We start from the raw sequence: 56,153 nt of genomic DNA, 5'->3' as shown, positions 1-56,153 counted from the left end.
ACCGCCACAAGGCCCATCGCCCAGTCATCATCTAACTGCCTGACGAACCAAGGTGGCGGACTGGCCGCACCACACAGCTCCTCAATATCTTCAAGCTCATCTTCACGCATATTGGCATCGTATACACCCAGCACTGCCTCATAACCAGCGAAACGACCGCGGAAGCAGCGATCGACGATGGTGACGGCATTCTTGACGACGAACCCACCCACCACACGCACGGCCGCGCTCAATGTCGCGCCTGCTTGCTTTCACCCTCGCCGTTACTCGCCATGCGGCTTGCTTAGGACCCGGCAGATCTGTCCGCTATTACGCGTGCCGCCCGCCCCAGTGATGCCCGCCGCCAGCACCGCCTTCGCCCGCACCGCACATCTCGTTCGGCCGCGGCAACGCCGTACGCTTGACCGCCCTCACCGAACAAGCCTCTCGACCTTATCCACAGGGTTCACCGGCCACTGTTTGTTATCCACAGAAACGAAACTGGCGACCCGACTGTCGGTGGCGGCCGGTAAAATTGGGCTATGAGCAAAAAGCGACGGCGACCGGAATTCACCGACCCCAACAAGCAGGCATGGCGCACTATGCCACCCAGCGGGGTTCCCCTGTCCATGCTGGAAGAACTTGACCGTTATGGCCGAGCCGACGCTGACACGGCACTGGCCGCGGTCGAGACGCTGGATAAGGTGATTTCGTATACGCAGGCGATGCAGATGCGGTTCATGGACCGCTTCACCAACGCCCGCCCCGCCGTAGGCGCACCATTCTCCAAATACGCGGCCGGCGAAATCGCCGCATCACTAACCTGGAGCCTGTCAGCGGCCCAGAAACGACTGAATCTCGCGTACCAACTCGTCCACGAACTCCCCGGCACCATGGCGCGGATGTCCGCCGGTTATCTCGACCTGCGCAAAGCCTTCACCTTCGCCGACCAAGTCGGCCACCTCTCACCCGAAGACGCCCAGAAAGTCGAAGAAAAAGTCCTGCCCGACAGCGACTCCAAGACCCCTCGATCCATCCGAGACAGGGCCCGCCGGGAGGTCATCAAGATCGACCCGGCCGCTGCCGAGGCCCGCCGCAAGAAACTGGTCTCCGAACGACGGGTGGAAAAGCAGCCCTGCGAAGACGGGATGGCTCTTCTCTCGGCGCGTTCCTGCCCGCCGAATCAGCCGAAGCGATCTACCGCATCATCGACACCATCGCCCGCAGCCTCAAAACCAAAGACGAAACCCGCACCATGGACGCACTCCGAGCCGACGCCCTCAGCCTCGGCGTCCCCAGCAATGTATGCACCAAAATCGAACTCCGCGTCGACGCCACCACCTTGATGAGCCTGGACGACAACCCCGCGGTCCTGAGTGGTTACGGGCCGATGACCGCGCAACGCGCCCGCGAACTCGCCGGCAACGAAAACAGCGAATGGTACCGAATCCTCACCGACCCCGTCAGCGGAGTGGTCATCGACCACGGCCGTACACGCTACCGCCCCACCAAAGCGCTACGCGACTTGGTCAACGCCCGAGACCAACGATGCTGCGGACCCCCGCCTGCAACAGGCCCGCCGCGACCTGCGAATTCGACCACACCACCCCCTTCCGCGAACCGGAAGGCAAAACCGCGTACGACAGCACCGGACCAGCCTGCAAAATTCCACAACGACATCAAAGAACACGGCTGGACCGTCACCCAACCAACACCAGGACGATTCCTCTGGACCAGCCCCACCGGACGCACCTACGACGTCACACCCAACGACGAATACCCACCACCACCGTTCTAATACTTTAGTTTGTTTGGAGCCTGCTACTTCTTCGAGACCATCGAAATCCCATTCAGCGCAAGGGAGAACACCCGAACAAGTGTTTGCCGAACGTCCAGGTCTCGATCGAGCCGCTCCAGCGACGTGAACCTGGCCGGATCAAGGTCAATCGTGGCCAGTCCGCCAGCATTCTCGCCATCCGCCGTCGAGAACAACAGGAGGCATCGATAGGCCCGCACGACCCCTCCTCGCTCTTCGCGCATCAAGGACTGGAGGACGACAGCCTCATCCTTGACCTGACTGCGAAGTGCGTCCACCGAGCTCCATCGGGTTGCCCAGCCGCGGGCCTCTGCCTCCAATTGGATCTCAAGCAACGAATCGAAACTGATCTGACATACCCTAAACTCAGGATCAGCAGAATGAATTGTAGTCATCAGACTATACTCTCCGCCGTAGGCATCTATACGGATTTGCGTGTCAGGGTGGAGACGCCCGTCGTTAACCCTTGTTGGACTTCGTCCCAACGATGGTGACCCCCAAGGATCCTTCCACCTCCGCGGTGAACCTCCGCCGAGTCCCCATCCCGATCCTCCCGACCACTACCAGCGAACATGAAGATCACTGTCCACGGAAGCGGGCCCCTTCACACGACCGTGGCCACCGGACCAGTCACCTATTGAGCCGCAGACGACGCTAGTCGAATCACTTTGTCCCATTCAGATTGATAGAGTGCGGCTGGCAGCGAAAACCAATTCGCATACACGCCCTCCTCCGCACCGCCCTCGGCAATATATACAAGATCGCCGGATTGCCAAATCAAGATGCGCCACCCCTGGTCCATATCCCAGTAGGGAGACTCAGTCGAACCGTTAGGGGCATCAGCGGGAGCCCATTCCGCGATTTCCCCTTTCGGATTCTCCCACCATGGAAATGACACCACGATTCTAAGATCTTGAGCAAGGAAGCGAACCGCAGAATCTGTTCCGTCGTCAGCAAGTTCAATAACGAAGTCCGTCGATTTGGGAAACTTCTCTAGGTGGACGAACCGAAGCTGGTCGACTCCATCGATCAGCAACTTCTCCGCATCGGCCATGCCATACTCCAAATCTCAATATATCAAGGATCAACGTAGGACGTGTGCACCCGAAAACCATCCGGCATGGTAGCGTCCCGCCGCAGAACAGATACAAAGTCCTTCCAGGTACCTCACCACCAGCGGCCCGACTCAAAACGCGCGCGGCAGCCGGATCGACGATCGGATTCCGAATCGGCAACTGCGGACTACCTCCAGAAAGCCACGACTGTATGCCGGAAGCATTTAGCATCCAGGCTGGCCTGCGTTTCACGTGTTACCGCCGCGAGATCTGTATACGAGGAGGCACTGGAAGCGGCGCGGCGGCGAAGATTTTGCTGGCACCAGCTGAATCGGTACGCAGCAACAGTCGCGGGCAGTGCGGGTCCACAGCCGGGCAACCTCGAGCAGTGCCTCCAGAACGAGCTTGAGTAACTCGATGTGATCCGCGGCGGTACTGGATCAGGCGTTTCCCGGTCGGAACGGAGTCAGTGATCTTGTCACCGACCCGGACCTGCGAGATCAGCTTGCTGGACCCCATCAGCCAACAACACGGGGAGTCTTCCCAGTGAAACTGCGCATCCCGTCGCAGCTGGCAATCGAGCCAACGGATGGAAAATAGCGGGGCGAAACCGCTAGATATATTCATCTGACCAACACCGACAAGACCAGGGCGACTCGCCTTGAACATCCGCACGACTAGATCGCTGAAATTTCTTCCCGAATTGCCGGTGCGCAAAATTCATCAGGCAGCCCGACAACCAACGACTTCCCCAGCATACTCGAAATAGTCGGCGTCGCACCCAAGCCAAGGGAGCTGTCCCTACAGAAAACTTCAAGTAGTGAAGGGTTGCCACCCCCCTACTGAAAGGTGCCTCCCACCAAAGCACGCGACCTCATCCCTCCAAATAGCCTCGCGACCTCGACCACCATACGGACATTTCTTACGACAGCGATGCGATCAGAACCGACATAATGGTCGACCTTGAGCACGGTTCCACCGGAGGCGGGAACCTCCAGCGGCTGAGCGACCGCCACACGAGTGCCACTCTTCTCAACGATCATCTTGGCGCCATACCCCACGCACGCCACCAGTTGTTGTTGAATTCCTGCGGAAACTGATCAATAAACTTCCGACATATAGTTCTTGAACGATAAGCAACTCGCATCGCACCTTGCATTCTGGAGATCATCGCGTGATTCGGCGCCCATTGAACAAAATATGTGACCAGTGATCTGCTGCCCTGCCACAATTCGTCGACTGTCGTGAGGAAAACGGCACTTTGTATGTCACGACGAGAATAACGATGATGGCCGCATCACGTCGACCAAGTCCGGATTCAATTCCACTAGCCTGTCTTCAAAGCGACTCCACCCTTCTTGAATGACAAAATGTGCTTCATCATGAGAAATGGGAACCACCCAGCATGTGACAGTTGGACCGGCCTCCGTCTCACAGATAGCGAACTCATCTGGGAGATAGACCGGTGCCGCAACGTAAAGAGCATCCATATTTGAACCGGCAAACAACTTCCCGCGGGGGCCGATCACGTCTCCCCTCAGAAGGGCGGAATTTGATTCGATCGTCTCCAACCCGACCTGCTGCAACAGCCCCGGAATCGTGTTGCTCTGCAACGTGGAACCAACCAACATCATCAACTCTAGCCTGATCGTCTTTTCAGACGATCTTGACTTCAATTCCCATCCACTGAGACCGAGCGTGGTAAATGCAGTGCCACCTGCGATAACTCCGCTATACCGTGCAACCTGGAACGGCACTGAACGCCCATCTGCATCGGCGCGCCAGCCCGCGTCGATTGCGCCAAGAAAGCGCTCATAATGGCTAGTCAGATCGCCTGAACCGAGAGTTATCATTTCCTCCGCCACGATTACAAGGGACACATTCCAGCCCTACGTCCGTATTGTAGCTGTTGAGAACGTCGGCCCTCGTTGCGTCTGAGGGGAACTCCCTGTGCGTCCATGACGGATTATGGGAGCCATCCCAGTCTCGGGGCTTGGCTCTGGTACCGGTACCCGGACGTACCATCACCTCACTACGGCATGTGGGACAGACCTTACCCCCGCTCGGTCCGTCGGCTGCGCCATCCCATGCGTCTTGTACGGTCGCCTTCCGGAAGGACCCTCGGCTCGTCAATTGACCTTGTTGATTGGTGCCGCGGATTGGGCACAAGCCAGCATCGGTGTCGTGTACGAGTACTGCGGTGGTCCCAGCCGACACGTAGTAGGTGTGGAGGTCTGGGATGGTGAGGTCGTACGTGGCCGCCGTTCCGTGGTGAACGCGTACGGCCAGGATAAGCGGTGTGGCCATCTGGTTGTTGCAGGTGGTCGCCTTCGCGAAGTTGCGCGGCGTCGACGAACGCGGCCTGGGTAGGGGCCTAGCACCGAAACGGACACTGGCAACGAAACCCAGTCACCCACCGCACGGTCGGCGGCCGTGTTCTTACACGCGTTGGGCACATTCGGCGTACCACCGCCGATCGACCCGCCCATCGTCGGGCCGGGGAACGTCCGTAGCCCTCGCACGTCGAACGGCTGGTACACTGCCGCGACTTCCACTTTCTGCGCTGTGCAAGTGGATGCCCAGGTGTCGAACAAGTGCAGGTTCGCCGACGAAAACGTGACGCCTGAGCCCTCCAGACCGGAATTCGGAAACTGCAGGAAAAGACCGGGCCTTGTGCGCCTGGGCGTCCGGAACCACGCCGCCGTCATACGCCGGCAGCTCGCCACGGCCCGTACCAGGTGCGTGGCCGGCCGCGACTGCGCCCGTACCGGCTACCAGCTTCGGCGGAGTTGGTGCTTTCGGTGGCTTGCCACCGGCCTTTTCCAGCGGCTGCACCGGCAACCCCGACCACTTGACCTGCGGGCCACCCGTCAGCGCCAACCACAGTCCCGACCAGGAAGAGAGCCAACGTGGATCACTGGCCCGGCGAACGCGGTCGCCGGGTCCAGCGAAAAGGTTGTCAGGAAAACAAAGACGAGCACCAGCGCGCCGCATCGCATCAGCTGGCCTGTTCGCCGCCTGGACCGTCTCCGGCCGCCAGAAGACAGCAAGCGTCCACGTATGCCAGCAGGCATCTCGCCTCGATTCCCCGTGTGGACCTACCGAGCTGGCAGGACCAGAACAGGCATCGTCATCACCATTGCTGGATGGCCTTGTCCTTGCGGGCGGCCACTCGCGAGCCGGACTCGCGGCGGGCCATCCGACGCAGCACGATCGGCGCGGTCACGAAGCCGAAAACAGCCCACGCCCCCAAAAAAACGGCAACCATCTCCAGCTGTCGCCAGGAACCACCGGCTCAGCGGCGGACAACGCGTCCGGGAGCAGAGCCCAGCGCATGCCGAGGCCGAGCCAGTAAAGCGGGAAGACCTGCGCGACCCACTGCAGCCAGCCCGGAAATCCAGTGATGGGGTAGAAGACGCCGGAGATCATCACCAGTCCCATGACCAGCAAGCTGAGGAAGCTGAGGCCCTGGGTGTTCGGAAAAAAAAGGGACCCGAGCATCGCGCCGATCGGCAGGGTGGCGACCAGGCCGAGGGCGAGCACCCAGGCCAGGTTCAACCACGAGGACGCTCGATCCAGTTGCAGGCCCTGGAAAAGCAGGGCAGCCGGAATCAGTACGATAATCAGCACACCAATAGTCATGCCGGCCTGGCTGACGACCTTGCCGGTCACATATCCAAGCATTCCGTTTGGCGTTGCTTTCGCACGTAAAAGCGTGCCATCCTCGCGATCCATGGTGAGCGCCAAGGCCAGGCCCATCAGACCGGTCATCACCACGCTGAACCCCCGAGGATGCCGGGAATCGCCCGCGCACCAAGGGAAAAGTCCGTCCCCGGGACAGGGGTGCCACGCAACAAATACATCACAACCAGCCCGACGACTGGCAGGAAGAGCCAGCCAACCGCCTGGCCGGCATTGGTCACGGTCTGCCGGAATTCAATCCAGCCGCGCTGAAAACCAGCCCCGACGGCTGCCACGGACGGGTTCATACGGTCACCTCCGAGAGTTGCGAAGCCTCGGTACGCAGCCCTGATTCGAACTCACGCACCAAAGTCAGGTAGACATCGGCAAGGCTCGCCCGGCGCACTTCCAGGTCTGCGATGTCCTCAGTGAAATCCGCGAAAAGCTCGCGTAAGAACGCGGTCGGGTCCTGGACGGATCGCACGTACGACTCGCCGCCGCGGCTGAACCGGACCTCGGCCTGGCCGGAGACCTGGCTCGCCAGCTCGGCCGCGGTCCCGTTGGCGACGATCCGGCCGCCGGCCAGGACGAGGATTCGGTCGGACAGCTTCTCGGCCTCGTCGAGGTCGTGTGTGGTGAGCAGGATCGTGGTGTCCTCCAGGTCGGACAGCCGGCGTACCAACTCGTGGAAGTCCTGCCGGGCCTGTGGGTCGAAACCCACGGTCGGCTCGTCCAGGAAGAGCAGGTCCGGCTTGCCGACCAGGCCGACGGCCACGTCCAGCCGGCGGCGCTGGCCACCGGACAGGGTGCCGATCCGGGCATTCGCGCGGTCGGTCAGGCCGACCAGCGCGACGAGCTCGTCCGGGTCGTACGGCCGCTGCCGTTCAGCGGTGCCATAAGGACGGTAGAAGCGGCCAAGGTGGGCGAGCAGTTCGCGGACCTGCCAACGACCGTGGTCGCGCCAGGACTGCAGGACGACGCCCAACCGGGCCTGCCAGGCCTCGTCGCCGCGATCCGGGTCGACGCCCAGCACCCGCACCTCGCCGGCCGAGCGTTTCCGAAAGCCCTCCAGGATCTCGATGGTGGTCGTCTTACCGGCACCGTTCGGCCCCAGCAGGGCCAGCACCTCGCCTCGGTACGCGTGCAGATCGACGCCATGCAGCACATCCGTCGAGCCGTAGCGCATCCGCAAACCACGGGTCTCCAGAACCGGCTCTCCTCTCCCAGTTGGATAACGACCTTCTGACGGCGACACTTGGGGAACGGGTCTTTTGGGCCTGTCACTAACATCCATGCCTTAAAGTCTCTCATTGAAGCTGCGTATAGAGACTTTTCTCGGGCAACCCACACAGCTGCCGGGGTAACCTTCAAATCGGGGATGAATCTGGAGGTGCACCGGTGCGACTTCGACCCGTCGACTTGGCCGAACTGGTCGGGGTCTCGACCCAGCAGGTCCGCAACTACCAGGACGCCGGCGTGCTGCCGCCGGTGCCGCGGACGGCCGCTGGCTACCGCACCTTCGATGAGCGGCACAGCCAGGCGATGCTGACCTATCGCGCGCTGATCCGCGGGTACGGGCCGGCCGCCGCGCAGGCGATCATGCGGGCTGTCCAAGCCGGCGACCTCCCGGGAGCGCTCGCGGTCATCGACGCCAGCCATGCCGCGCTGCACGACCAGCGCCGATCGCTGCGGGAGGTCGACGAGGCGTTGGAAGCGGTCGCCGAGCAGTTCCCGGACACCTCTGCCTTGCCCCGCTCCGGCCTGCGCATCGGCGAAGTCGCGGCCTACCTGGGCGTACGAACGTCAGCGCTGCGCGTCTGGGAAAACTCCGGACTGCTGACCCCAGAGCGGGAGCGGGGCACCAGATATCGCCGCTACAGCGCCGACGACGTGCGGGACGCCCGGATGGTCGTGATGCTCCGGCAGGGCCGTTATCCGTTGCCGCAAGTACGGGCGATCCTCGCCGGCCTGCGCGAGGCCGGCAGCAGCGACGCCCTGCGCGCGGCCATCGCGCAGCGTCGGGAAGGATTGGCGCGGCAGGCCCGAGTGATGCTCGAAAGCTCCAGTTCCTTGCACCATTACCTCGACGACCGGAGAAACATGGTCCAGCTCAGAAACGTGGAAGATGCCGACATCGAGGTCTTCTACGAAGACCAGCGCGATCCGCAGGCGACCGCGATGGCCGTTTTCCCAGCCCGGCCCCGCGAAGCCTGCTTCCTACACTGGGCGAAGATCCGGGCGAACGACAGCAACATACTGCGAACGGTCGTGGTGGCCGACGCGGTGGCCGGCAACGTGGTCAGCTGGGAACAGGACGGCCAGCGGCTGATCGGCTACTGGATCGGTCGCAGTTTTTGGGGCAAGGGGGTGGCAACCGCCGCCCTCACCCAGTATGTGGAGGAGCTCAGCCAACGGCCGCTGTACGCGCATGTGGCCGCCAGTAACACCGGATCCGTACGAGTGCTGGAAAAATGCGGCTTCCAGCCGACCGGCGAGATTCTCCACGAGGGCGACATCGATGAAATCGTGCTGGCGCTGAAATAGTCAGCGCGAGCCGCTGTCGGCCGCGGCCTCCTCGAGGTCGAGCCGCTCCAGTTGGCGGCGGACCACGTCGTCGTCCAGCTCCCAGTTGTCCCGGGCCCCGTACCAAAGCACGCCGTTGGGCGGCCAGTAATTCCTGCCGAACCACCCGGATAGTGGCTCGCGCGGAGTCGCTCATCACGGCGCTGTCCACCGCGTCGTCCTCGTCGTCGGCCTTGCGCCGCTCAGCCGCCGCGGCCGCGAGCTTGTCCGCATACTGCGCGAGCACCCCCGGATCCGCGCCTTCTGGCGGGCTTTCCAACACCTTCCTCGCGGCCTGGTGAGTCGCTTCGCGACTGATCTCGTGCGCCCGGCGGATGCCCTCGGCCTCCCGCCGCTGTTCCTCCGGCGCGCTGATGTGCAGCCGGCGAATGAGCAGCGGCAGCGTGGGCGTCTGGATCAGCAAAGTGCCGAGCGCGATCACGAATGCCAGCGCCTGGATGAGGTCCCGCTGCGGGAAAGACAGCCCACCCGGCCCAGCGCCGGCACACCGGCGGCGGCCGCGAGCGTCACCACCCCGCGCATGCCCGACCGACCACGACAGTACAGCGGCGTACTTCCACGACAGCGGTTCCTCGGGCGTACGCTCCGGCCTTCCGGCGGCCCGCTGCCGCGCGGCCCGCGCGGCCAGCCGCCGAGCCACCGCCGGCCGGTTGGCCAGCCGAAGCCGCCACCGGTGGAACAGCCGGTCGTTCCCGTACGTCAGGAAAATCCACAGTGGACGGACCGCCAGCACCACGAACAACAGGGTGGCCGCTATCGCGACGAAAGCGCCCCACTCGACGCCGGTGGCCGCGAGGTCGGCGAAGACGAACCGGCACTGCAGGCCCATGTACGCGAAAACGAACGACTCCAACAACACGTCCATGCTTTTCCAAACCTGGCGGCCCTGCAACCGAGTCCCGAAACCGGCATCGGCTTCGTTGTGGCCCAAGAAAAAAACCGGCCATCACCACGGCGATCACGCCGGAGGCGTGCAGCTGCTCGGCCAGCAAGTACGCCGCGAAGGGGACAACCAGCGAGAGAACGCCGTTTCCAAACCACTGTCCCGCAACCGCTGCCGGATCCAGTGCACCACCCCGCCCAGCACCATCCCGATGAGCACGCCGCCGACGACCCTCGTAAAGGAAAAGCAGCTGCGGGCTTTCCACGACGGTGTGTTCGCCGGTTGCCGCGGCCACCGCGAGGCTGAAAAACGTCAGCGCCGCCGCGTCGTTGACCAGGCTCTCGCCGGTGAGGATGGCCATGACTTTCTTCGGCAGCCCCAACTGCCGGCCCACCGACAGGGCCGCGACCGCGTCGGTCGGCGCCACCACCGAGCCCAGCACGAGGGCTGGCGCGAGGGTCAGGCCGGGCACGATCCACCAGGCGACCACCCCGGTCAGAAACGTCGACACGATCACCAGCGCGACCCCGAGCGACAGGATCGGCCGCAGGTTGCGCATAAAACTGACGAAAGAGAAGTCCAGCGCGGCGGAATAGAGCAGCGGCGGCAGCACTACGCCCAAAATCAGCGCCGGCGGCAGCTCAAACGTGGCAGACCTGGTACGAACGAGATCGCCGCGGCCAGCATGACCACCACCAAGGACGGCTGCAAGCCCTTCCGGTTGGCCACCGCCGTCACCGCGATCGCGCCCACCACCACCAAGAGAAGCTGCATCCCACCCACCCCCGTCGCCGAACCGAGAGGCAAAGTAGCGCAGGTCCAGCGCGTACGCAGAATTTCTTGTCACCGGAGTGATGAAACGATCATCGCGGACTTCGTCTCGGAGCACTGGTTTCGCGAATAGCTCACAGTGCTCGAGTGATACACCTTTTGCGAGGTTGACACGCTTTGTGGCCCGAAATTACGATCCGCAAACACTCCATGTGACGTGCTCTGCGCGCGTACGGGAGTTCGCTCGTTCGGGAAGGGGGGAAGGTGGCGCAACCAGCCCCCGCGCGGTTCGTCGGCCCGATCGATCTGACCGATGGCCGCCAGCACCGCCGGATGCCCCCGCTCGCGGCCGTCGCGCCGCACCTGCCAGGCCGGTGCCGGCCGTGTTGCGCCAAAGCAGTCCTGTGGTCGCCACTGAAATCGCCCAGCAGATTGACCATCAGCTGCCCGAGTACGCGGAGCCGACCCGACCCTTCGCGGTCCAACGGCTCCGGCTGATCGAAAGGGCGATCGGCGGCTTCATCGACCAGTTGGAGCACCCGGTTTTCCCTACCCCAGAAGACATCCGCTGGCTGCAGCGGTTCGGCGGCACGGAAGCGCGGGAAGGCCATCGGCTGGAAACCGTACAGAACGCGTTCCTGATCGGCGCCTGGGTGGGCTGGCGGCGGATCGCGCAGGAATGCCGGCGACTCTGCGTTTCCAGTGCCCTACTGTGCGAACTCGGCGACGCCGCCTACCGCTATGCGGACGATTTGTTCGCCGCCACGGCGCAGGGCTACCACGCGGCCGGCGACATTGGCCATGCGGACCAGCAGTTCCGGAAAACCCTGATCGACCAGATCCTGGCCGAATCGCCGACCGACCCACGCGCGTTCTCGCCGGACTGGCCGCGGCGGCACACTGGCCGCTCGCCGAACAGGCCTCGGTCGTCGTTTTCGATGGCGGACAAGGCCGGCCGCGCTGGCCGCATCCCAGTCGTACGATCCTGGCCGACTTTGACAGTTTCCCGCCCCGGCTGATCACCGGCGCACCCGCCGCGGATCTCGCCGCCCTGCCGGAAGATCTCGGCGGTTGGCGGGTCGCGGTCGGCCCGCTGCTGCCGTTGGCCGCGGCCAGGCAGTCGTGGACCGCTGCCGTACAAGCACTCGGGCTCGCACGCCGCGGAGTTTTCCAGGCACAGCCAGTGATCTGGTGCGACCAGCAGCCGATGTTGCGACAGGCCGGTGCACAACGGACGCCAACTCCGCTCGGCGCGCTTTCCGAGCGACAGCGGGCCAGGCTCTGCGAGACGGTGGTGCCCTGGGTGGCGGAGAAGGCCATTCGCACCGATGACCCCAGTGGATCCGATCACACCGACGGCGGGTTGCCGCTCGTCTGCGAGCCCGCCCAACTCGATGTCCACCACCCACTTTATTCCCTGCGGATCCTGGAAAAGCGCCCCCAAGACCCGCACTGACCCTCGGGTGCCATTTATCCGCTGGCAATCCTGGGCCATTGACTTCCCGATTGGGTGAAAATAGTCTCGCAATGCACCATATGGTGCGAGGCGAGCAGAAATGGTCACCAATGACGGTGGGGCGTACGAGCAGAACGGCCGCAGCGGTCTCCGCCGGCCCGCGCCCGCGCCGCGCCACCGATCCGGCGCACGCCGACCGGACCCGCCGGCTATGGGCCGCACTGCCGCCTGACCTGGCCAAAGTGTTCCGTCCCCGGGCCGCCGAGGCGGCTCGGGAAATCCTGCAGGAGATCCAGCGCGGGGTGCCCGAATACGCCCGACCGCTGGAAGGACCGTTCGGCGAGATCATCACCGCCGGCGTCGAGTCGGCGATCATGCAGTTCATCGAGCGGCTCGGACATCCTGGCGGGCTCGGTGAGGACGAGGCGGCGATGTTCCGCGGCCTCGGCCGCCTGGAGTTCGCTGAGGGCCGCAGCCCGGACAGCCTGCAGGCCGCCTACCGGATCGGCGCCCGGATGGCCTGGCGACGGATGTCCGAGCTGTGCCAGCGGATCGGCGTGCCGGCGGCCGTTCTCGGCCTGCTCGCCGAGTCGCTCTTCGCTTACATAGACGAGCTTTCCACGCTGTCGCTGGAGGGCTACGCGCTCGCCCAGGCGCGTACGGCCGGCGCCATCGAGCGCCGCCGCAAACGCCTCGTCGACTTGCTGTTGGCCGATCCGCCGGCGTCCCCGGAGGCGATCGCCGACCTCGCGGTGGCCGCCGCGTGGCACCTCCCGGAGCAGGTGGCGGTGGTGGCGCTGAAATGCCACGACCAGTCCGGCGAACACCCCGTACCCACCTTCGACGACTCCGTGCTGGTCGATCTGGAAGGCGCCAGTCCGCGGCTGGTGGCCGCCGATCCGCGGCTGTGCGTACCGTTTCTGGGCACCGAACTGCCCCGCTGGCGGGCCGCCGTCGGCCCGGTCGTACCGGTCGCGGAAGCCCGTCAATCGTGGCTGCTGGCCCAGCGTGCCCAGCAGGCGGTGCAACGCGGCCTGCTGCCGGACAAGGCGGTGACCGACTGCGCGGACCATCTTTCCGCGCTGTGGCTGCTTTCCGACGAGCTGCTGATGCGTACGCTCGCCGACCGGGCACTCGCACCGCTGGCCGCGCTCACCGAGAAGCAACGCGCGCGGCTGTCCGAAACCCTGTTGGCCTGGCTGCAAACCCACGGCGGCGCCCCGGAAATCGCCGCCCGGCTGGGTGTTCACCCACAGACCGTCCGCTATCGCCTACACCAGCTGGAAAAACTCTTCGGCGAACGGCTCCGCGACCAGGACACCCGGTTCGACATCGAGCTGTCACTGCGGGCCCTGCGACTACTGGAATCCACGCCAACCTAGTGTCCTGCGGCCCAGTCTCGCACCTGGTAGAACGTCGTCGCGTCGTCGGCTTCCGCGCTGCCAACCGCCGGTTGGAAGTCGAACGACCAGCCGGCGGTCGGCGGTAACGACATCAGGATGGCCTCGGTGTTGCCGCCGGCCTGCAGGCCGAATTTCGTGCCCCGGTCGTACAAAAGGTTGAACTCGACATAGCGACCCCGCCGGTGCAGCTGCCATTCGCGCTGCCGGTCACCGTACGGCAGCATCATCCGTCGCCTGACGATGGGCAGATAGGCAGCGGCCAGCGTCCCGATGCCGGCGCGTACGAACGAAAGACCACGACGCCAACCGTCCGGTCCGTCCGGACGCAGCTCATCGAAGAAAATGCCGCCAATCCCACGCATCTCCGCCCGGTGGGCCAGCTGGAAGTAGTCGTCACACGTCTTTTTGGCCGCCGGATAGAGATCCAGGTCGAAATCGTCGCAGTACGTCCGGAGGGTACGGTGAAACTCCATTGCGTCCTGCGTGAACCCGTACGACGGGCTCAGATCCATCCCGCCGCCGAACCACCAGGTGTCCGCGCCGGTCTCGAAGTATCGGAAATTTCCATGGAAGGACGGCACAAACGGGTTGCGCGGGTGCACCACCACCGAAAGGCCGGTGGCGAAGAACCCGGTCTCGGGATCCAGGCCGCGCCGGGTAGCCAGCGATGCCGGCAGCCGATCTCCGTTCATCGCCGAGACATTGACGCCCGCGCGCTCGAAAACCTCCCCGCCGTCGAGCACCCGCGCATGCCCACCTCCGCCGCCCGGCCTTTCCCAGTCCCGGACCGAGAATTCGACGCTGTCGTCGAGCTCGGTGAGGTCGCGTACGAACGCCCGTTGGCCGGCCCGCATCAGCTCGACCACCTCCGCGCGCCGACCTGGATCGCCCTGCATCCCCGTATGCCTCCCCGTCTTTCGGCCGATGCAAAGGCTAGCGTCGACTCGCGGGGTGGCAGCACAGCCGAACGGCCAACTATCCCTGGACTTCTCACCATTTTCGCACTGACAGAGGTCACGCGTTTCTTTTAGCGGAACCAAAACTGCTCAGGACAGGTGCAGCGAGGCAGTGATACCGAGGTGATCGCTGCCGTTCGCGGCCAGGGTGCCGGCAGACAAAGCACTCATGCCGCGGAAAAGCATGTGATCCGGCCGGGTCACCGGGAAAACTGACGGCCAGGTGAAGCCAAAACCGGTACCAGCGGCCTGCTGCGTATCCTGGAATCCGCTGAAAACTCCGAACTCCCGGTCCGTGGTCGCCGTGTTGAGGTCACCGACGACCAGCACTCGTTGCGCGCTGTCATCATGCAGCAGGCCAGCCAATTCGGTCAGCCCACGATTGCGCTGGGCAGTGTCATCCGGCCGCGCCGACGGCAGGTGAACCACGTAGACGGCAACATTTCCTTGAGGCGTCACGATCTCGGTCCGCAGCGCTCGGGCCCAGTCCAATCCAAGCTGCAACGGTTGGGTTTGCCGCAACGGAAAGCGGCTCCACACCGCGACACTGCTGCTGCTCGTACGGTACGAATACCGCGGATTCAGGATGTTCGCCGCACAGCTGGACGCGTCGCCGGTGAGCTCTTCGATGGCCACCACATCCGCCTGCTGTGCCGCCAAAGCAGTCACCGCCGCACACGGATTCGGGTTGCCCGCGTCTATGTTCTGGCTGACCACCGCGAGTTCGGCGCTGCCAGCGGAGTTCTTCGGCAGCACCGCCGGCCCGAACAGCACCGCCCACGCCACCACCGGCACCAGCAACGCGACAAACCCGGCTCGTGCCCGTGCCAGCAACCCGATCACCGCAAGCAGCGGAATGACCAGGCCGACCCACGGCAGCATGCTCTCCAAAATCGTCGACAAGCCGGCCTTGTCGGGTATCAACTGATGTCCCACCAGCACCCCGGCCACCGCGACAGCGAGCACCGGCAGCACACCGTCACCGGCATACGACCTGGTCCGCCGCCTGCGCGCGGGCGTCATCGTCGTCACGGAGTGCGGCTGCTCCCCCCATCCGATCGAGCGATCGCCGCGACGCGGCGCTGACCCACTCCAGGCTACCCGGTCGCCCCGACCTCCCTTCCCAGCGACGAGTTCCGGCGTTAGGGGATGCTCGGTTCCGGTTGTGGCTGCAGGGGTTGGCGGGTACCGGCGGTGGCGAGCAGCGAGCCGGCCAGGATCAGGGCGAAGGCGCCGCCGACCGAGAGCGTCAGCGGTTCGCCGAGGACCAGAAGGCCAGCGAGGACCGCGACGGCCGGGTTGAAGTACGTGAAAACCATCGCGCGGGACGGGCCGACCTCGCGGATCAGCGCGAAGAAGACGACAAAAGCGAGCGCCGTACAGATCACCGCGAGGCCGGCCAGCGCGCCGAGCGCGTAGCCACTGGGCAGCTCTTTTGGCCAAGTCGCCACTGCGGCTGGCGCGTACACGAGCGCGGCCCCGGTGAGGCACGCGACCGTCATCGGCAGGCTCGGCACGTCCTTGAGCTTGCGCGCGGCGATAAGCGGCGCGGTCGAATACCCCACCACCACCAACAGCACCTCCAGCACCGGCACCACGCTGCCGGCACGCAGGTCAGGGGCGGCGAGTACGGCTACCCCGGCGAGGCCGAGCAGCAGGCCCACCCATCGTGACCTGCTCAGTCGCTCAGCGTCACCGGTCAGCCGCGAGACCACCGCGCCAACGATCGGTACGGCCGCGATCAGCAGTCCGGTGGTCGAGCTGGGCAGGGTCCGTTCGGCGTCCGCGAGCAGCCACCACGGTCCAAGGATTTCCAGCAGCGCGAACGCCACCAGTGGTTTCCAGTGCCGGCGCAGCAAATCCCAGCCACCGGCCCGAAGAGCCAGCGGCGCGAGCACCGCCGCGCCCACGGCCGTACGTACGAACACCAGCATCGGCGCCGAAACTTCCGCGACCGCGAGCTTGATCAGCAAATACGGCACGCCCCAGATGAGGCCCATCGCCACGAACATCACCCAGCCGCGCCGGCTCACCGCGCCCTGCCCTGTCCAGTAGTCACCGGCACAGCATCGTCAGCGCGGCCCACCGTTGTCTTGAACGCTGTTGCGATATGTGCCCGGCGTCACACCAATAACCCGCCGAAACCATCGCGTCATATGAGCCTGATCGGCGAAACCCACCATGCCCGCGACCTCCGACGGCCGCAGGCCAGCCGCGAGCAACACCCGGCACACGGGCCACCCGGCGCTGGGCCAGCCAAGCGTACGGCGGCATGCCCATCGACTCGCGAAATCCCCTTACCACCTGAAAACGCGACAACCCCAGATCCGCGGCAATTTCCGCAAGCGTGGGCGGCGCCCCGATCTCATCCTCCAACCGAGCCATCACCAACTGTGCCGTCGCCTTTCCCGCCACTGCCGCCACCGGCCGCCGATCCGGCCGAGCATGCCGTCGTACGAGCGCGGCCAACACCGCCGTCAACCGCGACTCCGCCTCCAGCGGATCATCACCACGACAAAGCGACCCATGCGCGGCCCGCAACTGCAACGCCAACTCCGAATCCTCAAACAACACAAACTTCGGAAAATACGGGCGATCTCTCGGAAACAGGCTGACCGCCGGATACATCACGTTGTACGCGAAGCCATCCTCCCCAGCCGGCCCGCCGGTATGCGGCTCCCCAGGCTCCACCACGACGACCGTCCCAGGCCCCAGGTAATGCAGACTGCCTTTATAACGAATCACCTCGACACCCTCGGTGCAAGCGCCGATGGAGTATTCGTCGTGAATATGCATAGCAAAATGCCCACGACCAATGCGCGCCTCAAAGAGGTCAAGCGGCTCATCGCCAACACCGTCGACCCGTGTCCACACAGCACGCTCCGTGGCCAGCGTGCCACCGGGCAGGTTCGTCATCTGCTCCCTCACTCCAGGTCTCGCTCAAGCACCGGCTCATCGACTGCGGCACAATGTCCCGCACTCGGCAAGAGCGTCGCCCCGAGATTTTCCCTCTCCTCAGAGGCAACCGCCGCTTTTGACCTTAAATCCCTTGCGCTTGCGCGCCCCCAGCCGAACTCCTACCCACCCGCACCATTCACGGCGATCCTCCGCACAATAGCCCGAGCCACCTCATCCCGATCCATCGACGACACCACTTCCACGATCCCGGAATCACTGGGGGTCTCCCAAGTGCCCCCGGCCTCATCGCCCTCTGGAGCAATCATCACGTCGGCGCGCCGAGTCTCGAAGAGAGATGGCGAGATCACCGTCAACGCGGCGATCGGGTCATGTGGATTATTCCACTCGTGGCCGTGAAATGCCCACCACTGCCCAATCTCCCGCTCGAGCGCCCCACCCAGCGGTCCACTCGCCGCGATCTCCGCCACCGCTGATGCGTCAAGTTGAAGCGTGGTCGTGATGTCGAGACCCACCACGGTTATCGGAATCCCAGAAGTAAAGACCTCAACAGCGGCGGTCACGTCACACTTCATGTTGTGCTCGGCCCGCCGCCCCGAAGCCGCGAAGTCGCCGCCCATCATGTGAATGCGCCGGACATTCTTCGCGAACCCGGGATCCTGACGCAGCGCCAGCGCGATGTTCGTCAACGGCGCTATCGCCAGGATGTCGATCTCACCGGGCTTCTCGGCCACCGCTTGTACGAGGTAGTCCGGGGCTGAAATTCCGGTCTCGACCTCTTCGATATCGAGGTCGTCGAAAAGCTTCCCCTCATGCCCGGCCCACCACACCGGCCTCCCGCTCAACGTCTGCGTCTCGCCCGGAATAATCACCGGACCGGAATCCGCGCGGCCGGCGAGCTTCACCAATCGTGAGGCCAAGCGGGCCCGCACGCCGGTGTCGCCATACACGGTTGTCACCGCCTGCAATTCCACCTCGGGCGATCCGAGGATCACCCCCAGCGCGAGCGCGTCATCCACGTCCGAGCCGATGTCGGTGTCCAGGATCAGTCTCTGTGCCATCGGATGAGCCTCTCAATCAGTTCTTTTGTGGAAGTTGGCCAATTTCGGTGCCACAGCGTTTGTCTACACGTGTTGCACGACGACGTTATATCGCACCGCTACAATTCCGGCAACCAGTTCTCCAGGAGGCTCTCGGTGACCGACGATCCCAAACCGGCCACCCGCAAGAACGTCGCCGAGCTGTCCGGGGTCAGCGGCGCGGTGGTGAGTTATGTGGTCAATGGCGGGCCGCGACCGGTGTCCGCGCAGACCCGCGAGCGGGTGCTGGCCGCGATGCAAGAGCTCAACTATCGTCCCAATGCGGCCGCTCGAGCACTGCGGCTGCGCCGAACGAATGCGATTGGGCTGATCCTTCCGGATATCAGCAACCCTTATTTCGGCGAGTTCGCGAAGGCCATTGAGGATGCCGCCTTCGATCGCGGTTTCGCGCTGATCCTCGGAAACTCCAGCAACGACCCCGACCGGGAGGCCGCCCAGCTGGACTCGTTCATCGACCGCCAAGTGGACGGTCTGCTGGTGATCAGCGTACGCAGACACGCCGAGCTGTCGATCGTACGAGACGCCCAGATCCCACTGGTCGTCATCGACCAGCCGGAAAAAGGCGTGGATCTGCCGACCGTGGTGATCGACAACTATCGCGGCGCGAGAGAGCCGCGGTGGAACACCTGCGCTCGCACGGTCATCGCCGGATCGGATTGATCGGCGGACCGCCGCTGTTGCCCGGATCGCGCGCCCGGCAGGCCGGCTGGCGCGATGCGCTGAACGAGATCGGCGACGGACAGGGAGTTCAAGCGGTCGCACCTTTCACCCGCCTCGGCGGGCTGGAAGCAGGCCTACAGTTGCTGTCCGGCCCGGATCGCCCCAGCGCCCTTTTCGTCAGCTCCGACATCCAGTCGATCGGTGTGCTGCGCGCCTGCGCCCAGCTGGATTTGCGGGTGCCAGACGAGGTGGCGCTGATCTCCTTCGACGGCACCCAAGCCGCCGAGTTCACCGCACCTCCACTGACCGTCATTCACCAGCCGGTGGACTTGATCGCCACTGCCGCGCTTGACATGCTCCTCGCCCCTACCGCACAACACAAAGTCGTCGTACACTCTCATTCCCCGCGCGTCCTGTGGCTGCTAAGTAAGGGCTCCATCGATCCGGGAAAGCTTGTACTGCCAGAGCGAGTCACCGCAGTTTCCGCACGCCGTAGTGAAAAGTACGCTGAGTCGAGTCGGGTCTGGCACGGTGCCGTATGGCGAGCGGAGGATGCCGGCGTTGTGGTTGCGACCAAAACCGGTCAGAGCCGGCCCGATCGCGTTTTCCACCTGCCAGGTGCCACCGCCGTTCCAGATACTGGCGCCGGCGATGCTGACCACTTGTAAGGTGCTACCGATGTAGTCGGGATTATCGGTCGGATACGGGTGTTGCTCGCGTACGACATAGAACCGATCACGGCTCGGATCGTACGCGAAATCGGCGTTGTTGAGCCAATCCTGGCTTCCATCGGTGCCGACGAGGCCACTCGTGGTGACTTCCAGCTGGCTGCCGACGACCGGGCCGGCTGGACCGTCGAGGTCAACCATCGCGCGCGGTACGTTTTGGTGGATCCATAACCCTCGGTCCAGAACAACAAAGCGGTGCCCTGGGCCGGATCGATGGTGGTCGCGCTGGGCTGGCCGGCGCCCCACTGGCCGGTGTCCGACGAACTGAAAGTGATGAGCGGCAGCGGATATCGCACCCATGGACCATCGAGCGAGTTCGCGTACGCGACGCCGACCTGGTTGTGTGCGCTGGCGTCGACATCGTTGCCCAGATAGAACATCGCATACTGATAGTTCACGCCGTTGTAGACCGCATTCACCCGGATAACCGACGGATCACAGACATGGAAGGAATCCCAGCCGCTGGCGCTGCCGGCCAGCACCGAGGTGTCCGTGGCCGTCGACCCGGCGGTGATTTTGGTGTAGTAGATGTGATCCCGAATGACTCCGGACTGACTGTTATGGCACGTCCAGAATCTAAGCGTATTTCCGTCCTCGATCGCCGAGGGGGGGCATAACCGTAATAGAGCCGGCGACCTTGCGCGTCCGGCGCGCCGGTCGGTTGGTAAACCTGCCGCAGCGACGATCCGTCCCAAGTCACGCTCGCGTCGGCGACGGCCGGCGTGACCAGCACGGACCCCAGCACCACCGCGACAACCAACAGCACGGGTCTGAACATGGCCCCACCTCTCTACACGTGTAGAAAAAGGATGGAACCCGCACCCGTACGAGCGCAACCAGCGGACCGGTTCTGGCCAGCCGTTAGAACTCCAGGTGGACCAACTCAGCACGCGAGGTGATGCCGGCCTTCTGGAAAACCTTGCGCAGATGGTAGTCGACTGTGCGCGGGCTCAAAAACAGCTGCGCGGCGATTTCCCGGTTGCTGGCTCCTTCGCGTACCGCCTCGACGATCCGCCGCTCCTGCGGTGTCAGCTCCAGCACTGGCCCGGCGCCGCGGCGCGCCACGGTGGCTCCAGTGGCGCGGAGTTCCTCGGCCGCCCGGCCGGCCCAGACCACCGCGCCGAGCTGGTGGAAAATCTCCTCCGCGGCCTGCAAATGCGGCCGCGCCTGCGAGCGCCGACGCTCCCGCCGGAGAAACTCGCCGAACAACAGCTCGGTCCGCGCCGACTCCAGCGGACTTTCCTGCTGGGCATGCCATTTCAGCGCCAGTTGGTACGACTGCTCAGCGTTTTCACCCGTCTGCAACAAAGCGGCACACCGGGCCGCCGTGGCGCGCAGCTCGGCTGACTCCGATGCCTGCGCCCACCCGCGATATCGTTCGTACGGCTCCAAAGCCCGCTCCGGCTGGCCGGACCGGACGGCCGCCTCCACCAATTCCGGCACGGCGTAGAGCAGCATCCCGGGATGCGCGAGGCCACCATGCACGTCGACATGTTCCAGCGCCGCCGCCGGTCGTCCGGCCGCGAGTTCCAACAGGGCCAACGCCCGCCGCGCGGCCGCGGCCGTGCCAGCGAGGCCACGAGCCCCGGCCTGGGCCAAAAGTTCGTCGGTGAGCTGGCGAGTCCGCTCCTGCCGGCCGGTCAGGGCCGCGCGACGAGGGCCAACGAGCCCTGATGGTCGCAGGCGCTGTTGGGCTGGCCAGTCTCCACCGCCAGCTGATAACCCTCCTCCGCGTACGCCTCGGCGCTGCCGAAGTGGCCACGGGACAGCTCGTCGGCGACGACAAATCCCAGCGCCCAGGCCAAAACCCCGGCTGCTCCGGCGGCGCGGGCCTGGCTGACGGCCTGCCGACGCAGCTGCCGGCCGAGGTCGCGGTCGCCCAGGCCCCAGGTCATCCCACCGGCCCAGGTGAGCTTGACCGGGTCGGAAATTCCCCGCAGTGAAGCCAGATCCGAGGGCAGCAGGCCCGGGTCCGCGCCTTCCCGGATCCGGCAGACACCGCGGAACAACCGGCTCAGCAAGGCGTCATCGGTGTCGTCGGCCAGAAGTTCGCCGATCTCGGCGATCTCGGACCACGCCTTCGCCGCGTTGGCGTGAAAACTCGCCTCACCAAAGAGCATCAGCAGCCATTGCGACCGCTCCCGGTCGGTCCGCGGGCACATCCGGCAACGCCGGCAAGAGCAGTGCCAACGCGTCCGACGGCACACCCGTACGCAACTCCATAAGAGCGCGAAGTCCGGTGATGTCCAGCCGTACGTCACGATCGGTGGGCACCAGCCGCTCGGCCCGATCCAGGGCCCACCGGGCGCCGGCCGAGTCGCCACCCTCCCACCGGCGGGCCGCGGCTCCGGCATACCTGCGGGCCCGGTCGGCCGGCGTCTCGCTCAGCTCAGCGGCCCGCTCCCACGCGGCCGCCGCCGCGGCCGAACCGGCCCGGGCAGCCGCTCGTACGGCCGAAAGCTCCAGCTCAGCAGCGATCGTTTCGTCAGCGGCATCGGCTGCTCGGCCGAGATGCCACGCCCGCCGATCGGCATCGGCCGGGCTGTCCAGCACCTCGGCGAGCGACCGGTGCGCGGCCCGCCGCGCTCAGCTGGACTCGCGCCGTAGTAGACCGCCGATCGGACCAGCGGATGCTCGAACGTGAGCGTCTGGCCGTCCGAGCTGGCCAGGTCGGCGAGCTCGGCCGCCGCGGTGGGAAAGGCCCGCCCGATGGTGTCGAGCTTGCCCTCGCCGTCGGCGGCCGCGAGCAACAGGAAGTGCTGCGCGTCGGCGTCCAGCCGACGTACGCGGTCAAGGAAAGCGCGCTGCAACCCGGCCGCCAGCGGCACCGGATCGCCGGCGCGCACCCCGCCGGCCGGCAGCTCCCGGATCGCCAGCGGGTTGCCCGCGGTCGCCCGCAACAGCTCGGCCCGCTCTCCTGCTGAGAGCTGTTTGTGCTGGTCAGCAAGCAAGCAATGCCTCGGCTGCGGCCGGGTCCAGACCAACCACCGGCAAGTCGATCAGACCGGCTGTGTCGACCGGCCGCCCCTCATCGCCGCGAGCCGCCACCAGCATCGCGACCGGCTCGTCGGCGAGCCGCCGGGCCACGAAGGCGAGCGCGGCCACCGTCGGCGCGTCAGCCCAGTGCGCGTCGTCGACCAGGCACAACACCGGCCGCTCGGCGGCCGCCTCGGACAGCAGCGACAGGGTCGCGAGGGCGACCAGGAAGCGATCCGGCGCCGGCCCACTGGCCCGCCCGAACACCACCCCCAGCGCCAGCGACTGTGGGCCAGGCAGCGTGTCGATCCGATCGAACAGTGGTCGCAGCAACCGGTGCAAGGTCGCATAGCCCAGGTCCGACTCCGGCTCGACCCCGGCCGTACGCAGCACAAACATCCCCGTCGCGGCCTCTGCCGCATACCCGAGCAGCGCGGTTTTGCCGATCCCCGGCTCACCGCGCAACACCAGGCAACCGCCGGCCCCGCCAGCCACCTGGTCGAGCAACCCGTCGATCGCCGCTCGCTCCGCGTCTCGCCCGTACAGCATGCGCCGAGCGTAACCGGCCGACTGGCGATCTCACCGATGCGACCGACGGCCGTTGGTTCGTACGGTCAGGACATCGATTGTCGAGAAAGGGACGACCATGAAGATCGAAGAATTCCTGACCACCTGGGCCGCCGCCGAATGCGCTGGCGACACCACTGCCATCGGCCAGCTCCTGACCGACGACTTCACCGCCGTCGGGCCGTTGGGCTTCACACTGTCCAAAGAGGACTGGCTTGGCCGGCACGCCAGTGGCCAGATGTCGTACGAAAGTTATGACTTCGCCGATGTCGTCGTCCGCTCGTACGAGGACACCGCCGTCGCCATCGTCCGCCAACACGCCATCGGCACCTTCAACGGCCACCCCGTCCCGAGCGACCTCCGAGCCAGCATCGTCCTCGTTCGATCAGGCGATTCCTGGCTTTTGTCGACCGTACACATGAGTTTTGTCGCCGGTACGCCCGGCGCACCGCCCATCCCCGGCCGCGGATAAAGTCCGCAACGCCCCGTTGCTTGCGCCACGGGGCGTTGCTGACAAAGGTAATCAGGGTTGGCGGGTCAGGTGGAACGCCTGCGCCGACGAACCGACACACGTGCTCTGAGTCAGCTGCGTACCATCGCCCGAGGATGATCCGGTGAGGCATTTTGTGGCGTTTTCATTGACAAAATGGTAAGTGTCGCCACCTTCCCAGACTGGCTGCCACTGCTGGTTCGTGCCGCTGCTGTACGACCAGAGTTGGATCCCGGCGCCGTCACTGGTGGACCGGCTGGTCACGTCCAGCGACTCGGCGGGATTGGCGCGGTTGTTGACCCGCAGGTACGGCCCGCCGACGGTCTGGAACTGGAATTGCTGCGCCTGCGTCTGATTGCAGGTGTATTGCTGGATGACCGTGCCGTTAGCGGTGCCGGCACCGCGGGCGTCGACGCATTTTCCGTTGGCGCCGTTGACAAGAGTGAACCAGCCGGCCGGGTCGATCTGGTCGGTCGGTGCGTCGGACGGGCTGGCGCCGCCAAGCCAGAGCAGGCCGTCGATGATGAACTCGTCCTGCACGGGATCGGCGAAAGTCGACGAGGTGCCGACGTTGGCCGAGTAGTTCATCGCGTTGTGACCAAAATTAGCGTAGAGCATTTTGTAGTTCTTGTTCGTCCACATGATCGGGTAATAGCCGCTATACCAGGACTGGTTCGGGTCAGTGCCGAGCGGGAAGCTGGACGGGTCGACGGACGCGAGAATGCGGATGTTGGGATTGGTCCGCAAGTCGTTCGACCAGCTGTACCATTCGCTGATCCCGGACACGAAGGTGGCCGGCAGCCGTCGGGTTGCCGGTTGGGTGCGATCTTCCACCTTCAACACCGCGGTGGTCGGAAACCAGGTGTTGGAAACGAAGTTTCCACTGCCCAGGAACTGATTGTGATACCAGTCCCAACTGGCCGCGTCGGTGGTGAAGGCGCTGACATGGAAGCCGAAATACGCGCCGCCGTTCTGCATGTAGCGCTGGAAGCCGGACTGTTCGGCGGCGCTGTGCGGCAGGTCGTCGAGGAAGAGCACGACCTGATATTGAGCGGCCGTGAGGGAGTTCAACCGGTCCCAATTTGTCGTTGACTCGTACGAGAAATTGTACTGACTGCCGGGCTCGCGGGAACCAGAGGTTGGCCTCTTTCACGTAGCTGTCATGGGCCAGGTCGTCCACATTGCTGTAGAACGCCAGCACTTTGAAGGCCGGCGCCGCGGCGGCCGGGTGGGCTCCGATCAGTGGACTCAGGAGCAGCACGCACACCGCCAACAGAATCCGCAGTTTCGCTGGTCTCGTACGGTCTTTCATGAACGACTCCCATCACCGAAGCAACGAATGTCCATGACTGCGCAGCGAGGAGAGCTGTGACCCAGGCCTTAGTTCGGGTCTTGATTTAAGACTGATCGCACGTACGTGTCAAGAAGGGCTTTTCCCGTTCAGGCAGGCGAACGGTGCACTGGGGCAGCGATTCGGACAAAGGTTCACTCGCGGGGACCAATCACCGGTCACGGTGCACGATAATCGCCACGCAGCCCTTTCCAGGAGGACCAGATGAGTTTCGCGCAGGCCCGGTCGGCCGACGGCACCCCGATCGCCTTCGCCGCCGCCGCCGCCACGGCAACCGGCGACCCGGTCGTGCTGGTGCACGGCGCCGGCGGCAACGCCGCGTCCTGGCTGCTGGTCGCCCGCCAGTTGGCGGCCAGTTTCACTGTGCTCTCGGTGGAACGCCGCGGCCGCGGCGCGAGCGGCGCGACCGCGCGGACCATTCCTTCCAGCGCGAAATCGAGGACGTGCTCGCGGTGATCGATGCGGCCGGCGCCCCGGTGCACCTCGTCGGGCATTCGTACGGCGCCGGCCTCTCGCTTTATGCGGCGGCACAGACCGACGCCGTACGCTCACTCACTCTTTACGAGCCGCCAGTGGGACTGCGCAAGGTGCGAGTCGATTTTTGGGACGACGCCGAGGTTTTGGTGGCGGCTGACGACCTCGATCAGTTGCTGCTGCAGTTCCTGACCGAGGTCGTCCAGGTGTCCGCCGAGGAACTGCAGGCTCTGCGCACTGTCCCGCACATGTGGGAACGCACGCTCGACGGCGTCCGGCTGCTGCCCCGAGAGGGGCGGGCCTTCGCGGCCGCGATGCCGCCGCCCGATGACGTGCTGGCGAAAATCAGCGTACCGACGCAGCTCGTGCTCGGCGGCGAAACCACCGCCGAGCTCTATTTCGAGGGCCTGGAAGTCATTGAGAATGGCATCGCCGGACTGAAGCGGGCCACCATCGCCGGGCAGCGACACCTCGCCAACACGTTCGCGCCCGCGGAAGTGGCCGGCCTCATCACCAGATTCGCTTTGACAGCTTAGAAATACGTCCCACAGAACGGCGGGCGGTCGGTACGGAAGAGGTCGTCAGCCGCGGCGATCGCGCCCTCGCGGTGCTCGACCACCCGGCCGGCCACCTGCAATTGCCGCCACCGCGGACCGCTGAGATAGAGCGCGCCCAGCGTCGCCACGTCCAATGACAGGTCGGCGACCGCGTCCGTACGCACCGCACCCTTCGCGCTGATCTCGTACGTTCCGGAGTTCTCCGGCAAAATCGCGTCGGTCACCGCCACCGTGACCACGCCGTCGCCGGCGTACGTACGGCGGACCAGCGCGGCCTGCACGTCCACCAGCCGCAGCCACGTCTCGTCGTCGATCGCGGCGGTTCGCACCGCGCGGGTGTCGACCATCATCGCCGGCAGCGGGCTGTCGATCGGCTGGTAGTTGAAATTCACCTGTTTGACCAAATCGACGCTCAGCACATGGCGGAGCAGGCCCGCCCAAGCTTGGTCGGTGGTGGCGACCAGATCGCCGACAAAGAGAATTTTCGGCCCGTCGAACCAATTGTCTACGTCCAGCGGGCGATACCGGACATAGCCGTCTTCAGCGCCGGCCGGGCCGTGCACCGCGACATAGCTCAGCGGCTGCGGCCAGGCCTGCTGGTGCCGCCACCAGTACGGGTAGCGCTCGATCGCGCCGGTCCAGGAAAGGCCGGCGGCCGCGCAAAAAGCCTCCTCGAACGGCCGACTGGTGGTCGGGTCGAGCAGCCGAATCTGACCGCCGGCCGGCACGCCGTCGCGGAACCGAGCCTGCGCGCAGGTCACCTCGTACGAAGCCGCGGTGGTGGCCACGCCATAGCCGAACCGCTCGTAGATGACCGCCTCGGAGGCCCGCAAAGTCGCGATAATCTCTCCGCGCGCGGCGAAATCCGCGAGCTGGCGGCGCATCAGCTTGGTGATGATCCCGCGCCGAGTGTGGGTCGGCAGCATGCCCACGTGGGTGACGGCGGCGTGCGGCACCAGCTCGCCACCGGGCACTCGCAGCCGTGCCGAGTACGAGTTCACCGTGCCGACGATTTCGCCGTCGACCACGGCGCCGATCATCCGGCCGGGCTCGGTAAGGGAAACAGTGTCGGTGCCTTCGGGCATCGACCGCACCCCGACCAGGGAAGTGCGGAAAACCTGCCCGGCGCGTTCCAGCTCGGCAGGTTCGGACAAGAACTTTACGTCGACGGTCATCTCGCCATTGTTACCCGAGGGCAGGGGTCCGTCATCCGAGTAAATGCGCAGCAACCTACCGGATCGCGCCGGCGCGGCAAGGGTTAATGCCCGTTCGAGCAGGTCGGACAACTCCTCGGAACCGTCGCTGCGCACCCAGCGCAGCAGGGCGGTGTTAAAGGCGGCGACCCCGACCGCGACCGTCACGTCCGGGCCCAGGTCAGCGTCGCCGTCCACACCGGCGCGGCTGGCGAAGACCGTGGTCAGCTCCTGCTGCCACTCGAACTGCCGATCGAGGTAGCGAGCCCGCAGCGCGGGTGTTTCCAGGATGAGTTTGGCCAGCCGGATGGCCTTTTCCGGATGCTCCGCATAAACCTCGACCATCGCCATGAACGCTTCCCGCAGCGCGACCGGCGGCGCCTCGTTGGCCGGGCGGGCTCGCAGCGCGTCCGGCACCAACTGCCCGACCTCGCTGAGAAATTCGATAATCACGTCTTCTTTTGTTTTGAAATAACGGAAGAACGTACGTCGAGAGACACCGGCGGCGGCCGCGATCTGGTCGATGGTGGTCTCTTGGAAGCCACCGAAGGCAAAAGGCCTGCAGCGCGGCCTCGGACAGCTCGTCACGAACGAGCTGCCGCTTGCGCTCGGCCATGCTGCGCGAAATTCCCATCACCCGGTTCACTCTACACGCAGTGCTGCGTACGCCACACCATGCCTAACTTGACACTCAGTGCCATTCGCGTCAGGCTGTGTCTAACGAACCCCACCGCAGGAGATGGCAATGAGCAAGTGGACCGCGGACAACATCCCCGACCAGACCGGCCGGACCTTCGTGGTGACCGGCGCCAACAGTGGCCTCGGCTACGCCACCACGCAGGCCCTCGCCCAGCACGGAGCGCACGTCGTTCTGGCCGTACGGAATGAGGCAAAAGGCCAGGCAGCGCTGGAGAAACTGCGCGCCGGCCAGCCGACCGCCGAGCTGGAGGTACGCCACCTGGACCTCGCGGACCTCGATTCAGTACGCGCCTTCGCGGCCGGCTTCGACGGCCCGATCGACGTACTCATCAACAACGCCGGCGTGATGATGCCGCCGCGCGAGCTGACCAAGCAGGGCTTCGAGTCGCAGTTCGGCGGCAACCACCTCGGCCACTTCGCGCTCACCGGCCTGCTCCTGGACCGGCTCCGGGCCGGCCGGGACGCCCGGGTGGTGACCGTCAGCTCCAGCCTGCATCGGCGCGGCTCGCTGCACTTCGACGATCTGCAAGGCGAAAAGAGCTACACGCCGACCGACGCCTACGCGCAGTCCAAGTTCGCCAACGTGCAGTTCGGGCTCGAGCTGGATCGCCGGCTCCGGGCCGCTGACCTGCCGATCCGCAGCCTGCTCGCGCACCCGGGCTTCGCCGCCACCAACCTCACCTCCACCGGCCCCACCGGGCTGACGAGGCAGTTGATGCGGCTGGCCAGCACGGTGGTCGCACAGAGCATGGAAATGGGCGCGCTCAATCAGCTGTACGCGGCCACCGCGCCGGACGCCGAGAGTGGCCAGTTCTTCGGCCCTAACGGCATCGGCGAGTCCCGCGGCTACCCGAAGGTCGTGCAGCCGGTCGAGTCCGCCAAGGATCTGGAGACCGCGCGCCGGCTGTGGGACGTGTCGGAGGAGCTGAGCGGCGTACGCTTCGACCTCCCGGTCCACCAGGGCTGAGGCACCCGGTCACAATGGACCGATGATCGAGACCACCGAACAGGACGGGATCGCCGTTCTGCAGCTCGACCACGGCCCAGTCAACGCGTTGGACCTGGAGTTGCTGTCCGCGCTGCCCCTCGCGCTCGCTTCGGTCGCCGAGGCGAGCGCGGTCGTGCTGACCGGCGCCGGCCGCTGCTTTTCCGCTGGTGTCGACCTCAAACGGATCGTGGACGGCGGCGCCGCGTACGTGGCGGAGTTCCTGCCGGCGCTGACCGTCGCCGCCTCCGCGTTGTTCGGCCACCCGAAACCGGTGGTCGCCGCTGTCAACGGACACGCGCTGGCGGGCGGCTGTGTCCTCGCGGTGGCGTGTGACGTAAGGCTGATGTCGGCCGGTACGATCGGCCTCACCGAGCTGGCCGTTGGCGTCCCTTTTCCCACCGTGCCGATGGAAATCATGCGGCACGGCGTCGGTCCGGTGACCTCCCGGCTGGTGCTCACCGCGGACCGGCTGGACCCGGCGACCGCCCAGTCGATGGGCGTAATCGACGAGGTGGTGGCGCCGGCCGACCTGTTGCCGACCGCGCTGGCCCGAGCCGGCCGGCTCGCCGCCGTGCCAGCGGAGGTTTACGCGCTCAGCAAACGACAACTGCAGCGCCCCGCGCTCGACCGGATCGCGGCCGTCCAGCCGGTCGACGACCCGGTGGTGCTGGCTCAGTGGAGCTCGCCGGCCACGCACGATCTTCTTCTTACGTTCATGGAAAACCTCAGCCGCCGCTGATCGCGATCGCGGTCGAGATCCGATCCGCGTCGAACCGATCCGCGACCGGCAATCCCAGCGACTGCCGCAGTTCGTCCGCTGACGCGAGCAACCGTGCGGCCTCCTCGACTCGCCCATCCACCACTTCCGCGCCAGCAAGGCCCTCCAGCGCGGTCGCGATGGCCCGCCGGTCGCGCAGTGCCCGCGCGGCCGCCAGGCCGTCTTGGTGGAACGTACGCGCGGCCCTGCCATCGCCGCGCGATTCGGCGATAAAACCCAGCTCAGCAAGCGAAATCACCCGCGCCGGCCCAGGATCGGGATGCTTGCTCAACACGCCGGTCAGCAGCCGCTCAGCCTCGTCGAACTTGCCTTCCCGGCGGGCCGCACAGCCCAGGTTCATCTCGGCGAAGGCCTGCCCCGGCAGGTAACCCTGCTCCCGAGCCAGCCGCAGCGCTCGCTCGTGCAGCTCCCGTGCCCGTACGAAATCGCCGGTCATCGTCTCGATCCGGCCGAGCCACGACAGCCGGTCGGCAGCCTGCGGCCAGAGCCCGAGATCCTCGGCCATCGCCAACGCGTCCCGACCCAGCTTGCGGCCAAGCTCGTACTCGCCGTGGATCTCGGCCACCTCACCCAGCCACTCGGGGGCTTGCAACTGTCCCCAACAGTCGCCCAACTCAGCGAAAATCGCCAGACTCTGCTCGCCATACTCCCGCATGCCAACGAAATCGCCCCGGATCGACGCGAGTTTCGCGCTCGTACTCAGAGCCGCGGCCATCCCCCAGCGATCACCGCTCGCCTGGAAGGCGGCCAGCGCCTCGGCCACCAGCGCCTCACTGTCAGCCGGATCGCCGAAATCCGACCGTACGAAGCCGAAGAACCACCGCGCCCTGTCATCCGCGATCGACGGCGAGGCCGGTACGGGTTGTCCAGCCAGCATCGCGATGCCAACGTGCCAACACGCCGTTTCGGCCCGATACCGGGAATCCCCGGCCAGCGCGAGCGCGGCGGCCAGCGATCGTACGGCCTCGGCCAGCCGGCCACGCAGGAACCAGTACCAGGCCAGCGCGTTGACCAACCGCAACGCCGTGTCGACTTCCCCTTGCTGGACAGCGAAATCCAGCGCGGCCCGGAGGTTCGCCGCCTCCACGTCCAACCGCGACAGCCACTGCCGCTGCTGACTCCCGCGCAGCTCAAGGGCCGCCCGCTCGGCGAGGCTCAGGTAGTACGCGAGGTGTTTTTGGCAAGTCCGCACGGCTTCGGCGCCCAACTGCTCGCGTCCGTACGCGGCGACGGACTCCAACAGGCGATAGCGGGCACCAGCCACCACGACCAGCGAGCGGTCGATGAGCCGGGCCAGCAGGTCGACTACTTCCCCGTTTTCGACCCCCCTCACCGGAACAAACCGCCTCAGCGGCCGACAACGCACACCCATCGGCGTGGACGGCCAACCGCCGCAGCACCGCCCGCTCAGGATCGCTGAGCAGCTCCCAACTCCAGTCGATCACCGCCCGAAGCGTCCGCTGCCGCGCCGGCACGTCCCGTTTTCCGTTGGCCAGGGTGAGAAACGGATCCAGCCGGGCGGCCAGCTCGGCGACCCCCAGGGCCCGCACCCGAGTGGCGGCCAACTCCACCGCCAGCGCAATGCCTCCAGCCGCTGACAAATCGCTGCCAGCGTCGGTTCATCGTCCGCATTCAAGGAAAACTCTGGCGCGGCAGCGGTCGCGCGGGCGACAAAAAGCTCCATCGCGCTGGACTCTGGCAACGGCGGCACCGCCCAGACCCGCTCGCCGGCGATGCCCAGCGGTTCCCGGGAAGTCGCCAGCACGCGTACGTCCGGAGCGACCGCCAGTAGTCGCGCGATCAGGTGAGCGGCCGACTCGATGACGTGTTCGCAGTTGTCCAGCACCAAAAGCCGCGAGCGCAGCACGTCGTCGAGGGAGCCGGAGCGGATGTCGAGCGCGGCCAACACCACGTCGACCAGCACCGCCTCCGGCGCGTCCCGCTCCACCGCGGCCCACTCCACCCACCAGCAGCCGTCCGGAAATTCCAGCTGCCGGGCGGTTTCCAGGGCCAGCGCGGTTTTCCCGACTCCGCCGGGACCGGTGAGCGTCACCAGCCGGCTGGTCTCCAGCAGCCGGCGCACCGTGTCACGCGCATCGTCGCGCCCGACGAGTGCGCTGACGGACGCCGGCAGGTTGGTACGTACGCGTACGGGTGCCTGTTCCAGGATCGCCTGATGCGCCGCGACCACCTCCGGTCCCGGCTCGATCCCCAGCTCGTCGACCATCCGTTTGCGCAGCTCACGGTAGCTGTCCAGGGCCTCCCGCCGACGACCGACGGCATCCAGCGCACGCAGGTGCAACGCCCGCAGCAGCTCCCGAAACGGATGCACCGCCACCCACGGCGCCAGCTCGTCCGCCACCGTCCCAGCCTCAGCCAACAGCAGGCTGGCCTGCGCCCGGTCCTCGTACGCGGTCAGCCGCTGCTCCTGCCAGCGTACGATCGCCGGCCGCGCGAACTCCTCATCGGCGAAATCGGCCAGCGCCGGCCCGCGCCAGAGCGCGAGTGCTTCCGTCAGCAGCGCGACTTTCCCACGTACGTCGGCATTTTCGGCGGCCTGCCGGAGAAGTTCCTGAAATCGCAGGAGACATCCACCGCGCTCGTACGCAGGACATACCCAGCCGGCTCATAGCCGACCAGCTCCCGACCGTGCGGCGCGAGCGCGCGCGACGCAACTGCGAGACCTTGGTCTGCAAGCTGTTGGCCGGATTCGCCGGCAGCCGGTCGCCCCACAAATCGTCCGCCAGCCGGTCCGCCGACACCGGATGACCGGCGTGCACCAGCAGGTCAGCGAGCAGCGCGCGGACCTTCACTTCCGGCACCCGGACCGGCAGGCCGTCGACGGTCCACACCGCGAGCGGGCCGAGCACGCCGAAACGCATGGCCACACCGTACGCGCGCACGGCCGACCGTCAGCGAACCGTGCGCGGCGACGCGCAGGGTCGCACCACAGACCACCTTCAGAAAGGAGCGCGACCATGACCGAGCGCGCGACCCGCCGCGAATGGATCGGCCTCGCCGTCCTCGCGTTGCCCACCATCCTCGCCGCAATGGACTTCAGCGTCCTGTTTCCTTGCCTTGCCCTTGCTGAAAAAGACCTGCACGCGAGCAGTACGCAACTGCTGTGGATCATGGATGTCTACGGCTTCACGATCGCCGGATTCCTGGTCACCATGGGCACTCTCGGTGACCGGATCGGCCGCCGACGGCTGCTGATGATCGGCGCCGCCGCCTTCGGCTTGTTCTCGGTGGTCGCCGCGTACTCGACCAGCGCCGACATGCTGATCGCGGCCCGCGCGTTGCTCGGGATCGCCGGCGCCACCCTGATGCCGTCCACGCTCGCGCTGATCAGCGGGATGTTCCGGAACGAGCGCCAGCGCGGCACCGCGATCAGCGTGTGGGCAACCTGCCTGCTAGTCGGTACGGTCATCGGCCCGCTGGTTGGTGGCGTGCTGCTGAGCGTGTTCTGGTGGGGTTCGGTGTTCCTGATGGGCGTACCAGTCATGGCGTTGTTGCTGGTCACCGCTCCGATCCTGCTGCCCGAACAGCGCGACTCGACGGCCGGCCGGATCGACCTGATCAGCGTTTTTTCTGTCGCTCGGAGCCATCCTGCCGGTCATCTACGGCCTTAAGGAGATCGCCAACACGGGTCTGCGGCTGGTGCCCGCGTTGGCACTGGTGCTCGGGCTAGGCGTCGGGGCGGCTTTCGTCGTACGGCAGTTGCGGTCGAAGAACCCGCTGATGGACGTACGCCTCTTCCGCACTCCGGCGGTGGCGGTGGGACTCGTCGTCCTGCTCCTGGGCGGCGCGGCTGCCGGCGGCGTCTCGTACTTGTTCGCGCAGTTCTTGCAGCTGGTGGCCGGCCTGTCAGCACTGCACGCGGGTTTCTGGCTGGTCCCGGACAGCCTCGGGATGATCGTCAGCTCGCTGCTGGCGCCGGTCATCGCCCGCCGTTTTCGGCCCGCGTACGTGATCACTGGCGGCCTGGTGGTGTCGCTGCTCGGTTTCGTCGTCCTCGCCCACATCCCCGCCACCGGCGGGCTGCCGGTCGCGCTGACCGGCATCGTCATCGTCTTCTTCGGGCATCGCGCCGACCTGGGTGCTCGGCACTGACCAGACCATTGCCGCCGCCACTGCCGAGCGCGCCGGATCGGTGGCGTCGATGTCGGAGACCGCCAGCGAGCTGGGTATCTCCCTCGGGATCGCCGTTCTGGGCAGCGTCAGCAATGCTGTTTACCGAGGTCAGGCGCTGCCCGGCGGGGCACGGGAGTCGTTGGCGGCGGCGGTCGCGGCGAACGTACCGGCCGACGTGTTGGACACCGCACGGGCGGCTTTCACCAGCGGATTCCACGCGGCCGGCTGGATCGGCGCCGTCGTCGTCGCCATCCTCGCGGTCGCCGTCGCGGTGTCCTTCCGCCCGACGAACTCGGCAGCCTAACCAGGTCCCCGAAGGTAACGATACGGTTCACAAAACCGGGCCGTTTCGTTACCTGGGGCCTCGCGGGTCAGCCCTTGGCGGCCCGGGCCGCGATCCGGGCCTGCACCTCGGGCCGGCGCAGCGGCGGCACGGTGGCCGGGGGCTGGCGGCGAGCCGGCAGCGCTGCCAGCAGTTTGGTGGTCGCCGCGGTCACCTCCGCCACCGCCGCCTCGAACGCGTCATGGGTCGCATCGGTGACGGTTTGCACGCCGCTGACCTTCCGGACGTACTGCCGCGCGGCCGCCTCGATTTCGTCGTCGGTCGCGGACGGTTCCAACCCACGCAAAGTGGTGATGTTTCGACACATGCCTCGATCGTAACGCCTGATCAACGCCGGTCGAGAGCGAACGAAAGACGGGTGACCCGAGGGTCCGGGGGTGGGTTAACCCGACCATCAGCCGGTGGGGCCGCCTGATCGTTTGCGGATCTTCTTCGCAGGAAGCTCAAATGCATGACTACGACACCTTTTACCGGTGAGGACCGGCGTTCTCCGGTGGCCGCGACCGTCGCCGCCGCGGTCGCGATTATTTTGCTTCCCTGGATTGTCTTTCTGGCCAATACCCTGCCACCCACCATGCTGGCCGAGCGCTGGTCGACCGCGTGGGTGGGTCTGGACCTGGCCATCGCGGTCGGCGCCGGCACCGCGGCTGTTCTGCTTTTTCGGCGGGATTCCCGGGCAATCGCGGCGATGTGCGTGACCGCTGGCCTGATGTGCACCGATTCCTGGTTCGACATTTGTACGTCCAACACCGGATCCGATCTGGTGATCGCCATCGCCGAGGCATTCCTGCTGGAGTTGCCGTTGGCGGGAGCCGCGATGTGGTTCTCCGTACGGTCGCTGCGTACAGTCGGCCAGCCGGCTTCGCTGGCAGGTGTGCGATGAGGTGGCACACGCCGGCGGCGGCTTATCAACTGATCAGCGTGGGATGGCTTCGACGCATTCTCGGCGGTGACCTGCCCACTCGGGACGTACGCTGGATTCCCCCTTTTGGGACGGTGGTGGAAGTCGGCGCCGGCGCCGGCTTCTACACCGATCACCTGGCCCGGCACCTGGGCGACAAAGGACAGCTGACGGCGGTGGATCCCGACCCCCGGCGCGGTGCTGAAACTGCAGGCGCGGGGCGGGTTCGAAGCCGTCTGCGCTCGAGGGGAGAGCCTGCCGTTTTCCAGCGACAGCGTGGATACGGTGTTCTACAGCTATTCTTTGGAGGAATTCGACAACCCGGACGCCGGGCTCGCCGAGGCCGCTCGGGTGCTGCGACCCGGTGGACAACTCGTGCTGTTCCTGTGGCGGGTGAACTATCTCGGCTACCGGAAAATCATGAAGAGCAAAGCCCTGGGCGACTTCCAACAGGTCAAAGGAAAGTGGGGAGTGCAAAACACCCGGCTCGTCTTCGCATTCACCGGCGCCAAAACGCTCTCCTGCCATCACAGGCCGGCTACCTCCGCGAGAGCGATAACTCCGTATGATCGCTGATCGGGATAGCCCCATCGCCGGCAAAGCGCTTAATAATGCGGATGTATCCCTTTGCCCAGGGTGAGGAGCCCTCCCATGAGACGTCCGAAATCCATCGCTCTCGGACTGCTGAGCCTCGCGACCGCCGCCATGGCGATGGCGATGTTCGCGACTCCCGCGCAGGCCGGCTCCAGCGACGGACTCGTCGCGCCGGGGGTGGCACGTCGGTGTCCGGTTTCAGCGGCACCTACGCGGGATCGGCGGCGGAGGCCGCCGCGAACCGTGCGTTTCTCCAGGCAGTGCTGCGCTCGGTCGCCAAAAAGCGGGCAGCCTCACCAAAACTGACGGCCGTGACGGTCGTCTATGATGCGTCGCAAGCACCCACCTTCGCGTCGGAAATCGCCGGTAGCGCGCAGATCTGGAACGGCGCGGTGCACAACGTACGCCTGAGCGCCGGCGGCGCGAACGCGGACTTCTCCTATTACGAGGGCAACGACTCCCGCGGTTCGTACGCCGACACCGACGGCTCCGGCCACGGCTATGTTTTCCTGGACTACCAACAGAACCAGGAGTACTACTCGCAGCGGGTGGTGGCCCACGAGACCGGTCACGTGCTCGGCCTGCCGGACGACTACTCCGGTCCGTGCAGCGAGCTGATGATGTCCGGCGGCGGACCCGGCCCGTCCTGCCGCAACACCCAGCCGGACCAGCAGGAGCGCAACCAGGTCGACTCGATCTGGAGCAACGCCAACCTGAGCAAGCTCGCTCCGGTCAGCTAAGGGAGAAAATCACCGGCATCGGGCAACCCCGATGCCGGTGATTACGCTGTCGCGGCCGGGTTGTCACTTAGCCACTTGCCGTACTCGGGATTGCGGCCGGCACCTTCGACATATTCCTGGACGAGGAAGTCAAACGCGGCCGGGACCAGCGGTTCCCATACGCTGTCCCGGCGCCAGGCCAGGAAAAGGTGCACACCAAACGGGTCGCCGGCCATTCGCCGGACGGCGAGATCCTCCCGTGGCACCGAAGTTGGCTGACAGACGGCGATGCAGTGTCCTCGTACGATCAGCTCCCGACTGGTCGGAATATCGCCGATATTGACCAGCCGGGGAGTGAATCCGGCGGCCGCGCACACACCGGCGGATGTGCGCGGCTTCGTCGTCGCCGGAGGAATTGATCACCCAGGAGGAGTCGGCGAGATCAGTCAACGTCACGTTTTCCGCGTCGGCCAACGGATCCCCGGACGCTATCGCGACGGACTGCGGCTCGCGGACCATCACCGTCCGGCGGGCCACCCGCGTCGACGGCGGCATCGACCATCCCTCGTTTTCGTACAGATATGCCACGTCGAGCTGGCGTTGGTCCAGCAATCCCATCAGCGTTCGCGCCGAGTTGTCCACGTGCAGCACCACGTCGGTCTCCGGTGCGAGCGATCGTAGGCGTTCCAACCAACCGGCCGTCACGTGGCTGGGCGTGCACCCGACGCGGAGTTGGCGATGTTCGCCATCGGCGGCCAACCCGACAGCGGCCTCCAACAATGAATCCATTTCCGCCAGTAAGTTTCGGCCGCGGGCAACCAGAAACTGACCGAGCGGGGTCGGCCGGCAACCGTCCGCGTTTCGCAGAAACGCCGGTCCGCCCAGCGCCGCCTCGATTCGCTGCAGCCCAGCGGTGATCGCCGGCTGTGTCATGCCGAGCTGAACAGCCGCCTTACGCAGGCTTCCGGCGTCCGCGATCGCACACAGCACCCGCAGGTGACGCGCCTCCAATCGCACCAAATCACCATAACGGCGCCATCGACCCACCACCAGAAGGTAAATTTCACGGAATAGAACTCCACCTACGTCCAGGTGCGTACGTCCGGATACCACGCTGGCGGCACGACAGCGGCCCCGCCAGCGGCGATGCTGGTGTGATGACTCGTCCCAAAAGCATCGCCGCGCTGACCGCTGGCCTCAGCACCGCCGAGCGGCTCACTTACGCGGTGGGCGGATTGCTGATCGCGTCCGGCGTCGTGCATTTCCTGGTGCTGGTCATCAGCGGTGACAGCTGGGATGGCCCGCTGTCCTTCCGCAAACCGACAACTTTCGGACTGTCCTTCGGGTTGACGCTGATCACCATCACCTGGGTGGCGTCGTACGTGAAAATGGGCGTACGGGCTGCGCACCTGGTTGTTGGGTTTCTTCGGCGCGGCCTGCGTACTGGAGGTCGCGCTGGTGACCATGCAGGCGTGGCGCGGGGTTCCTTCGCATTACAACCTGGAAACCACGTTCGACGGCATTGTCGCCCGTACGCTCGCAGTCGGCGGCGCGGTGCTGGTCGTCACCATCGTGACGCTGACAATCCTGTCCTTCCGCTCAGCGCCGGACACCGCACCGAGCATGCGATTGGCCGTACGAGCCGGACTACTCTGTCTCGACGCGGCTTTGGCCGTAGGAGTGGCCATGATCGCGAAGGGCATGCTGCTTGTCTTTGAGGGGCAACAACAACTCGCGTACGCGACCGGTGGATCGCTCAAGCCCGAACACGCGGTCACCATGCACGCGGTGCTGGTGCTGCCGGTTTTGGCCTGGCTGTTGACCTTTACCCGATGGTCGGAGCGACGCCGCGGCCAGGTCGTGTGGCTCGGCATCGCCGGCTACGCCCTGGCCGCGGTCCTGGTCGTGCTCGGTCTCACCTGATCTGTCGCAGCAACCCCAGCAGCTCACCGAAAGTCTCCGGCGCCACCTGACGGAACACCACGACCGCGATGCCCAGGAACACCACCAGCAAGACGAGAGTGACGAGGCCAGAGAAGAAACCGCCGCCTCGCCTGGTCGGATGATAGTGCGAATTCGGCACGTACCGGTGCCCCTGTTGGGAAAGCCGGTTCGCGTCCTGCGCCGCGCGCATGCTGGCCTGCGCTTGTTGTTGAGCCGCCTGCTGGGCCTGATGGGCCGCTTGCTGGGCTTGAAAACCCGGGTTGGTCATGGGTCGGCCTCCGATCCGATCCGGAAGCTCCCAGTCTGCGGTCGCCCGGCGGCCGGTTGACGAAACTTGACGAACCTGGACGAGCATTGACGGGCATTGACGGCATTGCCAGCGGCGAGCCCACGGCCGCTCAACCGACGCGGTAGCGGCCGAACACCCAGGTCCCGGGGGCGGCCGGATCGTCGCCAGCCCAGAACTGGGTCCACAGCCGGCGGAATTCGTCCAGCGAAATGTGCCCGTCGGAGTTGAGGTCCAGCAAGGGAAAGATCTCGTCGACGTTGGCGTCCTGACCGGTCCACGCGGTGATGAGCTGCCGGTATTCGGCCGGCGAAAGCTCGCCGTCGGAGTTTTCGTCGATGGCCTCGAACATCGCGTCGGCGGTGCCGGTGACCGCGTCGACCATCGTCGGCAGCTGGTCGACCAACGCCATCACGTCGTCCAGGGTGACCCGGTCTCGGCCACCGGCAGCCGTACGCAGCGAGGCCCACCAACCGAGCATGATCTCGCGTAGCCGCTCATATTGGTCCGTACCCGGCTCGAGACCACGCAGCGTCGTCCACCGCTGGGCAAGCGACGCGAAGTCGCGCTCGATCAGGAAACCGCGACTGTCCTCGTCCATCGCCGCGAACACGCCGGCCACCTTGCCCCGCTGGAAATCGCTCGCCATCGCGCCGTCCCTTCGGTCGACACCGAGTATCGCGACGGCCGACCCGGCGGAGCCCACTCAAAGTTTGACGCTTTATTAGTTGGAGGCAGGCGTGGTGTCGATGCCGTGGAAGAGAATGCGGGTGACGGTCGGGGCGACCCCGTGCCGGGGCAGTTGGGCCTCGTTGGCCCCCGCACAGCCGGTGTAGACCAGGCCCCACAAGACGCTGCGGATCCAGATCGCGTCGATCTGCCGGTCGAACACTCCTTCGGCCTGGCCGCGTTTTATCAGCGCCAGCACCGGATCAACGTCTGGTTTGGGGCGTTCGCGGCCTTCGGACGCCCGAGGGTCACCGAACAGGAACAGCAGCCGGTCACCGACATCGACCATCGCAGCGACAAGTCTGGTCATTGCCTCCAAGGGCGGCCCTTGGTCCGTCGCCGCGTCCCGTACGGACTTCTCCACCGCCTGCCAGGAGTCTTCGATGACCGCGACCAACAACTCCTCGCGGTCAGCGAAAAATAGCGGTGCAGCGTCGTACGCCCGACGCCCGCTTCCTCAGCGACCATCGCGAGAGTGGCACTTCGGTCGCGGGTCAACGCGAGAGCGGCCGCGCTCAGAATGGCCCGCCGGGTCCGACCTCGAACACCGGACTCGACATCTGTGCTCACCCCCTCATAGTACCATGAGAGTCCAATTCGGAACAAGTATGTTCCATTTAGGAGCACCATCGTGCTATCGTCGTCGGTGTGACGACGACGATGAAAAAACGTTCCCGCCGAGTGGGATCGGCGCGGTGGCGTCCGGACTGGTCGTCCGGCACCTGACCGAGATTTTGCGGCAAAAGGGGGAACACGTACGAGAAGAAGGCGCTGACCGACTGTTTCTGGCTGGCGTTTCACCCACGGACGTCGAGGCGATCGTCGGCCAGGCGGTCGCGGCTGGCATCGGGCGGATCGTGCTGCTGTCCTCGCACGGAGCTCGCCACGAAGCCGCGTACGGCCGCGCCTGTTGGCATCATCTGCTGTCGAGCAGGCGAGCAGGCAGTGGAGGCGTCCGGCGTCGAGTGGACGCACCTGCGCTCACCTGGGCTGATGAGCGGCACGCTGCGATGGGCGACGGCGATCCGCGACAGCGCGGTCGTACGAGCGCCGTACGCGCAGGCCGCGTATCCGCTGCTGGACGACGCGGACCTGGCCGAGATCGCGGCGACCGTCCTGCTCGAACCAGGCCACCACGGCCGGGCGTACAACCTGGCCGGCGCGCCCGGCGTTTCGCAGGTCGAGCAGGTCAAAGCCATCGCCGCCGCGATCGGGCAGCCGATCCGTTTCGAAGAGCTCAGCCCTCAGCGGGCCCGCGACGAGTGGGAAGGCGCGGGCTGGCCGGAGGCCGCGATTCAGTTGCAACTCAAGGTCCTGAAGGACCTCGTGGACGGGCATACGGGCATCGAGGACGCCATGCCAGTCGAAGAGCTGCTGGGTCGCCCCGCTGGCAACTACGCGGACTGGGTGGTCCGAAATTCCGACGGTTTCCGGAGGCAGAACCTGTGGTGACAGTGGTGACCGGCGCGACTGGGCAGGTCGGCCGGCTGGTGGTCGAGCGGCTTCGTACGGCCGGCGAGAAAGTACGGGCGGTGACCCGCGGTTCCGTGGAACCAGGTGTCGAGACCGTACGTGGTGACCTTCGAGAGCCCGACTCGTTGGTCGGCGCCTTCGAAGGCGCCGACCGGCTTTATCTGTTCCCAGTGGCCGAAACCGCACGAGAGGTCGTCGACCTCGCACGCCGGGCCGGCATCGAGCGGATCGTGGTGCTGTCGTCCGGCGCGGTGACTACCGGCCACGACACTGACTTCCACCTGCCGGTCGAGCAGGCCGTCGAGGCGTCCGGCCTGGAGTGGACGCACGTACGCCCCGGCGCCTTCGCGATGAACAGCCTGCACCTTTGGGGACCGTCCGTACGAGCCGGCCGCACGGTCATCGATCCGTACCCGGACCAGGTCGACCAGCCGGTGCACGAGGCCGACATCGCCGATATCGCTGCCGCGGCGCTCCTTGAGGACGGCCATAACGGTGTCGCTTACACGTTCGTAGGGCCCGAGCAGCTCAGCCATCGGGACCAGGTTGCCGCGCTCGAGGCCGCGATCGGCGAGCCGATCCAGCTGCCCGAGGTCACCGCGGAGCAGGCGCTGGAGCACTATCGCCGGCAGGGTGGCTGGGCTGCCGCGAGCGCCGAGTTCCTGTTCGGCGGGCAGCCGTATTCCGCCGAGCCCGGCGAACCGCAGCCGTTCGTCCCCCGACCGAGCGAATTCCGCGCTCGCACGTACGCCGAGTGGGCTCGCGGCCACGCGGACGACTTCCGGTGAGCGGGTCAGCCGGCGCTGGCCTCTTCCAGGCCGCGGGCGGCCAACCGGTCGGCTCGTTCGTTTTCCGGGTGGCCGGCGTGCCCCTTCACCCAGTGCCACTCGACCTGGTGTCGCTCCACAGCCGCCTCCAGGCGCTGCCACAGGTCGACGTTCTTCACCGGTTTGCGGTCCGTGGTCTGCCAGCCGTTCTGCTTCCATTTCGGCACCCACTGAGTGATGCCCGACCGTACATAAGTGCTGTCTGTGTAGAGCATCACGACGGACGGCCGGGTGAGCGCCTCCAGAGCCTGGATCGGCGCTGTCAGCTCCATCCGGTTGTTGGTGGTGACGGCCGGATCGCCGCCGCAGAGCTCCTTTTCCACCGTGCCGAAGCGAAGCAGCGCACCCCACCCGCCGGGGCCCGGGTTCGGCCGGCACGCGCCATCGGTGTAGATCTCCACAGCTGCCATGCCAGCAAGATACCGGCGGACCCCGACCGCGATTGCGCGCGGCGCGAAATTCCGGTGGCGCATCGGGCCCGGTGCCGTACGGTGGCGGCGTCCGCGATCTCGTCGCACCCTGGGGGGACGATCGAAGTAACCGCTAAAAAATTGCCGACGAAGATGCGAGAGTTCCCGTGCTGATCCGATTGTTGCGTGACTTCCTACGCCCCTATCGTGCCCCGCTGGCCACTGGTGGTGCTGCTCCAGCTGTTGCAGACCCTGGCGGCGCTTTACCTGCCAACCCTGAACGCGGACATCATCGACTACGGCGTTGTCAAAGGCGATATGGGCTACATCCTGCGCATCGGCGGGGTGATGATCGTGGTGTCGATGGTGCAGATCGTCTGCTCTGCCGGTGCGGGTGCTCTATGGCGCGCGTACGGCGATGGCAGTCGGCCGGGACGTCCGGGCCGCGGTCTTCCATCGAGTGCAGAAGTTCTCCGCCCGTGAGGTCGGCCATTTCGGCACACCGACCCCCTGATCACCCGTACGACCAATGACGTGCAGCAGGTGCAGATGCTGGCCCTGATGACGTTTGTCCTCATGGTGTCGGCGCCGATCATGTGCGTCGGCGGCATCATCCTCGCCCTCAACCAGGACGTGCCGCTGTCCTCACTGCTGCTGATCATCGTGCCGGTGCTGGCCATCGCGGTGAGCCTCATCATCAGCCGGATGCGGCCGCTTTTTCGGCTGATGCAGGAGCGGATCGACGGGATCAACCGGGTGCTGCGTGAGCAGATCACCGGCATCCGGGTCATTCGCGCTTTCGTGCGGGACACCAACGAGCGCGAGCGTTTCACCGGCTCCAACACCGAGTTGCTGACCGTGTCGCTCGGCGTCGGCCGGCTGATGGCGTTGATGTTCCCGGTGGTCATGCTGGTGATGAACGTGTCCAGCGTGGCGGTGCTGTGGTTCGGCGGCCACCGGATCGCCAGCGGCGACATGAAGATCGGCGCGCTGACGGCGTTCCTGAGCTACCTGCTGCAGATCCTGATGTCGGTCATGATGGCGACCTTCATGTTCATGATGGTCCCGCGCGCGGAGGTGTGCGCCGAGCGGATCAAGGAGGTGCTGGACACCGAGCCCAGTGTGGTGCCGCCGGTCCAGCCAGTCGCCGCGGTCCCGACGCATGGCCAACTGGAGCTGCGGGGCGTCCAGTTTCACTTCCCCGGCGCTGAGAACTCGGTGCTGCGCGGCATCGACCTGCTGGCCCGGCCGGGTGAGACGACGGCCGTCATCGGCAGTACGGGCAGCGGCAAGACCACGCTGCTCAACCTCGTGCCGCGGTTGTACGACGCGACCGCCGGCGCGGTGCTGGTGGACGGCATCGACGTACGGGAGCTGGACCCGACCGTGCTGTCCAACACGATCGGTTTCGTGCCGCAGAAGCCCTACCTGTTCTCCGGGACGGTCGCGTCGAACCTGCGATATGGCAAGCCGGACGCCACCGACGAGGAGCTCTGGCACGCGCTGGAGATCGCCCAGGCCCGCGACTTCGTCGAGCGGATGCCCGAGGGCCTGGACGCGCCGATCGCGCAGGGCGGCACCAACGTGTCCGGCGGCCAGCGGCAGCGACTCGCCATCGCCCGAACTCTCGTACGCCGCCCGGAGATCTACCTTTTCGACGACTCCTTCTCGGCGCTGGACTACGCGACCGACGCAGCGCTGCGCAGGGCACTCGCGCGGGGGAACGTCCGAGGCGACCGTGGTGATCGTCGCCCAGCGGGTCAGCACCATCCGCAACGCGGACCGGATCCTGGTGCTGGACGAGGGCCGGGTGGTCGGCTCCGGCACCCACGGCGAGCTCATGGACACCAACGAAACCTATCGGGAGATCGTGCTCTCCCAGCTCACCGAGCAGGAGGCAGCATGAGTTCCCCCGCCCCCACCGTGCAGGGCGAAAGGGCCGTTCCCAAGCGCGCCCTCGGCCCAGCGCCGGGCCCCGGCCCAGCCCGCTTCATGGGTGGCATGTCGACCGAGAAAGCGCTGGATTTCAAGGGCTCCGGCCGCCGGCTGCTGCAGTTGCTGCGTCCCCAGCGGCTGATGATCACCGCGGTGTTGGTCATCGGCGTGATCAGTGTGACGCTGACCGTGATCGGCCCGAAAATCCTCGGCCAGGCCACCGACCTGATTTTCGCCGGTGTCATCGGCGCCTCGCTGCCGGCCACCACCACCACCAGGCGGCCGCCGCCATCGCCCACCTGCGAGCGACCGGCCAGAACACCCTCGCGGACCTGTTCAAGTCGGTCAACCTGGTGCCCGGCCACGGCATCGACTTCGACGCCGTCGGCCGAGTCCTGCTGATCGTGCTGGCGCTGTACGTCGGTGCGTCCGTGCTCAGCCTCTTCCAGGGCCGGCTGACCACCACGGTCGTGCAGCGGGCGGTCTTCGACCTGCGCCAGCAGGTGGAGGCGAAGTTCGCCCGGCTCCCGCTGCGGTATTTCGACCAGCAGCCGCGGGGTGAGGTGCTCAGCCGGGTCACCAACGACATCGACAACCTGCAGCAGTCGCTGCAGCAGGTGCTCAGCCAGGTGGTGACCTCGCTGCTGTCGATTGTCGGCGTGCTGATCCTGATGCTGGTGATCTCCCCGCTGCTGGCCCTGATCGCGCTGGTCACCGTCCCGATCTCGGTGTTCGTCGCGGCCCGGATCGGCAAGCAGGCGCAGCCGCAGTTCATCAAGCAGTGGAGCACCACCGGCCGGCTGAACGCCCACATCGAAGAGATGTATACCGGGCATTCGCTGGTCAAGGTCTTCGGCCGCGAGGCCGAGTCGGCGGAGATTTTCGACCAGCACAACGAAACCCCCTGTTCAACGCGAGCTTCCGGGCCCAGTTCATCTCCGGGCTGATCCAGCCAGCAATGATGTTCATCGGCAACCTGAACTACGTGCTCGTCGCGGTGGTCGGCGCGCTCCGGGTGGCCAGCGGCTCGCTGTCGTTGGGTGACGTGCAGGCCTTCATCCAGTATTCGCGGCAGTTCACCCAGCCCATCACCCAGGTCGCCAGCATGGCCAACCTGATGCAGTCCGGCGTCGCCTCGGCCGAGCGGGTCTTCGCCTTGCTGGACGCGCAGGAGCAGGACCCGGACCCGGTCGAGCCGGTACGACTGGAGAAGACCCACGGACGGGTCGCCTTCGAGCACGTCTCCTTCCGGTACGACCCGGAGACGCCGCTCATCGACGACCTGTCGCTGCGGGTCGAGCCAGGCAGCACCGTCGCGATCGTCGGACCCACCGGCGCCGGCAAGACCACGCTGGTCAACCTGCTGATGCGGTTCTACGAGATCACCGGCGGCCGGATCACCCTGGACGGCGTCGACATCGCCACCATGACCCGCGAGGACCTGCGGGCCAAGACCGGCATGGTGTTGCAGGACGCGTGGCTCTTCGGCGGCACCATCGCCGAGAACATCGCGTACGGCTGCGCCTCCGCGACCCGCGACGAGATCGTCGCGGCCGCGAAGGCGACGCACGTCGACCGGTTCGTGCGGACCCTTCCCGATGGCTATGACACCGTCATCGACGAAGAGGGCGAGACCGTCAGCGCCGGCGAGAAACAGCTGATCACGGTGGCCCGGGCGTTCCTCGCGTCACCGGCGATCCTGATCCTGGACGAGGCCACCAGCTCGGTCGACACCCGAACCGAGGTGCTCATCCAGCGCGCGATGAACTCGCTCCGGCAGGGGCGTACGAGCTTCGTCATCGCGCACCGGCTGTCGACCATCCGCGATGCCGATCTCATCCTGGTGATGGAGTCCGGCACCATCGTCGAGCAGGGCAGCCATGCCGAGCTGCTCGACGCCCACGGTGCATATGCGCGACTCTATGCGGCCCAGTTCGCCCAAGCCGCCGTCGAAGTCGAGTAGCCCCTTTTACCGCATCGACGCGATGCGTGCGTTTGGCGCACGCATCGCGTCGATGCGGTAAGTCAGACCTTGGTGGGGACGGCGGCCGTACGAGCCAGTGGCTTGCGGGTGAAACGCACGCCGTCGCCGGTGAGCCGGCCACGGCGCAGCATGATCAGGTCGCGGATGTAGTTCTGGTAGAGCCGCCAAGGAGCGCGCGCCCCCCTGTTTCGGCAGCTTTTCGACGCTGCGCAACACATAACCGGACATCAGGTCGATCAGCGGCCGGGTTTCCCCGGTTACTTTTGGCGCGACCGGCGTACAGATCTGCTGCTGACGAGCATCCATGTGGTTGAGCAACCGGCACACGTAACCAGCGACGAGATCCGCCTTCAACGTCCATGACGCGTTCGTGTATCCCACGGTGAGCGCGAAATTCGGTACTCCCGAGAGCATCATGCCCTTGTACGCGACGGTGTCACCGAGTTCCACGTCCGAGCCGTCGACGGTCAGCGAGATGCCACCAATGCCGAGCAGGTTAAGGCCGGTCGCGGTGACGACGATGTCGGCGTTCAACTCCTCGCCAGAGGCGAGTGTGACGCCTTTCTCGGTAAAGGTCTCGATCGTGTCGGTGACGACGTCGGCCTTGCCGTCCCGGATGGCCTTGAAGAAGTTGCCGTCCGGCACGACACAGAGACGCTGGTCCCACGGGTTGTAGCGCGGCCGGAAATGGGTGTCCACGTCGAAGGTTTTCGGCAGTTCCTTGAGAAGTGCCGAGCGCAGAATGCCTTTCATCGCCTTAGGCGCGTGCCGGCTGAGCTGAGCTGGCGGTCGCGCCCGCAGCAGGTGTTTCCAGCGCATGATCGAGTACGCGACATTTTCCGGCACCTTGCCGCGCAACGCCTTCTCCCACGACTCCACCGACGGCAGCGACACCAGGTAGCTCGGCGAGCGCTGCAGCATCGTGACGTGCTCCGCGTCGTCGGTCATGGCCGGCACACCAGGGTGACCGCGGTCGCGCCGCTGCCGATCACCACGACCCGCTTGCCGGCGTAGTCCAGGTCGTCGGGCCACAGCTGCGGGTGGACGACCTGCCCAGCGTACGACTCGATGCCCGGAAAGTCCGGCGTGTAACCCTGCTCGTAGTTGTAATAACCGCTGCAGACAAAGAGAAAACCGCACGTCAGCTCGACAGTCTCATCGGTGTCCGTGCGCCGCGCCTCGACCGTCCAGCGGGCGTCCTGGGTCGACCACCGCGCTCCGATCACCCGGTGCTGGAACCGGATCTTGCTCTCCACGTCGTACGCCTTGGCGGTTTCCCGTACGTACGAACGGATCGACGGGCCCGTCGGCGATCACCTTGCCGCCAGTCCACGGCCGGAAGTTGTAACCGAGGGTGAACATGTCCGAGTCGGACCGGATGCCCGGATAGCGGAACAGGTCCCAGGTGCCGCCGATCGCGTCGCGGGACTCCAGGATCGCGTACGTCTTGCCGGGCGACTCGCGTCGCAGGTGGCAGGCGGCGCCGATGCCGGAGAGCCCGGCGCCGACGATCAGTACGTCCACATGGTCGGCGGTCATCTTTGTCCCCATTCACAAACCGATCGGTCGGTCAGGGTGAGCCAGTGCACAGCATTCTGCCGTGATCGCGCGCTCACCACCACTGTCAGATTCGACACATCGACCGGTTTTGTCAACCAACCATCGGGCCGGCGACCTCCCGCCACCGGCCCTGACCTGCGGGTTTACGGATAGTTGGTCCAGGGGCTGACCTGGTGGGATGTGTTGGCGGCCGGGCCGGTGTTGTTGATGACGTGGCTGATGGTGCCGACGCGCCGCCGCGAGCGAAACCGTGACCAGGTCGTGGAACTTGACCCCAGGGGTGTCCGGCACCTCGAACGCATGGCTGGCCACGATCGAGTTGTTGGTGTTGAAGAAGCAGTAGCTGCCGACGCCCCAGGCCTCGTGGCTGGTCACCGAATTCGCCACCTTGTACGCGGCCCAGCCCTGGTTGCCGCCGCCGCTGGTCCACGACCCCTGGTCGGGCACGTCGTACGGGAGCTCGTTCTGGAAGAAGTACGTCCGGCCGCCGTTGCCGTTCCAGAGCACGTTGAACTGCTGGTAATGCTCGACGAAGAGAGCCGTACATCGTCACGTCGTTGCCGTTGACCACCAACCCGTTGTTGGCCGTGTTGACGGTCCAGCCGACGCCGTACGTGTGGTCACCGCGCCACAGCCACATGTGGTCGCCAACGACGTTGTTGCTGTTGATCAGCAAACTCTGGGTCGCCTTACCGACCGCCGCCCCGCCAATGCGGAAGAAAACGTCGTGGATCGAGGCCGGGTCAGCGACGTGGCTGGCGGTCGAGCCGGGCTGGCCAATCTGCACCAGAACCTGAGAATTGCTCGTACCAGCGTCGATCAACAAGCCGCCGATGTTGATTCCGTCCACGTCCGCGGTCGAGATCGCGGTGACACCGTTGTCCGGAATCAGGGTGGCCATCCCCATCCCGAGCAGGACGGTGTCCGGCCGGGTCACGTTCAGGGTCTGGTTCAGGTGGTAGACGCCCGGAGTGAACAGCAAGTTGAGTCCCTGCGCCAAAGCCGCGTTCAAGGTAGCCGCGGAACTGGCCGGCGAGGCCACGTAGAACTGGCTCAGCGAGATCGAGTTGCCCACCGGCGTACCGTGTCCCCAGCTCGTACCGGAGGAGTTTTGCCGCACTCCAGGGACAAAGACGTTGTAGTTTTTCCGGATCCGTCAAGATAGAGGAACGGTTTTTCCCGTACGACCGGAGTCTGGCCGACGACGGTGTCCGGCGGGCTGGGATAACTCTGCGCCGGAGTGCCGGTCGAGCCGACCGACGAAGACCATATTCCAGTTGCTGCCGGTCCAGCCGCCGTTCAGCTCGCTGTTGCGGGTCAGGAACTGTTGCTGCGAACCGGATTCCACCAGTCCATCGATCCTGCTGTCGGCGATCAGACCGCCACTGGACCAGCCGTCGCCGCCGTTCCACAGTTGAACCTGGCCACGCAGGTGCATCCTGCGATAGGGCACTGCCTGCGAAACGGCCCATCGCTCGATCTGCCCAGCGGGCAGGGTGACTGACAGATTTTCGGCGTCCCGCCAGAAATTCTGGGTGGCATTACCCAGGTTGTTCGGATCGCTGCCCTGCTGCAGCCAGTCAGCCTCGACGCGTACGTGCCCATTGATGTTCACGTCATCGGGCGACATTCCCAGGCCCGCGACCTCGGTGTAGAAACCGAGGTTCACGTCCGCGTTGTAGCTGCCCGGCTGGAAAAGCACCTCGTAGCGCTCGCTGCCGAACTGGTTAGTGTGCTGTTGGTTGAAGATCGAGGTCAGCTTGTTCTGCATGTCCGGCTGCGAGGATCCGGGGCCGTAAACGAAAACGTTCGGCCCGAAGTTGGGGATTCTTGGGATCCGTCGGCGGAATTGTGCTGCCCCCGCCCGGAGTGTGGACGGCGACTTCAAAGAGCGAATAGCCGTATGGAGTCGCGCGCTGGGTCCCATAGATCCGCAGATACCGCCCGGAACCCGTGACCGGAATGGCTTGGCTGCCGCCCGGACCAGTGGTCGTCGAGTAAATATCGGTCCACGTGTTGCCATCCGGCGAGGTCTGCAGCTCGAAGGCGCGCGCGTACGCCGCTTCCCAGGTCAGGTCGACCTCGCAGAGCTGTTGACTGCTGCCCAGGTCGATCCGCAACCACTGTGGGTCGGAGAACTGGCTGGACCAGCGCGATCCGGTGTCGCCGTCCACCGCGGCGGAGGCCGGATAGCTGGCCGACTCGGTGGACGAAGCGGTCGCCGGCGCGTTCAGAGCCGCATTGGCAGTGCCGCAAGTGGCGGCCGCGACCGGAGCCGCCGGCGCCGCCAGCAGGGAGGACAGAGCGAGCGCGATTGCCAGTGCAGCGGCCAAAAAAACGCAGCCGGCGGACCGGGGTGGGTGTCATGGGCACCTGCGTGTCTCCTTTTCCGGGCGTACGCGGCGAGAACCCACTGCGCTGGAGCGATTGCCTTTTTTCTTCAGGGGTAGGCGTTCCGGAAGGAATGTGATGCATTCAACAGCGCCGAAACCGGGTAGTCAAGACTTCCCGGCAGAACCCGTCACTTAACTACTTAACAAACCCGTGGTTGACAACCTCGACTTCCTTCGTACCATGAATTAAGGCGTCCCCGCAGCGCACGCGAGCTTGCTTTCTTTCTCCTCGTCGCTCCATCCCGCCATCTCGCGCACCCATCACCGGCTGAGGAACTCTCATGACAACCAGAAGACAAGTCCTCGGATGGACCGCCGCGACCGCCGCTCTCGCCTGGGCGATCCCCGCTTCCCCGAAACGCGCCGCCGCCGCGACCACCATGCCGTTGACCGTCGTCAACAACACCGGCCGCTATTCGAACAGCGCGGGGTGGATTTACATCGTGGGCACAAATCCGGCCGGACAGCAGTGTTACGTACGCTCCGACGGCGTGCAGGTGCCGGTGTCCACCTCGCTGAACGGACCGGACGGCTATGCCGACCTGTCCATCCCGTTCGCCGGCTCCGGATCCACCACCGTGTCGTTGCCGAACATGTCCGGCCGAATTTACGTGTCACTCGACGCGAAACTCAAGTTCCGGGTGGTGATCGACGGCAACGGCAAACCAGCCCTGCAGTATCCGGCCGGCTGGGTGACCTCCGACCCGAGCTATTCGGTGCTGCACGACTGCATGGAATTCACCTTCGCCGGCAGCGGAATGTACTGCAACACGACCATGGTCGACATGTTCAGCGTACCGATGGAAATCCACCTGACGGGCGCGTCCACGCAAACCGCCGGCACGCTCACCTCCGGCGGCCGGGACGCGATTTTCGCCGCCGTCTCAGCAAACCCTGATTTCCACAACCTCGTCGTCGGCGACTCGCTGCGGATCATCGCACCCGGCCACGGGATCGACGGCGGGCAGTTCTCTCGTACGTACTATGACTCCTACATCGACCAGGTGTGGAACACGTACGCGAACCAGGACCTGCATGTGACGATCAATGCCACCACCTACACCGGCCGGGTCAGCGGCAACCAACTGCATTTCGACCAGGGCGTAGCGACTTTCAACCGCCCGAGCACCCAGGACATTTTCTATTGCAACGGCGCCCTCAGCGCCCCGAACGACGGCCTGACCGGTCCGGTCGCGGCGCAGTTGGGCGCGGCCTACAACCGGTCGACCCTGGTCACCCACCCGAACCAACCGGTCACGGATCCGTCGCAGTTCTATCAGGCCGGGATCACCAACCACTATTCCCAAGCGATTCACCAAAACACCGTCGACGGCAAGGCCTACGGCTTTCCCTTCCGACGACGTGGGCAATTTCGCCTCGTACATTCAGGACAACGCCCCCACCAGCATCACCCTGACCCTGACCCCTTTCGGCGCCGGCGGCGGCTCCACCGGTGGGCTGCTCTCCCAGAACCGCCCCGCCACCGCGTCCTCCACCGAGAATGCCAGTTTCCCCGCCTCAAACGCATATGACGGCAACACCGGAACCCGCTGGTCCTCGCAGTTCAGCGATCCCCAGTGGATTCAGGTGGATCTCGGCGCGGTCCACTCGGTCAACCGAGTCCGGCTCACCTGGGAAGCGGCTTTTGGCTCGGCGTACCAGATCCAGACCTCGACCGACGGCGGCAGCTGGTCCACCGCTTACGCCACGAGCGCCGGCCAAGGCGGTGTCGAGGACCTTTCCTTCGGCACCCGCCAAGCCCGCTATATCCGCATGCAGGGCACCCAGCGCGGCACCCCGTACGGCTATTCCCTCTGGGAAATGGAGGTCTACGGCAGCTGACCCGCCAGTCCGCTCCCGACCACGACCGCTCGGAAAGTTAGAGTGGTCGCGGTCACGGAGAGCGAGGGACACCGGTGGAGCCCACCAGCGAGAAGAAGCGCAAGCGGTTCCCGGACAGCCTGCGGCGGGCGATCGGCTCGTCGCTGCTGGTGGTTGTCATGCTCGTCGTCGCGTACGTCCTCGACGTGGCCAGCTACCTGAAGGCCGACCACTGGTATCTGAAGCTGATCGCGCTCGGCGGCGCCGCGGTTTTTCGTCCTCGTCGGGGTGGTCGCCGTACGCTCCGTCGGCTCGGTGGCGGCCGGCCGGATCCAGCGGCGGTTGAGCGCCGGACATGCGGCGGCGCTGCGCCTCGCGGTGTCACTTTGCGGCTACATCGGCCTTGCCATTGTCGTGCTGAACACCCTGGGCGTCGACCTCGGGCAGCTGCTGGTCGGCGGCGCGCTCACCGGCGTGGTGATCGGCATCGCCGCCCAGCAGTCCCTCGGCAACGTCTTCGCGGGCGTGGTGTTGATGAGCTCGCAGCCGTTCTCGGTCGGCGATCACGTCGTCGTCCACTCCGGCGCCCTGGGCGGCCCGCACCGTGGTCAGGTGACCGAGATGGGGCTGGTCTATCTCACCTTGGAAACCGAAACCGGCCCGATTCGCCTTCCCAACAGCGCGGTCCTGAACTCCGCGGTTGCCCAGAACGGCACCGAACCCGAATAGCGGCTATCCCAGCAATCGGCTGGGCTGCGGCCACTCGCTGCCGACGCAGAAGTGGTTATGCCACAGCCAGCCATCTTGTACGAACGAGGTTCCGTTCGACAGTGACACGTAAACTTGCGCCGCGGTCCCCCGAGTGAAGGTCACGATGTCGGATTTCCCGTCGCCGTCGAAATCGCCGACTCCGGGCACCTCACCGGCGAGCGAGAAACGGTGGTGCCAGATGGCCCCGGCGCCGAATTGGGTGCCGTCCGACAACCCCACGTAGACCAGTGCCGGATTTGCCTGCGTAAACGTGACAATATCGTCGCGGCCGTCGCCATTGAAGTCGCCCACCGCTGGGGTTTCGCCGGCCGGCGCGAACCAACCGTTCCACAGGTTGTCGCCGCCGTTGCCCAGGAAACGGGCTCCGTTCGAGAGTGCGACATAGACGTCGCCGGTGGTGCCCTGCGAGAAGGTGGCGATGTCGTCCATGCCGTCGCCGTTGAAGTCGCCCACCGCCGGCGGCTCGCTGCCGTAGCCGAAGTTCGAGTCCCATAGCTGCGAGGTGCCCTCGAAACTGCTGCCCGTCGACAACGCCACGTAGACCTGCCCAGGGCCGTAAGAGGCACCGCGGGTGAAGGTGGCGATGTCCGCCCTGCCGTCGCCGTTGAAGTCGCCGACCAACGGGATTTCGCTGTCCAGCGCGAAGAAACTGTGCCACAGCTGGGGTGCCCCGAAAGTGGATCCGTTGGACAGCTGGACATAGACCTTCGGGCTGCCGCCGCGTACGAACCAGATGATGTCCGTACGCCCGTCGCCGTCCACGTCCGGTCAGCGGCACCGCCGTGCCCGGCGCCACGCCGGAGGCCACCAGCACACCGTCGCCGGCGAAGGCGGCGCCGGTCGAGGTGGCGCCGTACGCGGTGGCAGCCGTGCCCCTGGTGAAGGTGAGTACGTCATCCTTGCCGTCGCCGCTGAAATCGTTGTGAGTGGCCACCTTCGTCGTCGCCGACACCACCGCGGACGCGTCAGCGGCAAGACCGCCCGGATCCACCGCGACCACCCGGTAATAGCGGGTTTGCTTGGCCGGCAAGGCAATTTGGACGTAACTGGTGGTCCGGCTGGTGCCGATCAAGGTCGAGGCGCCCACCGGTACGTCGGAAGATGGTGAGGAATAGACCCGATAAAGCGTCGCTCCAGCGGCGGACGTCGGCTCATTCCACTGCAATCGGACGGCGTGCCGGGTGCCGGTCACCGTCAGGCCGGTCACCGTCGGCGCGGCCGGACGGGCCGTGTTCGCGTACGCGCCGACAATCGCGTCCGCCGCATAGCGAACGGCGTTCCAAGCCGGCGACCCAGCCGTCGGTGTCAACGTCACAGCAATGCTGGACTTTCCGGCCGTCACACTGGAAGGTAGTGCGTACGTGTCACTCAGCCAGCGCTGCCGGGGATTGCTCCGCGGCTCCAGCCAGGTCCCGACCGCGGTCCCGTCGACGCTCACCGCAGCGGACTGGAAGGCGGCATTCTGGTCGGACGTACGACGAAGGAGCACGCCAGCGTTACTGGAGGTGACGGCCATCGTGAAGGTGATCGGCTGGGTCGTCGAGCGCGACCGGTCGTTGACCGGCAGCGAGTCCTCGTTGCCTTCGTGGGCGCTGTAAAGCGCGGCCTCGGTCGCGCCCGGGTCGGTGTAGCCGTGGGCCGTCCGGCTGGCGGCATCGGTGACCTGCACCGAATCGCCACGCACGGTGGTCGAAGTTGGCTGGGTATAAAGGAAAGCAGTCGACGAGTAGATGCCAGCGATGTTGTCGCGCTCGCCGTGTTCCATCCGAACCTCAAGGCGGTCTGGTAGGGCACGGCATCGCCCAGCATCAGCCGGTAGACGGCGGTGGAGTCGTTCGGATGGCTGCCATCGGGTTTGATGTTGCGCGGCTGGCCGGTGAAAGCGTCGCTGTATTGCACGCCGTTCCGGAAATACCAGCCACCCTCGTAATAGTCCTCGGTGCCGGTGCCGTAAAGCTGCGGTGACTGCGAATTGTCGACGTACACCCGCTCGTCACCCTCGAGATAGCCGCGGCCGCCGCCCTGGGTGCCGCGCATGCTTTCGCTGACGCCGACGAACTTTCCGTGCCCGCCCTCGTCCGCGAACAGCCAGTCCTGCCCTGGGGTGGTGGCGCCATAGGTCGATCGAGCGGTGAAATAGCCGGCGCTGCCATCCGCCAGCGCGGTCGTCCACTGTGGATCCGGAGCGACCGTTACCTGGGTGTTGATGCCGGAAATCGCCGCGCCGGTGGTGTTGGCCAAGGTGATGGTGGCGTTCTGCGCGAATGGCATGGGCCACCAGGTGGAGAACCAGCCGTTGGCCGCCGGGTCGGAGGCGAACAGCAGCGAGCGTACGGTGCTCGGCCCTATTCCGGAACCGAAGAACTCACCGACCGGAGAGTCCACAGTGGACCGTCCATCGAAGGTGATCTTCAACCGCAGGCCAGCGAGTGAGGCCTCGGTGGGGGCGCTGGTGAATTGCAGGCGCAGCGCCGAAATCGTACCTGGACCTGTCGGTTGGGCGACCGTCGCGGTGCCGCCGGCCGGTACGCTGACGGTGCCGGCGCTGGTCTGCGCGCCGGGCGCGGCCGGCTTGGGATCGCGCGTACCAGCCGCGTTCAGCACCGACAGCACGTCTTGGGCCTGGTCCGCCCGGTTGAAGGTGGAAACCCCGTCGGCGTCCGGAAAATGTCGGTAGTCAACGTGGTAGTACGCGAGCGCGCTCTGCACGCTGACCCGCATGGAACTGCGATATGTCATCGGCACCTTGATGTAGACGCCACCACCAGGGACTGGTCGCCGGTGGCCACCATGGGATAGACGAAGGGCGCGCCGAGGCCGCCGTTCACCACGGTCTGCAGCGGCGAGTCGAGCACGGTGGTGCCGTCCAACTCGATCCGAATGTTCCCCATCGCGGTAACCACGCCGTTGTCGCGGGTGAACCAGATCGACGAGAGCTCGCCGGGGCCGCTGTCCTGCGCGATCACACAGCCGGCGCCGCCGGACCCGAGGCACGTACCACCACCGTCGTCGTTGCCGCCGGCCCGGTCGAAACTCGAATACTGCAGCGTTTGTACGCCGGAAGTCAGGTATGGCAACTGATCGAGGTGCCGGTACGTGTCCCAGCCGACCGGACCCTTGCCGACCGACGCCGCGGCGGCGGTCGCCGGATGTGCGGCGGCGGCCGGTATCGGGCTGAACGCGAGGGCGGCGACAGCGGCCACCCCCCACCCCCCCACCCCCCCCCCCCCCCCACCAGTAGATTTCGCACAGGCGCATCGCATCTCCAG

Annotated in this window: 57 protein-coding genes and 8 pseudogenes (1 of these 65 running past the window's edge); 26 read left to right on the top strand and 39 right to left on the bottom strand. The window is 65.8% G+C overall.

The window, feature by feature from the left end; genetic code table 11:
- Positions 1-233, bottom strand: the 5' portion of a protein-coding gene (locus GNX96_RS24115; RefSeq protein WP_279581315.1) for a hypothetical protein. It extends 232 nt beyond the left edge of the window; the window shows 233 of its 465 coding nt (coding positions 1-233); it begins with the start codon at positions 231-233; the stop codon falls past the left edge of the window.
- Between the two features lie 288 nt (positions 234-521).
- On the opposite strand from GNX96_RS24115, the gene GNX96_RS54710 reads away from it, so the two are divergent.
- The gene (locus GNX96_RS54710) at positions 522-1,325 is read left to right on the top strand and encodes a DUF222 domain-containing protein (RefSeq protein ID WP_390624128.1); all 804 of its coding nucleotides are present in this window, start codon (positions 522-524) and stop codon (positions 1,323-1,325) included.
- Complete coding sequence (locus tag GNX96_RS54705; RefSeq protein ID WP_390624127.1) at positions 1,325-1,777, top strand: hypothetical protein; 453 nt, start codon at positions 1,325-1,327, stop codon at positions 1,775-1,777. The genes GNX96_RS54710 and GNX96_RS54705 overlap by 1 nt, the downstream gene beginning before the upstream one ends.
- Positions 1,778-1,800: 23 nt before the next feature.
- Here GNX96_RS54705 and GNX96_RS24105 read toward each other — a convergent pair whose 3' ends face one another.
- From GNX96_RS24105 to GNX96_RS24085, 6 genes are all read right to left on the bottom strand, one after another.
- Entirely contained in the window at positions 1,801-2,190 is a 390-nt protein-coding gene (locus tag GNX96_RS24105; protein ID WP_163569825.1) for a hypothetical protein, read from the bottom strand.
- Between the two features lie 239 nt (positions 2,191-2,429).
- Complete coding sequence (locus tag GNX96_RS24100) at positions 2,430-2,849, bottom strand: hypothetical protein (protein WP_163569824.1); 420 nt, start codon at positions 2,847-2,849, stop codon at positions 2,430-2,432.
- Between the two features lie 1,269 nt (positions 2,850-4,118).
- Positions 4,119-4,715: a suppressor of fused domain protein gene (locus GNX96_RS24095; protein ID WP_279581314.1), complete on the bottom strand. Its 597-nt coding sequence runs from the start codon at positions 4,713-4,715 to the stop codon at positions 4,119-4,121.
- A 1,357-nt stretch (positions 4,716-6,072) separates the two neighbouring features.
- A complete protein-coding gene (locus GNX96_RS54700; protein ID WP_279581313.1) occupies positions 6,073-6,621 on the bottom strand; it encodes an ABC transporter permease in 549 nt (182 codons plus the stop codon).
- The gene (locus GNX96_RS54695; protein WP_279581312.1) at positions 6,621-6,839 is read right to left on the bottom strand and encodes a hypothetical protein; all 219 of its coding nucleotides are present in this window, start codon (positions 6,837-6,839) and stop codon (positions 6,621-6,623) included. Before GNX96_RS54695 ends, GNX96_RS54700 begins: the two co-directional genes overlap by 1 nt.
- On the bottom strand, positions 6,836-7,717 hold the full coding sequence (locus GNX96_RS24085; protein WP_279581311.1) for an ABC transporter ATP-binding protein: 882 nt from the start codon (positions 7,715-7,717) through the stop codon (positions 6,836-6,838). Before GNX96_RS24085 ends, GNX96_RS54695 begins: the two co-directional genes overlap by 4 nt.
- Before the next feature lie 212 nt (positions 7,718-7,929).
- Here GNX96_RS24085 and GNX96_RS24080 point away from each other — a divergent pair, with 212 nt between their 5' ends.
- The gene (locus tag GNX96_RS24080; protein WP_163569821.1) at positions 7,930-9,075 is read left to right on the top strand and encodes a GNAT family N-acetyltransferase; all 1,146 of its coding nucleotides are present in this window, start codon (positions 7,930-7,932) and stop codon (positions 9,073-9,075) included.
- Here the strand turns inward: GNX96_RS24080 and GNX96_RS24075 are convergent.
- Positions 9,076-10,771, bottom strand: a pseudogene (locus tag GNX96_RS24075) (cation:proton antiporter). It lies immediately after the preceding gene.
- 401 nt (positions 10,772-11,172) lie between these two features.
- On the opposite strand from GNX96_RS24075, the gene GNX96_RS24070 reads away from it, so the two are divergent.
- The 3 genes from GNX96_RS24070 to GNX96_RS24060 all read left to right on the top strand — a co-directional run bounded on the left by GNX96_RS24070 (position 11,173) and on the right by GNX96_RS24060 (position 13,606).
- Positions 11,173-11,787 carry a hypothetical protein gene (locus GNX96_RS24070; protein WP_163569820.1) on the top strand — a complete coding sequence of 205 codons (615 nt, stop codon included), beginning with the start codon at positions 11,173-11,175 and terminating at the stop codon, positions 11,785-11,787.
- A gap of 83 nt (positions 11,788-11,870) precedes the next feature.
- Positions 11,871-12,224, top strand: coding sequence for a hypothetical protein (locus GNX96_RS24065; protein ID WP_163569819.1), 354 nt, complete (start codon positions 11,871-11,873; stop codon positions 12,222-12,224).
- Between the two features lie 83 nt (positions 12,225-12,307).
- Entirely contained in the window at positions 12,308-13,606 is a 1,299-nt protein-coding gene (locus GNX96_RS24060) for a PucR family transcriptional regulator (protein ID WP_279581310.1), read from the top strand.
- Here the strand turns inward: GNX96_RS24060 and hemF are convergent.
- From hemF to GNX96_RS24035, 5 genes are all read right to left on the bottom strand, one after another.
- The gene (gene hemF / locus GNX96_RS24055; RefSeq protein WP_279581309.1) at positions 13,603-14,523 is read right to left on the bottom strand and encodes an oxygen-dependent coproporphyrinogen oxidase; all 921 of its coding nucleotides are present in this window, start codon (positions 14,521-14,523) and stop codon (positions 13,603-13,605) included. The genes GNX96_RS24060 and hemF overlap by 4 nt on opposite strands.
- A gap of 150 nt (positions 14,524-14,673) precedes the next feature.
- On the bottom strand, positions 14,674-15,606 hold the full coding sequence (locus tag GNX96_RS24050) for an endonuclease/exonuclease/phosphatase family protein (protein ID WP_163569818.1): 933 nt from the start codon (positions 15,604-15,606) through the stop codon (positions 14,674-14,676).
- Between the two features lie 119 nt (positions 15,607-15,725).
- Complete coding sequence (locus GNX96_RS24045) at positions 15,726-16,616, bottom strand: DMT family transporter (RefSeq protein ID WP_163569817.1); 891 nt, start codon at positions 16,614-16,616, stop codon at positions 15,726-15,728.
- Positions 16,617-16,638: 22 nt separating this feature from the next.
- The gene (locus GNX96_RS67340) at positions 16,639-17,499 is read right to left on the bottom strand and encodes an AraC family transcriptional regulator (protein WP_279581308.1); all 861 of its coding nucleotides are present in this window, start codon (positions 17,497-17,499) and stop codon (positions 16,639-16,641) included.
- Between the two features lie 161 nt (positions 17,500-17,660).
- Positions 17,661-18,560 carry a nucleoside hydrolase gene (locus GNX96_RS24035; RefSeq protein ID WP_163569816.1) on the bottom strand — a complete coding sequence of 300 codons (900 nt, stop codon included), beginning with the start codon at positions 18,558-18,560 and terminating at the stop codon, positions 17,661-17,663.
- Positions 18,561-18,695: 135 nt separating this feature from the next.
- On the opposite strand from GNX96_RS24035, the gene GNX96_RS24030 reads away from it, so the two are divergent.
- Both GNX96_RS24030 and GNX96_RS24025 read left to right on the top strand, forming a co-directional pair.
- Positions 18,696-19,259 carry a LacI family DNA-binding transcriptional regulator gene (locus GNX96_RS24030; RefSeq protein WP_163569815.1) on the top strand — a complete coding sequence of 188 codons (564 nt, stop codon included), beginning with the start codon at positions 18,696-18,698 and terminating at the stop codon, positions 19,257-19,259.
- Entirely contained in the window at positions 19,217-19,927 is a 711-nt protein-coding gene (locus GNX96_RS24025; RefSeq protein ID WP_163569814.1) for a substrate-binding domain-containing protein, read from the top strand. The genes GNX96_RS24030 and GNX96_RS24025 overlap by 43 nt, the downstream gene beginning before the upstream one ends.
- Here GNX96_RS24025 and GNX96_RS24020 read toward each other — a convergent pair.
- The 6 genes from GNX96_RS24020 to GNX96_RS23995 form a co-directional block, all read right to left on the bottom strand.
- Positions 19,843-20,469: a glycoside hydrolase family protein gene (locus GNX96_RS24020; RefSeq protein ID WP_163569813.1), complete on the bottom strand. Its 627-nt coding sequence runs from the start codon at positions 20,467-20,469 to the stop codon at positions 19,843-19,845. The genes GNX96_RS24025 and GNX96_RS24020 overlap by 85 nt on opposite strands.
- 379 nt (positions 20,470-20,848) lie before the next feature.
- A complete protein-coding gene (locus GNX96_RS24015) occupies positions 20,849-21,586 on the bottom strand; it encodes a helix-turn-helix transcriptional regulator (RefSeq protein WP_163569812.1) in 738 nt (245 codons plus the stop codon).
- A gap of 41 nt (positions 21,587-21,627) precedes the next feature.
- On the bottom strand, positions 21,628-22,107 hold the full coding sequence (locus GNX96_RS24010; protein WP_163569811.1) for a hypothetical protein: 480 nt from the start codon (positions 22,105-22,107) through the stop codon (positions 21,628-21,630).
- Positions 22,094-22,261 (bottom strand): hypothetical protein, encoded by a 168-nt coding sequence (locus GNX96_RS24005; RefSeq protein ID WP_163569810.1) that lies wholly within the window; start codon positions 22,259-22,261, stop codon positions 22,094-22,096. Before GNX96_RS24005 ends, GNX96_RS24010 begins: the two co-directional genes overlap by 14 nt.
- A gap of 110 nt (positions 22,262-22,371) precedes the next feature.
- Positions 22,372-22,938: a hypothetical protein gene (locus tag GNX96_RS24000; RefSeq protein WP_163569809.1), complete on the bottom strand. Its 567-nt coding sequence runs from the start codon at positions 22,936-22,938 to the stop codon at positions 22,372-22,374.
- On the bottom strand, positions 22,928-23,512 hold the full coding sequence (locus GNX96_RS23995) for an AAA family ATPase (protein ID WP_163569808.1): 585 nt from the start codon (positions 23,510-23,512) through the stop codon (positions 22,928-22,930). Before GNX96_RS23995 ends, GNX96_RS24000 begins: the two co-directional genes overlap by 11 nt.
- A 97-nt stretch (positions 23,513-23,609) precedes the next feature.
- Here GNX96_RS23995 and GNX96_RS23990 point away from each other — a divergent pair, with 97 nt between their 5' ends.
- Positions 23,610-24,002 (top strand): nuclear transport factor 2 family protein, encoded by a 393-nt coding sequence (locus GNX96_RS23990; protein WP_163569807.1) that lies wholly within the window; start codon positions 23,610-23,612, stop codon positions 24,000-24,002.
- A gap of 51 nt (positions 24,003-24,053) precedes the next feature.
- Here GNX96_RS23990 and GNX96_RS54690 read toward each other — a convergent pair whose 3' ends face one another.
- Both GNX96_RS54690 and GNX96_RS54685 read right to left on the bottom strand, forming a co-directional pair.
- Positions 24,054-24,608 (bottom strand): RICIN domain-containing protein, encoded by a 555-nt coding sequence (locus GNX96_RS54690; RefSeq protein WP_279581346.1) that lies wholly within the window; start codon positions 24,606-24,608, stop codon positions 24,054-24,056.
- Positions 24,606-25,127: pseudogene (locus GNX96_RS54685) on the bottom strand (ThuA domain-containing protein); the annotation flags it as partial. The pseudogene GNX96_RS54685 and the gene GNX96_RS54690, both read right to left, overlap by 3 nt.
- Positions 25,128-25,575: 448 nt before the next feature.
- Between GNX96_RS54685 and GNX96_RS61420 the strand changes: the two are divergent.
- Positions 25,576-25,827: an alpha/beta fold hydrolase gene (locus GNX96_RS61420; RefSeq protein ID WP_313885769.1), complete on the top strand. Its 252-nt coding sequence runs from the start codon at positions 25,576-25,578 to the stop codon at positions 25,825-25,827.
- Complete coding sequence (locus GNX96_RS61415; RefSeq protein ID WP_313885768.1) at positions 25,824-26,381, top strand: alpha/beta fold hydrolase; 558 nt, start codon at positions 25,824-25,826, stop codon at positions 26,379-26,381. Before GNX96_RS61420 ends, GNX96_RS61415 begins: the two co-directional genes overlap by 4 nt.
- Here GNX96_RS61415 and GNX96_RS23975 read toward each other — a convergent pair.
- A complete protein-coding gene (locus tag GNX96_RS23975; protein WP_163569805.1) occupies positions 26,378-28,183 on the bottom strand; it encodes a GNAT family N-acetyltransferase in 1,806 nt (601 codons plus the stop codon). The two genes, GNX96_RS61415 and GNX96_RS23975, sit on opposite strands and share 4 nt — an antisense overlap.
- A gap of 157 nt (positions 28,184-28,340) precedes the next feature.
- Between GNX96_RS23975 and GNX96_RS23970 the strand changes: the two genes are divergently transcribed.
- Both GNX96_RS23970 and GNX96_RS23965 read left to right on the top strand, forming a co-directional pair.
- Complete coding sequence (locus tag GNX96_RS23970; RefSeq protein WP_279581307.1) at positions 28,341-29,261, top strand: oxidoreductase; 921 nt, start codon at positions 28,341-28,343, stop codon at positions 29,259-29,261.
- A gap of 22 nt (positions 29,262-29,283) precedes the next feature.
- Complete coding sequence (locus tag GNX96_RS23965; protein WP_163569803.1) at positions 29,284-30,021, top strand: enoyl-CoA hydratase/isomerase family protein; 738 nt, start codon at positions 29,284-29,286, stop codon at positions 30,019-30,021.
- On the opposite strand, the gene GNX96_RS23960 is transcribed toward GNX96_RS23965, so the two are convergent.
- From GNX96_RS23960 to GNX96_RS23950, 3 genes are all read right to left on the bottom strand, one after another.
- Positions 30,008-31,393, bottom strand: coding sequence for a tetratricopeptide repeat protein (locus tag GNX96_RS23960; RefSeq protein WP_163569802.1), 1,386 nt, complete (start codon positions 31,391-31,393; stop codon positions 30,008-30,010). The genes GNX96_RS23965 and GNX96_RS23960 overlap by 14 nt on opposite strands.
- Positions 31,394-31,501: 108 nt before the next feature.
- Positions 31,502-32,581, bottom strand: a complete 1,080-nt coding sequence (locus GNX96_RS23955; protein WP_279581345.1) for an ATP-binding protein — start codon at positions 32,579-32,581, stop codon at positions 31,502-31,504.
- Positions 32,523-32,942: an AfsR/SARP family transcriptional regulator gene (locus GNX96_RS23950; protein ID WP_279581306.1), complete on the bottom strand. Its 420-nt coding sequence runs from the start codon at positions 32,940-32,942 to the stop codon at positions 32,523-32,525. The genes GNX96_RS23955 and GNX96_RS23950 overlap by 59 nt, the downstream gene beginning before the upstream one ends.
- A gap of 96 nt (positions 32,943-33,038) precedes the next feature.
- On the opposite strand from GNX96_RS23950, the pseudogene GNX96_RS64675 reads away from it, so the two are divergent.
- Positions 33,039-34,498: pseudogene (locus GNX96_RS64675) on the top strand (MFS transporter).
- 67 nt (positions 34,499-34,565) lie between these two features.
- Here the strand turns inward: GNX96_RS64675 and GNX96_RS23940 are convergent.
- The gene (locus GNX96_RS23940; protein WP_163569800.1) at positions 34,566-34,844 is read right to left on the bottom strand and encodes a DUF2277 domain-containing protein; all 279 of its coding nucleotides are present in this window, start codon (positions 34,842-34,844) and stop codon (positions 34,566-34,568) included.
- Positions 34,845-34,988: 144 nt separating this feature from the next.
- Between GNX96_RS23940 and GNX96_RS23935 the strand changes: the two genes are divergently transcribed.
- The 3 genes from GNX96_RS23935 (at position 34,989) to GNX96_RS23925 (ending at position 36,772) form a co-directional block, all read left to right on the top strand.
- Positions 34,989-35,420, top strand: a complete 432-nt coding sequence (locus GNX96_RS23935) for a hypothetical protein (RefSeq protein ID WP_163569799.1) — start codon at positions 34,989-34,991, stop codon at positions 35,418-35,420.
- A gap of 216 nt (positions 35,421-35,636) precedes the next feature.
- Positions 35,637-36,014 carry a class I SAM-dependent methyltransferase gene (locus GNX96_RS23930; RefSeq protein WP_163569798.1) on the top strand — a complete coding sequence of 126 codons (378 nt, stop codon included), beginning with the start codon at positions 35,637-35,639 and terminating at the stop codon, positions 36,012-36,014.
- A gap of 206 nt (positions 36,015-36,220) precedes the next feature.
- On the top strand, positions 36,221-36,772 hold the full coding sequence (locus GNX96_RS23925; protein ID WP_279581302.1) for a snapalysin family zinc-dependent metalloprotease: 552 nt from the start codon (positions 36,221-36,223) through the stop codon (positions 36,770-36,772).
- Between the two features lie 41 nt (positions 36,773-36,813).
- Here the strand turns inward: GNX96_RS23925 and GNX96_RS64670 are convergent, their stop codons facing one another.
- From GNX96_RS64670 to GNX96_RS54665, 3 genes and pseudogenes are all read right to left on the bottom strand, one after another.
- Positions 36,814-37,128 (bottom strand): type 2 periplasmic-binding domain-containing protein, encoded by a 315-nt coding sequence (locus tag GNX96_RS64670; protein ID WP_390624126.1) that lies wholly within the window; start codon positions 37,126-37,128, stop codon positions 36,814-36,816.
- Positions 37,129-37,144: 16 nt separating this feature from the next.
- Positions 37,145-37,741: pseudogene (locus tag GNX96_RS23920) on the bottom strand (LysR family transcriptional regulator); the annotation flags it as partial.
- A gap of 92 nt (positions 37,742-37,833) precedes the next feature.
- Positions 37,834-38,217, bottom strand: a complete 384-nt coding sequence (locus GNX96_RS54665; protein WP_279581301.1) for a hypothetical protein — start codon at positions 38,215-38,217, stop codon at positions 37,834-37,836.
- Between GNX96_RS54665 and GNX96_RS54660 the strand changes: the two genes are divergently transcribed.
- A complete protein-coding gene (locus GNX96_RS54660) occupies positions 38,210-38,674 on the top strand; it encodes a hypothetical protein (protein ID WP_279581300.1) in 465 nt (154 codons plus the stop codon). The two genes, GNX96_RS54665 and GNX96_RS54660, sit on opposite strands and share 8 nt — an antisense overlap.
- On the opposite strand, the gene GNX96_RS23910 is transcribed toward GNX96_RS54660, so the two are convergent.
- The 3 genes from GNX96_RS23910 to GNX96_RS23900 form a co-directional block, all read right to left on the bottom strand.
- Positions 38,667-38,963, bottom strand: coding sequence for a hypothetical protein (locus GNX96_RS23910; protein ID WP_163569796.1), 297 nt, complete (start codon positions 38,961-38,963; stop codon positions 38,667-38,669). The genes GNX96_RS54660 and GNX96_RS23910 overlap by 8 nt on opposite strands.
- Before the next feature lie 130 nt (positions 38,964-39,093).
- Complete coding sequence (locus tag GNX96_RS23905; RefSeq protein WP_163569795.1) at positions 39,094-39,630, bottom strand: EF-hand domain-containing protein; 537 nt, start codon at positions 39,628-39,630, stop codon at positions 39,094-39,096.
- A 75-nt stretch (positions 39,631-39,705) separates the two neighbouring features.
- The gene (locus tag GNX96_RS23900) at positions 39,706-40,107 is read right to left on the bottom strand and encodes a hypothetical protein (protein ID WP_279581299.1); all 402 of its coding nucleotides are present in this window, start codon (positions 40,105-40,107) and stop codon (positions 39,706-39,708) included.
- 548 nt (positions 40,108-40,655) lie between these two features.
- Here GNX96_RS23900 and GNX96_RS23895 point away from each other — a divergent pair.
- Both GNX96_RS23895 and GNX96_RS23890 read left to right on the top strand, forming a co-directional pair.
- Positions 40,656-41,162, top strand: coding sequence for a Rossmann-fold NAD(P)-binding domain-containing protein (locus GNX96_RS23895; RefSeq protein ID WP_163569794.1), 507 nt, complete (start codon positions 40,656-40,658; stop codon positions 41,160-41,162).
- A gap of 5 nt (positions 41,163-41,167) precedes the next feature.
- The gene (locus tag GNX96_RS23890) at positions 41,168-41,971 is read left to right on the top strand and encodes an SDR family oxidoreductase (protein ID WP_279581298.1); all 804 of its coding nucleotides are present in this window, start codon (positions 41,168-41,170) and stop codon (positions 41,969-41,971) included.
- Positions 41,972-41,976: 5 nt separating this feature from the next.
- On the opposite strand, the gene rnhA is transcribed toward GNX96_RS23890, so the two are convergent.
- Positions 41,977-42,420 carry a ribonuclease HI gene (gene rnhA / locus GNX96_RS23885; RefSeq protein ID WP_163569867.1) on the bottom strand — a complete coding sequence of 148 codons (444 nt, stop codon included), beginning with the start codon at positions 42,418-42,420 and terminating at the stop codon, positions 41,977-41,979.
- 167 nt (positions 42,421-42,587) lie between these two features.
- Between rnhA and GNX96_RS23880 the strand changes: the two are divergent.
- A pseudogene (locus GNX96_RS23880) lies at positions 42,588-44,326 on the top strand (ABC transporter ATP-binding protein).
- Positions 44,323-46,318 (top strand): annotated as a pseudogene (locus GNX96_RS23875) (ABC transporter ATP-binding protein). Before GNX96_RS23880 ends, GNX96_RS23875 begins: the two co-directional pseudogenes overlap by 4 nt.
- A 62-nt stretch (positions 46,319-46,380) precedes the next feature.
- On the opposite strand, the pseudogene GNX96_RS23870 reads toward GNX96_RS23875, so the two are convergent.
- The 4 genes and pseudogenes from GNX96_RS23870 to GNX96_RS54645 all read right to left on the bottom strand — a co-directional run bounded on the left by GNX96_RS23870 (position 46,381) and on the right by GNX96_RS54645 (position 50,232).
- Positions 46,381-47,878, bottom strand: a pseudogene (locus GNX96_RS23870) (flavin-containing monooxygenase).
- 112 nt (positions 47,879-47,990) lie between these two features.
- Positions 47,991-48,974, bottom strand: coding sequence for a hypothetical protein (locus GNX96_RS54655; protein WP_279581297.1), 984 nt, complete (start codon positions 48,972-48,974; stop codon positions 47,991-47,993).
- 81 nt (positions 48,975-49,055) lie between these two features.
- The gene (locus tag GNX96_RS54650; protein ID WP_279581296.1) at positions 49,056-49,670 is read right to left on the bottom strand and encodes a hypothetical protein; all 615 of its coding nucleotides are present in this window, start codon (positions 49,668-49,670) and stop codon (positions 49,056-49,058) included.
- Positions 49,627-50,232 carry a discoidin domain-containing protein gene (locus GNX96_RS54645; RefSeq protein ID WP_279581295.1) on the bottom strand — a complete coding sequence of 202 codons (606 nt, stop codon included), beginning with the start codon at positions 50,230-50,232 and terminating at the stop codon, positions 49,627-49,629. The genes GNX96_RS54650 and GNX96_RS54645 overlap by 44 nt, the downstream gene beginning before the upstream one ends.
- Before the next feature lie 341 nt (positions 50,233-50,573).
- On the opposite strand from GNX96_RS54645, the gene GNX96_RS54640 reads away from it, so the two are divergent.
- From GNX96_RS54640 to GNX96_RS23855, 3 genes are all read left to right on the top strand, one after another.
- Complete coding sequence (locus GNX96_RS54640; protein ID WP_279581294.1) at positions 50,574-51,824, top strand: beta-1,3-glucanase family protein; 1,251 nt, start codon at positions 50,574-50,576, stop codon at positions 51,822-51,824.
- Entirely contained in the window at positions 51,706-52,134 is a 429-nt protein-coding gene (locus GNX96_RS23860) for a discoidin domain-containing protein (protein WP_279581344.1), read from the top strand. Before GNX96_RS54640 ends, GNX96_RS23860 begins: the two co-directional genes overlap by 119 nt.
- A 267-nt stretch (positions 52,135-52,401) precedes the next feature.
- Positions 52,402-52,842 carry a mechanosensitive ion channel domain-containing protein gene (locus GNX96_RS23855; protein WP_163569791.1) on the top strand — a complete coding sequence of 147 codons (441 nt, stop codon included), beginning with the start codon at positions 52,402-52,404 and terminating at the stop codon, positions 52,840-52,842.
- 3 nt (positions 52,843-52,845) lie between these two features.
- On the opposite strand, the gene GNX96_RS23850 is transcribed toward GNX96_RS23855, so the two are convergent.
- Positions 52,846-53,646: an FG-GAP repeat domain-containing protein gene (locus tag GNX96_RS23850; RefSeq protein ID WP_163569866.1), complete on the bottom strand. Its 801-nt coding sequence runs from the start codon at positions 53,644-53,646 to the stop codon at positions 52,846-52,848.
- Positions 53,647-53,666: 20 nt separating this feature from the next.
- Between GNX96_RS23850 and GNX96_RS23845 the strand changes: the two genes are divergently transcribed.
- Positions 53,667-53,810, top strand: coding sequence for a hypothetical protein (locus tag GNX96_RS23845; RefSeq protein ID WP_163569790.1), 144 nt, complete (start codon positions 53,667-53,669; stop codon positions 53,808-53,810).
- Positions 53,811-54,118: 308 nt separating this feature from the next.
- On the opposite strand, the pseudogene GNX96_RS64665 reads toward GNX96_RS23845, so the two are convergent.
- Positions 54,119-56,147 (bottom strand): annotated as a pseudogene (locus GNX96_RS64665) (glycoside hydrolase family 172 protein); the annotation flags it as partial.
- Positions 56,148-56,153: the final 6 nt, after the last annotated feature.

Source organism: Fodinicola feengrottensis, from assembly GCF_010993775.1.
Lineage (GTDB): Bacteria > Actinomycetota > Actinomycetes > Mycobacteriales > HKI-0501 > Fodinicola > Fodinicola feengrottensis.
The sequence above is the reverse complement of the archived record's forward strand: the minus strand, read 5'-3'. Positions and strand labels throughout refer to the sequence as shown.

Bases quoted from the DNA above. Each gene is read 5' to 3' on its own strand.
- GNX96_RS54710 (WP_390624128.1), top strand. From the start codon at position 522: ATGAGCAAAAAGCGACGGCGACCGGAATTCACCGACCCCAACAAGCAG.
- GNX96_RS54705 (WP_390624127.1), top strand. From the start codon at position 1,325: ATGAGCCTGGACGACAACCCCGCGGTCCTGAGTGGTTACGGGCCGATG.
- GNX96_RS24105 (WP_163569825.1), bottom strand. From the start codon at position 2,190: ATGACTACAATTCATTCTGCTGATCCTGAGTTTAGGGTATGTCAGATC.
- GNX96_RS24100 (WP_163569824.1), bottom strand. From the start codon at position 2,849: ATGGCCGATGCGGAGAAGTTGCTGATCGATGGAGTCGACCAGCTTCGG.
- GNX96_RS54700 (WP_279581313.1), bottom strand. From the start codon at position 6,621: ATGACCGGTCTGATGGGCCTGGCCTTGGCGCTCACCATGGATCGCGAG.
- GNX96_RS54695 (WP_279581312.1), bottom strand. From the start codon at position 6,839: ATGAACCCGTCCGTGGCAGCCGTCGGGGCTGGTTTTCAGCGCGGCTGG.
- GNX96_RS24085 (WP_279581311.1), bottom strand. From the start codon at position 7,717: ATGCGCTACGGCTCGACGGATGTGCTGCATGGCGTCGATCTGCACGCG.
- hemF (WP_279581309.1), bottom strand. From the start codon at position 14,523: ATGCAGGGCGATCCAGGTCGGCGCGCGGAGGTGGTCGAGCTGATGCGG.
- GNX96_RS24050 (WP_163569818.1), bottom strand. From the start codon at position 15,606: ATGACGCCCGCGCGCAGGCGGCGGACCAGGTCGTATGCCGGTGACGGT.
- GNX96_RS67340 (WP_279581308.1), bottom strand. From the start codon at position 17,499: ATGACGAACCTGCCCGGTGGCACGCTGGCCACGGAGCGTGCTGTGTGG.
- GNX96_RS24035 (WP_163569816.1), bottom strand. From the start codon at position 18,560: ATGGCACAGAGACTGATCCTGGACACCGACATCGGCTCGGACGTGGAT.
- GNX96_RS24010 (WP_163569811.1), bottom strand. From the start codon at position 22,107: ATGCTCTTTGGTGAGGCGAGTTTTCACGCCAACGCGGCGAAGGCGTGG.
- GNX96_RS23995 (WP_163569808.1), bottom strand. From the start codon at position 23,512: ATGCTGTACGGGCGAGACGCGGAGCGAGCGGCGATCGACGGGTTGCTC.
- GNX96_RS23990 (WP_163569807.1), top strand. From the start codon at position 23,610: ATGAAGATCGAAGAATTCCTGACCACCTGGGCCGCCGCCGAATGCGCT.
- GNX96_RS54690 (WP_279581346.1), bottom strand. From the start codon at position 24,608: ATGAACTACTCGGCCAACGTCGGCACCTCGTCGACTTTCGCCGATCCC.
- GNX96_RS61420 (WP_313885769.1), top strand. From the start codon at position 25,576: ATGAGTTTCGCGCAGGCCCGGTCGGCCGACGGCACCCCGATCGCCTTC.
- GNX96_RS23970 (WP_279581307.1), top strand. From the start codon at position 28,341: ATGAGCAAGTGGACCGCGGACAACATCCCCGACCAGACCGGCCGGACC.
- GNX96_RS23965 (WP_163569803.1), top strand. From the start codon at position 29,284: ATGATCGAGACCACCGAACAGGACGGGATCGCCGTTCTGCAGCTCGAC.
- GNX96_RS23950 (WP_279581306.1), bottom strand. From the start codon at position 32,942: ATGCGTTTCGGCGTGCTCGGCCCGCTCGCGGTGTGGACCGTCGACGGC.
- GNX96_RS23940 (WP_163569800.1), bottom strand. From the start codon at position 34,844: ATGTGTCGAAACATCACCACTTTGCGTGGGTTGGAACCGTCCGCGACC.
- GNX96_RS23935 (WP_163569799.1), top strand. From the start codon at position 34,989: ATGACTACGACACCTTTTACCGGTGAGGACCGGCGTTCTCCGGTGGCC.
- GNX96_RS54665 (WP_279581301.1), bottom strand. From the start codon at position 38,217: ATGGTCACCAGCGCGACCTCCAGTACGCAGGCCGCGCCGAAGAAACCC.
- GNX96_RS23910 (WP_163569796.1), bottom strand. From the start codon at position 38,963: ATGACCAACCCGGGTTTTCAAGCCCAGCAAGCGGCCCATCAGGCCCAG.
- GNX96_RS23905 (WP_163569795.1), bottom strand. From the start codon at position 39,630: ATGGCGAGCGATTTCCAGCGGGGCAAGGTGGCCGGCGTGTTCGCGGCG.
- rnhA (WP_163569867.1), bottom strand. From the start codon at position 42,420: ATGGCAGCTGTGGAGATCTACACCGATGGCGCGTGCCGGCCGAACCCG.
- GNX96_RS54650 (WP_279581296.1), bottom strand. From the start codon at position 49,670: ATGCAGAACAAGCTGACCTCGATCTTCAACCAACAGCACACTAACCAG.
- GNX96_RS54640 (WP_279581294.1), top strand. From the start codon at position 50,574: ATGACAACCAGAAGACAAGTCCTCGGATGGACCGCCGCGACCGCCGCT.